At 73.2% G+C, this 51,613-nt stretch carries 47 protein-coding genes and 3 pseudogenes; 26 read left to right on the top strand and 24 right to left on the bottom strand.

Features of this window, described 5'->3' with window-relative positions; all coding sequences use genetic code 11:
- Window positions 1-219: 219 nt before the first annotated feature.
- The 4 genes from ABT048_RS09975 to ABT048_RS09960 all read right to left on the bottom strand — a co-directional run bounded on the left by ABT048_RS09975 (window position 220) and on the right by ABT048_RS09960 (window position 2,963).
- Window positions 220-798, bottom strand: a complete 579-nt coding sequence (locus ABT048_RS09975) for a DUF6939 family protein (protein WP_350520830.1) — start codon at window positions 796-798, stop codon at window positions 220-222.
- Window positions 799-1,187: 389 nt separating this feature from the next.
- A complete protein-coding gene (locus ABT048_RS09970; RefSeq protein WP_350520829.1) occupies window positions 1,188-1,595 on the bottom strand; it encodes an SRPBCC family protein in 408 nt (135 codons plus the stop codon).
- Entirely contained in the window at window positions 1,592-1,906 is a 315-nt protein-coding gene (locus ABT048_RS09965) for an ArsR/SmtB family transcription factor (RefSeq protein WP_350520828.1), read from the bottom strand. Before ABT048_RS09965 ends, ABT048_RS09970 begins: the two co-directional genes overlap by 4 nt.
- A gap of 715 nt (window positions 1,907-2,621) precedes the next feature.
- Window positions 2,622-2,963 (bottom strand): hypothetical protein, encoded by a 342-nt coding sequence (locus ABT048_RS09960; RefSeq protein ID WP_350520827.1) that lies wholly within the window; start codon window positions 2,961-2,963, stop codon window positions 2,622-2,624.
- Between the two features lie 59 nt (window positions 2,964-3,022).
- Here ABT048_RS09960 and ABT048_RS09955 point away from each other — a divergent pair.
- The 4 genes and pseudogenes from ABT048_RS09955 to ABT048_RS09940 all read left to right on the top strand — a co-directional run.
- Window positions 3,023-3,305 (top strand): annotated as a pseudogene (locus ABT048_RS09955) (transposase family protein); the annotation flags it as partial.
- 89 nt (window positions 3,306-3,394) lie between these two features.
- Window positions 3,395-3,952, top strand: coding sequence for a hypothetical protein (locus ABT048_RS09950; RefSeq protein ID WP_350520826.1), 558 nt, complete (start codon window positions 3,395-3,397; stop codon window positions 3,950-3,952).
- Between the two features lie 686 nt (window positions 3,953-4,638).
- Window positions 4,639-5,178, top strand: a complete 540-nt coding sequence (locus ABT048_RS09945) for an HAD domain-containing protein (protein WP_350520825.1) — start codon at window positions 4,639-4,641, stop codon at window positions 5,176-5,178.
- Between the two features lie 144 nt (window positions 5,179-5,322).
- Window positions 5,323-6,177, top strand: a complete 855-nt coding sequence (locus tag ABT048_RS09940) for a HEAT repeat domain-containing protein (protein WP_350520824.1) — start codon at window positions 5,323-5,325, stop codon at window positions 6,175-6,177.
- An 81-nt stretch (window positions 6,178-6,258) separates the two neighbouring features.
- Here ABT048_RS09940 and ABT048_RS09935 read toward each other — a convergent pair whose 3' ends face one another.
- Entirely contained in the window at window positions 6,259-6,417 is a 159-nt protein-coding gene (locus ABT048_RS09935; RefSeq protein ID WP_502893993.1) for a DUF6210 family protein, read from the bottom strand.
- Window positions 6,418-6,580: 163 nt separating this feature from the next.
- A complete protein-coding gene (locus tag ABT048_RS09930) occupies window positions 6,581-7,441 on the bottom strand; it encodes an enoyl-CoA hydratase/isomerase family protein (protein ID WP_350520822.1) in 861 nt (286 codons plus the stop codon).
- Window positions 7,442-7,595: 154 nt separating this feature from the next.
- Between ABT048_RS09930 and ABT048_RS09925 the strand changes: the two genes are divergently transcribed.
- Window positions 7,596-8,189, top strand: coding sequence for a TetR family transcriptional regulator (locus tag ABT048_RS09925; RefSeq protein WP_350520821.1), 594 nt, complete (start codon window positions 7,596-7,598; stop codon window positions 8,187-8,189).
- A gap of 271 nt (window positions 8,190-8,460) precedes the next feature.
- Window positions 8,461-9,102: a hypothetical protein gene (locus ABT048_RS09920; RefSeq protein WP_350520820.1), complete on the top strand. Its 642-nt coding sequence runs from the start codon at window positions 8,461-8,463 to the stop codon at window positions 9,100-9,102.
- 86 nt (window positions 9,103-9,188) lie between these two features.
- Here the strand turns inward: ABT048_RS09920 and ABT048_RS09915 are convergent, their stop codons facing one another.
- Genes ABT048_RS09915 through ABT048_RS09905 form a run of 3 tightly spaced genes read right to left on the bottom strand, consistent with a single transcriptional unit; the run spans window position 9,189 to window position 12,375 of the window.
- Window positions 9,189-9,593, bottom strand: a complete 405-nt coding sequence (locus ABT048_RS09915; RefSeq protein WP_030240262.1) for a DUF6009 family protein — start codon at window positions 9,591-9,593, stop codon at window positions 9,189-9,191.
- Entirely contained in the window at window positions 9,590-11,275 is a 1,686-nt protein-coding gene (locus ABT048_RS09910) for a DNA primase family protein (RefSeq protein ID WP_350520819.1), read from the bottom strand. Before ABT048_RS09910 ends, ABT048_RS09915 begins: the two co-directional genes overlap by 4 nt.
- On the bottom strand, window positions 11,272-12,375 hold the full coding sequence (locus tag ABT048_RS09905) for a bifunctional DNA primase/polymerase (RefSeq protein ID WP_350520818.1): 1,104 nt from the start codon (window positions 12,373-12,375) through the stop codon (window positions 11,272-11,274). Before ABT048_RS09905 ends, ABT048_RS09910 begins: the two co-directional genes overlap by 4 nt.
- Before the next feature lie 1,328 nt (window positions 12,376-13,703).
- Between ABT048_RS09905 and ABT048_RS09900 the strand changes: the two genes are divergently transcribed.
- From ABT048_RS09900 to ABT048_RS09890, 3 genes are all read left to right on the top strand, one after another.
- Window positions 13,704-14,240, top strand: coding sequence for a hypothetical protein (locus tag ABT048_RS09900; RefSeq protein ID WP_350520817.1), 537 nt, complete (start codon window positions 13,704-13,706; stop codon window positions 14,238-14,240).
- A 141-nt stretch (window positions 14,241-14,381) separates the two neighbouring features.
- Window positions 14,382-15,173 carry a hypothetical protein gene (locus ABT048_RS09895; RefSeq protein ID WP_350520816.1) on the top strand — a complete coding sequence of 264 codons (792 nt, stop codon included), beginning with the start codon at window positions 14,382-14,384 and terminating at the stop codon, window positions 15,171-15,173.
- A gap of 60 nt (window positions 15,174-15,233) precedes the next feature.
- Window positions 15,234-15,998: an SDR family oxidoreductase gene (locus ABT048_RS09890; protein WP_350520815.1), complete on the top strand. Its 765-nt coding sequence runs from the start codon at window positions 15,234-15,236 to the stop codon at window positions 15,996-15,998.
- A gap of 134 nt (window positions 15,999-16,132) precedes the next feature.
- On the opposite strand, the gene ABT048_RS09885 is transcribed toward ABT048_RS09890, so the two are convergent.
- Entirely contained in the window at window positions 16,133-17,143 is a 1,011-nt protein-coding gene (locus tag ABT048_RS09885) for a glycoside hydrolase family 113 protein (RefSeq protein WP_350520844.1), read from the bottom strand.
- Window positions 17,144-17,329: 186 nt separating this feature from the next.
- Between ABT048_RS09885 and ABT048_RS09880 the strand changes: the two genes are divergently transcribed.
- A complete protein-coding gene (locus ABT048_RS09880) occupies window positions 17,330-18,037 on the top strand; it encodes a TetR/AcrR family transcriptional regulator (protein WP_502893992.1) in 708 nt (235 codons plus the stop codon).
- A 130-nt stretch (window positions 18,038-18,167) separates the two neighbouring features.
- Here ABT048_RS09880 and ABT048_RS09875 read toward each other — a convergent pair.
- Both ABT048_RS09875 and ABT048_RS09870 read right to left on the bottom strand, forming a co-directional pair.
- Window positions 18,168-18,308, bottom strand: a pseudogene (locus ABT048_RS09875) (SUKH-4 family immunity protein); the annotation flags it as partial.
- 22 nt (window positions 18,309-18,330) lie between these two features.
- Entirely contained in the window at window positions 18,331-19,179 is an 849-nt protein-coding gene (locus ABT048_RS09870; RefSeq protein WP_350520813.1) for an alpha/beta fold hydrolase, read from the bottom strand.
- A gap of 261 nt (window positions 19,180-19,440) precedes the next feature.
- Here ABT048_RS09870 and ABT048_RS09865 point away from each other — a divergent pair, with 261 nt between their 5' ends.
- Complete coding sequence (locus tag ABT048_RS09865; RefSeq protein ID WP_502893991.1) at window positions 19,441-20,424, top strand: DMT family transporter; 984 nt, start codon at window positions 19,441-19,443, stop codon at window positions 20,422-20,424.
- Between the two features lie 338 nt (window positions 20,425-20,762).
- The gene (locus tag ABT048_RS09860) at window positions 20,763-22,148 is read left to right on the top strand and encodes a histidine-type phosphatase (RefSeq protein ID WP_350520812.1); all 1,386 of its coding nucleotides are present in this window, start codon (window positions 20,763-20,765) and stop codon (window positions 22,146-22,148) included.
- Window positions 22,149-22,246: 98 nt separating this feature from the next.
- Here ABT048_RS09860 and ABT048_RS09855 read toward each other — a convergent pair whose 3' ends face one another.
- The gene (locus ABT048_RS09855; protein WP_350520811.1) at window positions 22,247-22,888 is read right to left on the bottom strand and encodes a TetR/AcrR family transcriptional regulator; all 642 of its coding nucleotides are present in this window, start codon (window positions 22,886-22,888) and stop codon (window positions 22,247-22,249) included.
- A 51-nt stretch (window positions 22,889-22,939) separates the two neighbouring features.
- Here ABT048_RS09855 and ABT048_RS09850 point away from each other — a divergent pair, with 51 nt between their 5' ends.
- Window positions 22,940-23,536: a GNAT family N-acetyltransferase gene (locus ABT048_RS09850; protein WP_350520810.1), complete on the top strand. Its 597-nt coding sequence runs from the start codon at window positions 22,940-22,942 to the stop codon at window positions 23,534-23,536.
- A gap of 144 nt (window positions 23,537-23,680) precedes the next feature.
- On the opposite strand, the gene ABT048_RS09845 is transcribed toward ABT048_RS09850, so the two are convergent.
- Window positions 23,681-24,337 (bottom strand): TetR/AcrR family transcriptional regulator, encoded by a 657-nt coding sequence (locus ABT048_RS09845; RefSeq protein WP_350520809.1) that lies wholly within the window; start codon window positions 24,335-24,337, stop codon window positions 23,681-23,683.
- 121 nt (window positions 24,338-24,458) lie between these two features.
- On the opposite strand from ABT048_RS09845, the gene ABT048_RS09840 reads away from it, so the two are divergent.
- The 3 genes from ABT048_RS09840 to ABT048_RS09830 all read left to right on the top strand — a co-directional run bounded on the left by ABT048_RS09840 (window position 24,459) and on the right by ABT048_RS09830 (window position 26,860).
- Window positions 24,459-25,517, top strand: coding sequence for a medium chain dehydrogenase/reductase family protein (locus ABT048_RS09840; protein WP_350520808.1), 1,059 nt, complete (start codon window positions 24,459-24,461; stop codon window positions 25,515-25,517).
- Between the two features lie 221 nt (window positions 25,518-25,738).
- Window positions 25,739-26,341: a hypothetical protein gene (locus tag ABT048_RS09835; RefSeq protein ID WP_350520807.1), complete on the top strand. Its 603-nt coding sequence runs from the start codon at window positions 25,739-25,741 to the stop codon at window positions 26,339-26,341.
- 81 nt (window positions 26,342-26,422) lie between these two features.
- The gene (locus tag ABT048_RS09830; RefSeq protein ID WP_350520806.1) at window positions 26,423-26,860 is read left to right on the top strand and encodes a hypothetical protein; all 438 of its coding nucleotides are present in this window, start codon (window positions 26,423-26,425) and stop codon (window positions 26,858-26,860) included.
- A gap of 47 nt (window positions 26,861-26,907) precedes the next feature.
- Here ABT048_RS09830 and ABT048_RS09825 read toward each other — a convergent pair whose 3' ends face one another.
- On the bottom strand, window positions 26,908-27,543 hold the full coding sequence (locus ABT048_RS09825; RefSeq protein WP_350520805.1) for a hypothetical protein: 636 nt from the start codon (window positions 27,541-27,543) through the stop codon (window positions 26,908-26,910).
- A 193-nt stretch (window positions 27,544-27,736) separates the two neighbouring features.
- Entirely contained in the window at window positions 27,737-28,108 is a 372-nt protein-coding gene (locus ABT048_RS09820) for a VOC family protein (RefSeq protein ID WP_350520804.1), read from the bottom strand.
- Between the two features lie 162 nt (window positions 28,109-28,270).
- On the opposite strand from ABT048_RS09820, the gene ABT048_RS09815 reads away from it, so the two are divergent.
- Window positions 28,271-29,125, top strand: coding sequence for a helix-turn-helix transcriptional regulator (locus ABT048_RS09815; RefSeq protein WP_350520803.1), 855 nt, complete (start codon window positions 28,271-28,273; stop codon window positions 29,123-29,125).
- Between the two features lie 60 nt (window positions 29,126-29,185).
- Here the strand turns inward: ABT048_RS09815 and ABT048_RS09810 are convergent, their stop codons facing one another.
- Window positions 29,186-29,797, bottom strand: a complete 612-nt coding sequence (locus tag ABT048_RS09810; protein ID WP_350520802.1) for a LysE/ArgO family amino acid transporter — start codon at window positions 29,795-29,797, stop codon at window positions 29,186-29,188.
- Window positions 29,798-29,864: 67 nt separating this feature from the next.
- Between ABT048_RS09810 and ABT048_RS09805 the strand changes: the two genes are divergently transcribed.
- A complete protein-coding gene (locus ABT048_RS09805) occupies window positions 29,865-30,776 on the top strand; it encodes a LysR family transcriptional regulator ArgP (protein ID WP_350520801.1) in 912 nt (303 codons plus the stop codon).
- A 171-nt stretch (window positions 30,777-30,947) separates the two neighbouring features.
- Window positions 30,948-31,655 (top strand): B3/B4 domain-containing protein, encoded by a 708-nt coding sequence (locus tag ABT048_RS09800; RefSeq protein ID WP_350520800.1) that lies wholly within the window; start codon window positions 30,948-30,950, stop codon window positions 31,653-31,655.
- Between the two features lie 93 nt (window positions 31,656-31,748).
- On the opposite strand, the gene ABT048_RS09795 is transcribed toward ABT048_RS09800, so the two are convergent.
- Window positions 31,749-32,045, bottom strand: coding sequence for a hypothetical protein (locus ABT048_RS09795; RefSeq protein WP_350520799.1), 297 nt, complete (start codon window positions 32,043-32,045; stop codon window positions 31,749-31,751).
- Window positions 32,046-32,239: 194 nt separating this feature from the next.
- On the opposite strand from ABT048_RS09795, the gene ABT048_RS09790 reads away from it, so the two are divergent.
- Window positions 32,240-33,295: an NAD-dependent epimerase/dehydratase family protein gene (locus ABT048_RS09790; protein WP_350520798.1), complete on the top strand. Its 1,056-nt coding sequence runs from the start codon at window positions 32,240-32,242 to the stop codon at window positions 33,293-33,295.
- Window positions 33,296-33,394: 99 nt separating this feature from the next.
- Here ABT048_RS09790 and ABT048_RS09785 read toward each other — a convergent pair whose 3' ends face one another.
- Both ABT048_RS09785 and ABT048_RS09780 read right to left on the bottom strand, forming a co-directional pair.
- Window positions 33,395-34,531, bottom strand: coding sequence for a sensor histidine kinase (locus ABT048_RS09785; protein ID WP_350520797.1), 1,137 nt, complete (start codon window positions 34,529-34,531; stop codon window positions 33,395-33,397).
- Window positions 34,528-35,283 carry a response regulator transcription factor gene (locus ABT048_RS09780; RefSeq protein WP_350520796.1) on the bottom strand — a complete coding sequence of 252 codons (756 nt, stop codon included), beginning with the start codon at window positions 35,281-35,283 and terminating at the stop codon, window positions 34,528-34,530. Before ABT048_RS09780 ends, ABT048_RS09785 begins: the two co-directional genes overlap by 4 nt.
- Window positions 35,284-35,530: 247 nt before the next feature.
- Between ABT048_RS09780 and ABT048_RS09775 the strand changes: the two are divergent.
- The 3 genes and pseudogenes from ABT048_RS09775 to ABT048_RS09765 form a co-directional block, all read left to right on the top strand.
- Window positions 35,531-36,229: pseudogene (locus tag ABT048_RS09775) on the top strand (glycosyltransferase family 2 protein); the annotation flags it as partial.
- A gap of 129 nt (window positions 36,230-36,358) precedes the next feature.
- Window positions 36,359-36,886, top strand: a complete 528-nt coding sequence (locus ABT048_RS09770; protein WP_502893994.1) for a DUF2064 domain-containing protein — start codon at window positions 36,359-36,361, stop codon at window positions 36,884-36,886.
- Entirely contained in the window at window positions 36,883-37,551 is a 669-nt protein-coding gene (locus ABT048_RS09765) for a class I SAM-dependent methyltransferase (protein WP_350520795.1), read from the top strand. The genes ABT048_RS09770 and ABT048_RS09765 overlap by 4 nt, the downstream gene beginning before the upstream one ends.
- A gap of 18 nt (window positions 37,552-37,569) precedes the next feature.
- On the opposite strand, the gene ABT048_RS09760 is transcribed toward ABT048_RS09765, so the two are convergent.
- The 3 genes from ABT048_RS09760 to ABT048_RS09750 form a co-directional block, all read right to left on the bottom strand.
- Window positions 37,570-38,262 (bottom strand): cytochrome b/b6 domain-containing protein, encoded by a 693-nt coding sequence (locus ABT048_RS09760; protein WP_350520794.1) that lies wholly within the window; start codon window positions 38,260-38,262, stop codon window positions 37,570-37,572.
- On the bottom strand, window positions 38,246-38,959 hold the full coding sequence (locus tag ABT048_RS09755) for a molybdopterin-dependent oxidoreductase (RefSeq protein WP_350520793.1): 714 nt from the start codon (window positions 38,957-38,959) through the stop codon (window positions 38,246-38,248). Before ABT048_RS09755 ends, ABT048_RS09760 begins: the two co-directional genes overlap by 17 nt.
- 64 nt (window positions 38,960-39,023) lie before the next feature.
- Window positions 39,024-40,424, bottom strand: a complete 1,401-nt coding sequence (locus ABT048_RS09750) for a hypothetical protein (protein WP_350520792.1) — start codon at window positions 40,422-40,424, stop codon at window positions 39,024-39,026.
- Window positions 40,425-40,619: 195 nt separating this feature from the next.
- On the opposite strand from ABT048_RS09750, the gene ABT048_RS09745 reads away from it, so the two are divergent.
- Both ABT048_RS09745 and ABT048_RS09740 read left to right on the top strand, forming a co-directional pair.
- Window positions 40,620-41,735 carry a molybdopterin-dependent oxidoreductase gene (locus tag ABT048_RS09745; protein WP_350520841.1) on the top strand — a complete coding sequence of 372 codons (1,116 nt, stop codon included), beginning with the start codon at window positions 40,620-40,622 and terminating at the stop codon, window positions 41,733-41,735.
- Window positions 41,732-42,253, top strand: coding sequence for a hypothetical protein (locus tag ABT048_RS09740; RefSeq protein ID WP_350520791.1), 522 nt, complete (start codon window positions 41,732-41,734; stop codon window positions 42,251-42,253). Before ABT048_RS09745 ends, ABT048_RS09740 begins: the two co-directional genes overlap by 4 nt.
- Here the strand turns inward: ABT048_RS09740 and ABT048_RS09735 are convergent.
- Window positions 42,219-43,076, bottom strand: a complete 858-nt coding sequence (locus ABT048_RS09735; RefSeq protein ID WP_350520790.1) for an S-methyl-5'-thioadenosine phosphorylase — start codon at window positions 43,074-43,076, stop codon at window positions 42,219-42,221. The two genes, ABT048_RS09740 and ABT048_RS09735, sit on opposite strands and share 35 nt — an antisense overlap.
- An 865-nt stretch (window positions 43,077-43,941) precedes the next feature.
- On the opposite strand from ABT048_RS09735, the gene ABT048_RS09730 reads away from it, so the two are divergent.
- On the top strand, window positions 43,942-51,564 hold the full coding sequence (locus ABT048_RS09730) for a LamG-like jellyroll fold domain-containing protein (RefSeq protein WP_350520789.1): 7,623 nt from the start codon (window positions 43,942-43,944) through the stop codon (window positions 51,562-51,564).
- Window positions 51,565-51,613: the final 49 nt, after the last annotated feature.

The raw sequence follows: 51,613 nt of genomic DNA, 5'->3' as shown, positions 1-51,613 counted from the left end.
GGGGCACTCCCCCAGCACCCGGCTCCAAGCGTCCGCAGACCTCTCCCGAATTTTCTGCGGAAAATCGGTGAGCCGACCGGGTCCGACCTCGGCCCGGCAGTATCGCCGAACGCGCGGCCGGTGCCGCCGCCGACCGCGATCAGCGGATCCCGGCCACGGCTGCACGGTGTTCTGCACATCGCATGAGCACCGCCCCCGCCTCGGAATCCTCAAGCCATTTCACGCACCGTCGGCGCCACGAACCTCGGCATCGTCCTCGCTGGGCCAGCGCCCTTCCACGTACAGCTGGATGAGTGCGGCGTGTGAGAGCGGGCTGCTGGGGTCGGTGACATCCCCGTTGGTGGTGTAGTCGAGGAGGACGACGTCCTCCTTGTTCCTGATCAACTCGACCAGGTCGGCGACTCGGTGCTCCAGGATCCACCGGTAGGCCGGCAGGTAGATCCGGCGGCGAGCCGTTTCATAGGGCAGCAGTCGGTCGCCGTGCAGGCCGGCTCGGTGCCCTTGGACGGGACCGTATCGACTCACCGTCCGCTTCAGCCCCTTCATCGTGGTGATCGCGAGCCTCACGGGGTCGACGTCGGAGTCCTGGAAGACCTTGAGGGCCTGCCAGATTCCCTCCACCGACTGGCTGGTCGACCCGTCGCTGAAGGGAACCGGGATGCCGCCGTGCGGGTAGAAGGGGCTCAGCCGCACCCACGGTTCCGGTGCCTTGGAGGTCACGTCGATGATCTCCGCGCCGGGGAAGGCGGTCGTCAGTGACGCCGTTGTACGGCGACGGCTGGCAATTCGGATCGGCATCTGGAGGCCCCTCCCCTGGTTCGATGACATCAACGACCGAGCATCCCCGATGCCACTGACATCCCGTCCGTCCGAGGCGCCGGGTGCCTCGACGAGCAGCCACCGCACGGAGTCCGGCGGCCGGCCGACGCGAGGCGGACAGGGCTCATGAGCCCAGACGCCCAGACGCCCTGCCGCTCCTGCGGCGGATCGGCCCGGGATCAAGGCCTGGAAATTTTCCGCGGAAAATTCGTGCGCCTGGCGAGCTGCCCGGCCCGAGCGGACTCGGCGCTGGCCGAACCACCCCGGAGTGACCGCCGAGAGCCGTGAACCATGAGGGCCGCTGCTGCGACGGATGCCACCGGGGTCCGGGCGAACATCCGGCCGGGAGCGTGCTTCGGATGCCGGGATCAGGCGTCGGCCAGGACCGAGTCGAGTCGGTCCAGGACGTGCGGCCAGCCCTCGCCCATGCCCTGGTACGCCTGCCTGCCCATCGGTGAATCGAGATCGAAGCCGGCGTGCTCCAGGAAGAGGCGGGTGCCCTTGCCCTCCGGCTCAAGCCGCCAGGTGATCGTCGTGTCGAGCGATCCTTCGGCGAAGCGGTAGCGCAGTAGCCGCTCTGGTTCCACGGCGGTCACCTCGCACGGCTGGGCACCCCAGGGGCCCATGTCGAGGGTGAACCGGTGGCCCACCAGCGGCTTGATGTCGCCTGCGGCCCACCAGCGGGCGTGCAGGGCTGGATCGGTCAGTGCGGCCCACACTGCCGCTGGTGGGTGGGCCAGGAACTTCTCGCAGCGGATCTCGGCGTTCTCGGTCACGGGGTGCTCTCCTCATCCAGGAAATCTGCCAGCGCGGTCAGGCGCTGGTTCCAGTAGTGCTCAAACGGGTGCAGCCACTCACCGACTTCGGCCAGCCGAGCCGCTTCGAGGTGGTAGTACCGATGGCGACCGCGCGGTTCCTCGCGGACCAGTCCGGCGGCGCGTAGCACCGCCAGATGCTCGGAGACCGCCGGCCGCCCGAGCTCGAACATTGCGGCCAGCTCGCCCGTGGAGCGAGGCCCCTCCCGCAGGTGTTCGAGCAGCTTGCGGCGCACGGGGTTGGCCAGTACGCCGAACACGTCGGTAGGCATGCCGCCAATTTACGTCGGAGATTTCCGACGCGTCAACGTTGTCCGACGCGATCCGTCCGCGCACCCCTGGTGGCAGGGGCCGTTCTCTCGGCTTCGGGGAGGCGGGCATCAGGGGTACGGGGCAGGGGCAAACCCGCTGCCGCCGCCACCCCACGCTCGCCCTGGCCCGGCCCGGCCCGGCGGCGCGATGCGGGAGAACCACAGGTGCGACCGCGGTGGCGCCCTGGCCCACTCCCCCGCATGGGGTCGTCGATTTTCCGCGGAAAATTCGATGGGTCCTGGCGGCTGCCGGACTCACTGAGTTTCGAGACGCGCGCGAAACGCACCCGCTCCTCCTCCGACCGACATCCGGACGCCGGGGGAGCCACAGCGCCCGCGGGGAGTGACCCCAAGCCGCGCGGAGAATTTTCCGCAGAAAATCGGGACCATCCAAATGCCGGTCGAAGCGCCGACGCCGGCGGGGGAGCGGGGCGAACCGGCCGCGCCGACCCGGTGCGAGCAATGAGGGGCGCCGGCCTGCAGGCGTGCGCGCGCACCGGAACGCGGCCCGACCGAGGCCTGTCCAGACGATCCTGCCGACGCGCCCGGCCCACCACGGACGATCCGCCGACCGGGCACCTGCCCACTGATCCACAGCTCGAAGACCGGCCCCGGACGGTCCAGAATTTTCCGCGGAAAATTCTCCGCGCGGATCGCGGGTCACGTCGCCGAGGGGTTACCCCAGCCCGGAAGGGCGGTTCGGGTCGAGCGCTGGGACAGGCCCCAAGTCGAACTCGCAGATCTCCATCCCGGCGAACGACGTGTGGTCCCGGTCGAACTGAAGCCAGACGCGAGGCGCATCGTCGTCGTCGAGATGAAGCCACGAGCTGTCGGCACGGGAAGCCGGAGCCGTTCGGAGGTAGGTGCAGGTCGGACGACAGCCGCACCACCCGTGAAAGCGCAACCGCCCGACGGCCCCGGCCAGGGCGGGTTCCCCTTCAGCGATCAGCGCCGCCTCCACGAACGACAGCAGCCGGGGATAGACGTCCCCAAGCAGCGGTGGTCCACTCTCATGCATCCCGTCAGGCTAGTGAGGAGGCCGACAGCGTGCGGGCCGAACCGTGCCGTGCAGATCGTGCCGCAGCCACCGTAGGCAAAACCACGACGCCCGCCGACGGCGGCTACTCGGGAACCGGCCTGCTCATCCCGCGCCGCAGGCCCAAAGGCGGTGAGCCCACCGAACGGCAGGCCGCGCACAACCGAGAGCACAAGCAGGTCCGAGCTCGCGCTGAGCACGTCCTCGCCCAGATGAAGCCCTGGAAGTCCTGCGCGACTGTCGTTCCGCCGCGGGCGCCTCAAGGGCCACGGCGTCCACCACGCCGTGCTCGGCATCGCCCGCCTGCACAACCTCCAGGCCGCCCAACCCAGGCAAGGGCAGCAGCCCAGGCCGCTGCCGACGGAGGAAAAACGCGTGCCGGACGGAAGTCTCCCGATGCCAGACTGCGCGGCATGACCACACCTGAGCTCAGCGAACTGGACTACCTCCGGGAGATCGAGCGTCTCGCCCACCGTGTCACCGTCGAGGCGTCCAACGAGGACTGGCTCTCGTTCGCCCCTGATCCGGACGATGCGACGTCTCTCCAACGCAGCGTCAACGCGCTCGCCCGCGTCCTGCGTAGCTACCACTTCGAAGGCGACGGCTGTACGGAGCAGGATCGTCCCCTGGTCAGGCTCGTCGGCGCCACGGTGCTGAAGCCCGGAGTCATGCCGGCCGGGATGGACGAGGACTACGAGGAGGAGTGCGCGCGAATCGGTGTCGACGCACGGCCGGAGGGTTGGGCGCTGTGGAACACCTGGGACGACGGGGGCCTTCAGGTGACCATGGTGGTGTCCGCCGTCGACACCACCCAGGGCCTCTTCGAGAACTGGTCCCGGGGGAGGGCGCTCGACCCGGTGACCCCGCTGCCCTCCCAGATTGCTCTCGTCCGCCGAGGCTGGATCGGCCCGATGACGTTCTCACCGCGCGGCGTCAGTAAGAGCGGCCGCGGCGGGCAACCGCTGTCCTGACCTCCGCGCTGTGCCTGGGGCGAGGGCAGGGACAACCGGGGCGACCAACGCCCTGTCATCGACCCGTGGGACCCGGCGACCCCGGCTCGGAAATTTTCTGCGGAAAATCCGGGACCGTCGGGATGCCGCATCGAGGGCGGTTGTCCGACCGTGAGGCGGCACGTCGCGGACACCCCGTAGCGCCGGACTGTCCGCGCTCCCGGCGGCCTCCGCGTTCTCGGCCTTCTCCGTCTTCTCCGCGTTCTCCGCGCCACGGAATTTTCCGCGGAAAATCCTGAGCCCATCGACATCGCCCAACGCACCAGCCCCGCTGGATCAGCGACGCTGTGCGTCCCGTGCCTGCGAGCCGATCCGGTGGCGGCTACAGCGGCTCCTTCCCGATCACGGACAGGACGCCGCCCCCGGCTGTCAGTCCCGCGGGCCTCCACCTGTCCCGTCCCTCGGTTGGATCCGAGGGAGCGCGGGATCCGAATTTTCCGCGGAAAATCGTCCGGCCGATCCGCGGTACTCAGCGGGGGAGAGGTCCGGCGGATCACGGCCCCGCGCAACCGCAGCCCGGAGTGCACGCGGCGCGGGGCCGGCCAGTGCCCCGGCCGGCAGTCGGCGCGGCCGGGAAATCGCTGGGCCCTCCGCCGCTCGACCGCTACCGTACGGGGACGATCATCCGGGGGTGGCTGATGCGGCCGATGCTGCTGATAGACGTCGACGGTCCACTGAATCCGACCGCGGCGAAGCCGTACCGGAGGCCCCAGGGCTACGAGACGCACCGGCTGATGACCCCGCAGTGGGAGGCGGCCGAGCGGCGCAGGCTCCGGGAGTGGGGCCTTCCGAACAAGCCGCCGAAGCCACTGCGGGTCTGGCTCAACCCGGATCACGGGCCGGCGCTCACCGCCCTGCTGTACGACCTGGTGTGGGCGACGACGTGGGAGGAGGAGGCCAACACCTTCCTCTCACCCCTCCTGGGGCTTCCCATCCTGCCGGTCATCACCTGGCCCGATCCGCGTCCCCAGCCCGGAGGGGGCGTGTTCTGGAAGACACCGGAGATCGTGGCCTGGGCACAGGGCCGCCCGTTCGCCTGGGTCGACGACCAGATCACGGACGCGGACCACGGCTGGGTCCGGGCCCACCACCACGGCCCGGCGCTCCTCCACCGCATCGACCCGAAGACCGGACTGACGGCGGACGACTTCTCACTCCTCGCGGACTGGGCACGCGTGACGCCCTGACAGATCGCGCTGAAAGATCGCGCTGACAGCTCACCCTGACAGCCCACCCCCACAGGTCACTCCTCCCGCGGGAGCGTCCCCGCCATGGCTGGTCACCGTCATCCGGGCCGAAGGCCATCACCACCCGGCCGTAGGGTGAGGCGCATGACAGGCACCGGCGGGACGGGGATCACGGCAACGGAACGTGCGGCGCTGGAGCGTGCGCTGAGCGAGTTGGAGGCGCGGCTTGCCGCGGATGCCGAACGCGGGCCCGACACCCGCCTTCGGTGCGAGCAACTGGTGGAGCAGCTGCGCACACCGGCCGCCGCGTTCCTTCGACCGGAACTGGAGCGACGCCTCGCCCGTCACGTCGATGCCGGCGACTCCTTCGCCCGGGACCGGATCGCCCACGCCCTGGCGGGTGCCTGCGGCCAGGACGCCCTGCCCGCCCTGCTGCGTGCGATGGTGACCGATCGCAACGACGACGAGGCCACACTGCAGCTCGACGTCCTCAACCTGTTCAGGGCTTGGCCCCAGACCTCGCTCAGGCTGTCACTGGAGTGCGCCGCCTCCGACGACCCCGGGACACGGATGGTGGGTCTCTGGAGTCTGGCCGTCATCGACTTCGGCGGAGACACGTACTTCGGGCTGATCGCCGACGCGGCCCGCGACCCGAACCCCGCGATACGCGCCCACGCGATGACGACCCTCGGCACCATCTTCGGCACCGGCGATCCCTCGACAGCCCGGGCCATCCTGATCACCGGCACCTCCGATGCCGCGCCCGAGGTCCGGAGAGCAGCGGTCAGCGCGCTCTGGGGGGCTCACGAGGCGACAGTCACCGACGCCCTCGTCGCCCGCGCCGGCGACTCCGATCCCGCCGTCCGGTACTGGCTGGCGTGGACCCTGTCCGGACGCCCGGCCCCCGAGGCCCGAGCCGCACTCGAACGGCTCACGGCCGATGAAAACGAGAACGTACGCGACGCCGCGCACCAAGCCCTGGCCCAGCCGACGGGGTGACCCTGGTCCTTGCGGCGCTGATCCCCATGCCCCGGACGCTGACCCCTGCCCCGGAGTGAACACCGCAGCCGCTCCCCGCGCTCAGTCCGAGTTGAGCCACACCAGGACCCCGGGGCCGTCCGGCGTGATCACCGGTACCCAGGCCTCGTCGGCCTCGCGGATCCGGCTCTCGTCCAGCTGCAGCCTGTGCGGCTTCTCGGTGGTCCCGTCGCAGGCCCAGTAGCGGACGGCTCCGACCAAGGCCGCGAAGCCTGTCCCGCTCGCGGCTCGGTCAGCCGTGATGGAAGCGCGGGCACGGGTCTCCTCGGTGATCACAGGGCGTCAGCAACTCCCTGATCAACGGGGCCTGTGCCCGCTCGGCCACCTACCTTCCCAACCGCGCCTATGGCGAGAGCTCGGGCACTCAGATGCTGTTGGCGATGCGCTCGTGGTCCCGTTCGCCCTCGCGGGTCTGGATACCAGCGGCGAGCAGCTTGTGGGCGAGCTCGGTGACCTCATCGCCGAACGCCGCGAACAGGCCCTCGTTCTCAACGGCGTACGCCGCATGCGGAATCGGCGGCGCGACCGCGTCGACCGCAGCCTTCGTGATGGCGATCACCTCCGGCCGGAGGCCGGCGATCCGTCGGGCGAGGGTGTCGACGAAGGAATCGAGTTCTGCGGCGGGCAGGGCACGGTTGATCAGGCCGTACCGTTCCGCGAGCTCCGCACCCACGAGTTCGGCGCCGAGGATGAGCTCCAGCGCGCGGGCCCTTCCTGCCAGGCGCGTCATGTTCACCGTGCCGCCGCCTCCGGGGAGGATCCCCATCAAGGACTCCGGCTGCCCCTGCCCCGACTTGCCGATCGCCGCGAATCGCATGTCCAGGTACATGAAGAACTCGTTGCCCGCGCCGCGCGCGAAGCCCGCCAGCTTGCCGATGGTGACCTGCGGCAGCGAGCGGACCTCCTCGCTCATCGCCTGGAGGATGTTCAGGCCTTCCGGGACGGTCGAGCCCGGTGCGGCCGCGATCGCAGCGCGAGTCGCTGCAGGCAGCGCGTCAGGGTCAGTGAGGTACGCCATGTCGCCGTGTGCAACGAAGAACTCCGGGTCAGCGCTCTCGAAGACGATGACGCGGACGTCGGCGTCGTCCCGCACACGTGCGACGAATGCCCGGAGTGACGGCAGGAGGACCGCGTCCATCAGATTGAGCGGCGGGTGATCGATTGTCACCGTCGCGACCCCGTCCGAGACGTCGATCGTCAGGGCGGGAAGGTCTGCGTAGCTCATGAGGTGGCTCCATATCGCGGTAAGGGACGGTCCGTGACCGGGCGATCGGCTCGGGACAGCGTCGCGAATCTCAGCCTCGCGGCTGACACTGAGTGTCAGATTAGGAACCTGTATCCGAATAAGCAAACGAGTGTGTCCGAGTACACTCGTCCCCATGAGCGCAGCGCCAGTCGGTACCCGTGAGATCAGCCGCCACGCGGTGCGAGCAGAGCTGGCCCGCGTCGCGTTCAACCGGTTCTGCCTCACGGGCTTCGACCAGGTCACCTTCGCCGACCTCTCCGAAGCCGCCGGAGTGTCGCGGAGCACCTTCCTGCGCTACTTCGGCACCAAGGAAGACGTGGTCCTGTTCGTCTTCGACCCTGTCGGTGGCGTCATCACTGACGCGCTCGATGCCGAGCGGGCCAACCAGGACGACTGGAGCAGGCTGCGCAACGCCCTGGAGTCGGCCGTGAGGTTCCTCGTGGGCGACGTTCAGCAACTCGTGACGATCCTCGGCCTCATCGAGCAGACCCCGGCCCTGTGCGCACGCCTCCGCGAGAAGCAGGCCGAATGGCGACCGGAGATCGTCGCCCGACTGCAGAGGACAACCTCCTCGACCGACGGGCCATCGGTCATCGCCACCGTTCGTGTAGCGGCGGCACTCGAAATCCTGTGGATCGTCCTCGGGCAATGGGCTGCGAGCGACGGCCAAGAGGACCTCGGCGAACTGCTGGACGCTGCGTTCGCCGCCTTCTCGACCCCGGCATAGCGGCAGACGGACGCTCCGTTGTAGAGGGCCGAAGCGGCGGCTTCCTCGGCGGTGCCGAAGCGGCCGAAGGGAGTGATCGACCCGACGGCGGTGATCGCGTCGTCGGAGTCCAGCCCCGGCCGCGAGTGCGGGAGTGGGGTATCGATCCGGCCGAAGCGGACGGGTGTCCACACGCAGCCGTGCGGCGCCCCCACAGCGCCCATCTGCGCGACCTCTAGGCTGAAGCCGCACGTCAATGGCCGTGGACGGCGGCCGGGGAGGGTTCTGGGCAGTGGAGAAGATGGGCGAGCAGGGCGAGCTGGACGAACTGCGGGCACGGCTGGCCGCGCTGGAGGCCGAGGTGGGCCGCCTGCGCGAGGAGTCCGCGGCGGCGCACACGGCCGCGGTGCGCACCGGGGAGGCCCGCACCGCAGGGGGACGCACGACAGGGGGGCGTACGGCGGAGGCCCGCACCGCGACGAGGCGTGGGGTGGCGAAGCGCGAGGCACCAGCTGCGGGCACGGGCACGGGCACAGGCACGGACGGCAGGACGGCCAGGGCCACGACGGTGACGGCGGTGACGGCGGTGACGGCGAAGGCCGACCGGGACAGTACGGAGGCCGGCTCCACCGCGCACGCGCACACCCCGGCGCCGGACGCCGTGCGCCCCGACCGGGCCGAGCTTCACCAGTCGATGACCGGCCTCGCCGACGCCCTCGGCGTCATGAGGTCCGAGCAGGCCGAGCAGGCCGAACGGGCCGAACGGGCCAACCGGGCGCTGCAGGCCGAACGGGCCGAGCAGCCGACCCAGGTGCTCCGCACCCGGCCCCTGGAGGCCCGGAGCAGCGCGCCCGCCCGGCACAGCCAGTTCCTGGAGAGCCTTCTGGCGGGCCAGGCAGTCCTCCCGGAGGAGCCGCAGCGCGAGAGCCGCTAGCCACCCGGGCCGAACGCACCGGGTGCAGCGGTCGGCCCCAGGCTCAGGCCTGCGAGCCGGGGCCCCGGGCATCACGCCCGCGGGCCTCAGGCCTTCGGAAGCGTTATCCCCAGCTCCAGCATGGCCGGCGAGGCCGGGCCGCCCTCGGAGCGCTCGGTCTTGTAGCCCTTGACCCCGGGGGCGACGGTGCGCGGGTCGACGGCCTCCGACGGGGCGCCGGTGGAGTACAGGCCGTCCGGGTCCTGGTCGCGGTCGTGGGGCAGCAGCCAGAAGACGCGCCGGCGGAAGGTGCCGGAGGCCCGCGAGGACTTGGCGTCGGGGCCGAGGATCGCGTAGCCGACCATGCGACCGTCGCGGTGGTAGGCGGGGCGGCCGCGGCGCGTGGTGAGGCGGTCCAGCGACTGGCGGACGTAGTCGAGGTCGGAGGTGTCCTCCAGCCAGACGAGGTCGGTTTCGTGGGCGAGCTCGGCCGGGTCGATCAGCGCGCTCACGCGTTCTGCTCCTCTGTGTCGTCGGTGATCAGGCCGATGCCCGGGTAGTACTTGCGGCTGTTGGACAGGACCATCTCCTTGGGAGAGGTCATACCCAGTGTCTCGCGGACTCGTGCGGCGAAGGCACGCCCGGATACGGGATTGGCGCCTTCGAAGCCGCACCAACGGGTGTAGGCGCCGAAGAGCTGGGATTGTTCGGCGCGCATGCCTTCGCCTGTGATGCATGCCTCCTTGAGGAAGCGGCCGACGTGGTCCTCGGTCTCCGCGTACGCGGTGGTGGCGACCTGGACGCGCTGGGGGCCCGCGAGGTCCTTCTCGCCGGCGAAGTAGCGTCGGGCGCCGTCGATGAGCCAGGCGAGGATGCCGGGGCCCTCCTCGGCGACGAGGACGTGCGCCAGGTTGTCGATCTTGCGTTCCTCGGGGACGACCCGTTCGAACGGGATCAGACGCATGCGGCGCCAGAAGGCGAAGCCGCCGGTGCCCACCTCGGGGCGGTGGTTGCCGAGCAGCCAGAGCTTGTGGGTGGGCTCGAAGGAGAAGAAGTCCTGGCGCATCCGGCGGGCCTTGATCTTGTCGCCGCCGGTGAGCAGCTTGACCCGGGCCTCGTCGAAGCGGTCACCGGGCTTGAGCTCGGAGCACACGATGATGCGGCGGCCGTGGAGCTCGGCGAGGTCGGTGGGGTGGCCGTCGAAGGTCTTGGCCATGAGGAAGCCGGGCGGGGCCGCGTCCGCGTAGTCGCCGAGCAGCTGGATCATGACGTCGAGCAGGACGGACTTGCCGTTCTTGCCCTGTCCGTAGAGGAAGGGCATGACCTGGGCGCCGACGTCGCCGCTGATGGAGTAACCGAGCAGCAGGTGCAGGAAGTCGCGGGTCTGGCGGCCTTCCTTGTCGTCGCCGAAGGTGTCGGTGAGGAAGCGGTTCCAGCGCGGGGTGGGCATCCGGGCCGGGGCGAGGGTGGTGGACCGGGAGTGGTGGTGCACCTTGGGGTCGGGCGGGACGATGGCGCCGGTGCGCAGGTCGACGACGCCGCCGGGGGTGCACAGGGCGTAGGCGTCGGCGTCCAGGAGGGCCGCGTTGAGGACCATGCCGGGGGCGGACTTCGCCTGGGCGAGCATCGCGTTCATGCCGGAGGTCGACAGGGCACGGCGGCGGTGCCGGCGCAGGTCGGCGTTGGTGTAGAGGCCGCGCGGGTCGTGGGTGGCGACGCTCTCGGCCATCTCCCCGGCGGCCCACAGGACGGTGTCGTCCTCGTCGAGCTGCCAGCGGTGGGTGGACCAGCGGTACCAGCCGATGCCGGGGACGTGGCGGTAGTCGCGTCCGTAGAGGTGGACGAAGAGCTTGGCGTTGCCGCGGTCGGAGAGGGAGTCGGGCAGCAGGCCGTGCGGGCTCGCCTGCGGGCCCGCAGCGGCCTTGGCCGTTCGGGCTGCCTGGGCGGCCTGCGGCGCCGCTGCGGTCCGCGCGGGGGCCCCGTGGAAGGGCAGCTCGGACTGCTCGGACTGGTCGGACTGCCCCGGCGGCACCGGTGGCTGGGCGGTCTCGGCGGGGTCGTCGAGCAGGCTGTCCTGGACGGCGGCGCCGTGCCAGGGGGCCTGCGAGGGACCGGGGACCGGCGGGTACGCCAGGATCTGCTGGGCTGCGGCCACGGGGTCGAAGACCGTCCTCTTGCGGGTGCTGTCGGTCATCCGCGGGCCTTCCCGATGTGCAGGGGCTGCCGGGCGCCGGCGGCGAGGCCGGAACGGATGACGGCGGAGCTTTGCCTGTCCTGGGTGGGACGGGCGGTGCGAGCGGCATCGAGGAGCAGCTGCTCGGCGGCGGTGTGGGTCAGGTGTCCGGCGGAGACGAGGCCTCCGACGGTGTAGGCGGCGCGGTTGAGCTTGCCGGTGAAACCGGCGCCCTCGGGCGTGGTGGCACAGTCGGTCACCTCCTGCAGGACGGTGTCGAGGACGCGTTCGGCTCCGCGCTTCCCGCCGCCCGCGGCCACGACGGCCTGACGGGCACGGTCGGGCACGGGGGCCGGCGCGGCCGGACGGGTCTCCGGCCTCTCCTTGAGATGCCCGGTGCGGACGAGCTCCTCGGCGAGCCACCGGGGGAGGGGTGCGGGGGTCATGGCGCCGGGCAGGGGGGTGTAGGTGCCGGCGCTCGTGGTGGTGCCGGGGGCGACGATGTAGCCGCCGTGAGCTCTGATGTCGACCTGCCAGGCCAGGGCACGTCCGGTGGAGGAGCCGGTGGAGCAGGTGAAGCCCCGGTGCTCGTCGTCCAGGTACCAGATGTGCAGGCCGCCGGAGGGCGTACGGACGCGCAGTGTGGAGGTGTCCTCTGCGGGATCGGGGGAGCTGCGGAGAGCGGCGAGCAGGGCGAGCGTGTGGTAGCCGTTCTCCAGGCCGTCGAGGTCGACGTGCTCGTGGATGGGGATGCCGGGAAGGATCCGGTCCCGCGCGGGGACGGTGCCGGGGTGGCTGTCGACGTCGACGACGACCAGGCCCGAGGGGCCGCAGGCGACACCGGTACCGAAGTCCGGGTTGGTCCGCCACCAGGCGGTGATGACGTCCTGGTCGACGGTGGCGGCGTGGAAGCCGTGGCACCAGCGACCGAAGCGGGGACAGGCACAGTCGCCGGGGGAGTGCGGGGATTCCTGGCAGCTCTGACAGTTGGCGGGCGGGGTCTTGCGCCCGGGCGCCAGCGGATGGACCGGCCAGCCCTGAGCTGCGCACCAGCGGGCAACAGCCAGCGCATCAGGCTGGCGGCCCGTTCGGTCGCTCCCCACGGCCTGCGGCGCCGTCACGCTGGTCCCTCCCCCTTGGTTCAGTAGCTGCTTCAGCAGCTCCAGTCGCTCGGTAGCTGCCCGGATTTGAGTCGCTCGGTCAGTCGCTGAGGGCAAAAAGCCAGGTCAGGGCACTGGTGAGCGCCGGATCAGCGACTGAAGCGACTGAAGTCCAGAAGATAGCTCACACAGACTATCCGAGCGAGCACGTACGCACCCGGAGTGGCGGCCCTTGCGGGGAAACTCAGCTACCCAACCTCGGGGGAGCGACCGAGTCACTTCGGTCGCTGTTTTCGGTCCGCTGACATTTCCGCAGGTCAAAGCCGTTTTCCAAGCCCAACAGCGACTGAAGCGACTGTAGCCCGGGTCTATAACGCGCACACGCACACGGGAATGTCTTCATATACCCAAGCTTGAGTCGCTTCGGTCGCTGTTGGGGTGAGTGTAGCGCCCCTGACCTGGGGTTTTATCCAGCGACTGAAGCTCAGCGACCAAAGCTACCGAGTCTCTCCCGCCCGGTCGCTCGGCGTGTCGCGCGTGCCAGGACCGTGCCTGAAGCGCAGGAAGGTCTGAAGTTCGGTCGCTTGAGTCGCTTCGGTCGCTCGCGCCTGCTGGGAAAACGGCTCGGCCGCCCCGTGGGCCTCCCTGGTGGGTGCCCCCTGCTTCAGAACGAGTTCCTTCGTTGAGTCGCTTCGGTCGCTTCGATCGCTTCCGTAGCTTCGGTCGCTCCGCCGCCGCCCGGGGGCGGAAGTGCCGGGAGCGCCCCTCCCACCAGGCCTCTTGCCGCCGCGGCACCGCACATCTGACGCCGGCAGCGACCGAAGCGACTCTGGCTGCGGATTGAAAAGCGCAGCGACGGACCAGCGACCGACCCGGCTGGGACCTGCTCGTCGCGGTTCGGTCGCTGCCGCCCGGTGCAGCGACCGAAGAAATCCTCCGGGACACGCGTGACCTTCCCTGCCCCCGGTCGTTGTCCCGGCGGATGCCGCTGGGCGAGGGTCACCGACCCGACGACGTGAGGACCTCTGCAGATGGGCGTCAGGCTGGGCGTGGTGGTGCTGACCGTGGGCGCTCGGAACCGGGAGCAGTCCGCGCTCGCGGACTCGGTCGCTGTCCGGGAAGGGCCGGTGTTGTCGGCCGTGGCCGACGGGCAGGGCGCGAAAGCTGCCGAGTCGTCGAGTCGTCCTGCAACCGGGAGGGTGGCTGCAGCGTCGATGAACGGTACGGGGTGACGACGGGTGGGGCCCCGGCTCGGGTGCGGGACCGGATTGTCAGTGGTCGCATCTAGCCTCTCGGTACGACGGGTGCCGACGGGCACACCGGTGCGGAACGGGGCGGAGTGCAGGGGGATGAGCGTGGACTTCTTCTGGCGGCGGGTGGCCGAGCGGTCCCTGGACGAGCTGTCGCCGAAGGGGCTCGTCGCGCTGGTGCCGCACTGGTTCGACAGCGAGTTCGGGCCTCTGCGCGAGGCCGGTGCGGTGCTGGGCGTGGAGCGCAACGGTTACCTGCTGCACGTCGCCCTGACCGGGGCGCCCGGCGGCACGGGCACGGATCCGGCGGTGGCGCAGCTCCCGGTGTTCGGTGGTGAGGAACGGGTCGAGACCGGGGGAGACCCTGGCAGCGACGGTTTCCGCGAGTGGAAGGTGCTGGTGCTCCGGCCGGACGAGGTGCGGACGGCATCGGCCTTCCTGGACGGCGTGGACGTCGACGACCTGCTGGCGGCTTCCGATGCGGCCCTGGCGGCGGAGGCCGTTTCGCTCGGCTCCGCCACCCCGTGGAGCGAGAAGCGGTCCGCGGCCCTGGCGGCCGACCTGCGCGCGTTGAAGGGCTTCTTCGTCGGGGCCGCCGCCGTCGGCGACGCCGTGATCAAGTTCGAGTCCGCGTGACCCGGCCCCCACGGCCGTGCGGCAGCAACATCGGCAGCGGAACCCTGAGCGGTGGGCATCGATTTTCCGCGGAAAATCGGTGAGTGCCGGATGTGGGCCCGGGCCCTTTCCGGAGGATCGGCTCCTCCGCATGGTCACTTCGTGAACTGGGCGGGGATGTACGACTGCCACGGCGAGGTCGACCGGGTTCCCGGGCTGCTGGAGCGGGTGGAGCGTGAGGACGACGCCGAGGCGTGGCAGGAGTTGGGCTTCCGCCTGTGCCTCGAAGACGACCTCCTCTTCCCCGCGAGTTTCGCCGCCTTCCCGCGCCTGGTGCGCCTCGCCTCCGGGAGCGTACGGGCGCGTGCCCTGGCCGGGACCATCCTGCGCCGCGCAGCAGGACACCACGGCTGCGACGACCTGTTGGCGGAGTGCGCCGATGCGATCGCCGAGTTCCGCGAACTGCTGGACCGGCATCTGCGGTCACGGCCGGCCGACTACCTCGCGAGCTACCGCGCCCTGCTCGCGGCCGAGCAGCAGTACCACTGGAGCGCGGATCTGGCCGACTTCACCGATGACTTCTATGAGGTGGCCTGCCCGCACTGCGCCGTGACGGTGACCGTCGCGATCGGGGACCACGGCCGCTACTCGTCGATCCGGGACTGGAACCTGGGGGACGTGGACCGGCGCGACCTGCGGCCGGCGCTCCGCGAGGAGCTCTCGGGCGTGGGGCGGTGGATGTACGAGACCGCCCTCCGCGACGGGGAGTCGCAGCTCGCCGACGGGATCGCCCACCTGTTCGGCAGGGCCGAATGCCCGCGCTGCGCCAGCGTGTTCACCGTCGCGGACGAGTACGCCTCCGCCAACGGCCCTGGTGCGGTCGGCCCGGTGTCGTTGGCCCTGTCCCGTCGGCCGGTGGGTCCGGCCAGATATCACCTGATCCAGTCTAGTTAGGCGAGCCTAACCTTATTATTCTGTCGGGAGGACGTCACCGGCCACGATCGAGGAGCGGACATGGGAGACCTCAGCGGGAAGACCGCACTGGTCACCGGCAGCAGCCGGGGCATCGGACGCGGCATCGCCCAACGTCTGGCCCGGGACGGCGCCCTGGTCGCCGTGCACTACGGCAGCAACGCATCGGCGGCCGAGGAGACCGTCGCGAGCATCGCCGCCGCCGGAGGCCGGGCGTTCGTCGTGGGCGCCGAACTGGGCGTCCCCGGCGACGTGGACACGCTCGTGACCGGGCTGGAGGCCGGACTGCGCGCGCACGGGGAATCGACGATCGACGTCCTCGTGCACAACGCGGCACTCAACCTGATGGGGCGACCGATCGAGGTCCTCACCCCGGAGGAGTTCGACCGGATGGTCGCGGTCAACATCAAGGCGCCGTTCTTCCTCACCCAGCGGCTGCTGCCGCGGCTGCGCGACGGCGGCCGGATCATCACGATCTCGTCGGTCACCACCCGCCTCGCCTCCGCCCACGGGATCGCGTACCCGCTCACCAAGGGCGCGCTCGACGTGTTCAGCCGAACCCTCGCCAAGCACCTCGGCCCGCGCGGGATCACGGTGAACTCCGTCGCCGTCGGATTCACCAGCACCGACATGACCGCCGAGGTGCTGGCCGACCCGGCGAACGTGGAGCGCAACATCGGCCTGACCGCGCTCGGCCGGATCGGCCGGGTGCCAGACATCGCCGACGCCGTCGCCTTCCTCGCCTCCGACGACGCCCGTTGGATCACCGGCGCCAGGATCGACGTCACCGGGGGTGTCGGCCTGTGACGACCTCCGGCGTCCGCGTCGCGCGGGCGGTGTCCCCGGCGCCGGGGGGCACCCCCGCGGGCGTCGGCGGCCGCCGAGCCCGGCCCGGCCTCGGTGAGTGACAGCGCCTCAGGTCGCGGTTCGCGGCCGGGGCGTCACCTCCGGTACCGCTGTGCCACTGCTGCGAAGGCGGCCTTGGGTTCCCACGCCATGTCGGGATAGGTCTGCCCCCGGCGTCCTTCGAGGAGTTTGACGATGCCGAGGCCGGCCCGGTCCAGGTCGTCCCTGGGATCGCCGTCCGGGCGGTGCGGGTAACCGGGCAGGGCGAAGAGGAAGACGAACGCGCTGTCCACGCCCTCGGTCTCGAAGATCTCCAGCAGTTCGCTCAGGTAAGTCGCCTGGCCGGCCTCGTCGCGCTCGTAGACGCCGTTCAGTCGGGTGGGCGCCTTGGTCTCCGGGTCGTGCTCGACCACCTCCAGTACCCGCCCGCCGCGGTCCCCCGCGCCGCGGTAGGCCGCGGTGCCGAACCCGGTGATGGCGAGCGGCTTCGGCCCCTGCGCCAGGGTGCGCACCGCCTCCCGGAACCGGTCGGCGACCTCGGCGGAGCGGAGCAGCTCGAACGTCGCGATGTCGAAGGGGGCCCAGTCGACCTGCTCGAACTGGATGGAGGCGTAGGTGAGCCTGCCCCCGAAGCGCTCGCGGACCGTGGCCGCGGCCTCGCGGAGGAACGCGTTGAGGCGCACGCCGAGCTCGCGCATCGCGTCCGCCCTCCGCTCGGGTCGGCCCATCAGCTGCTCGACCCGCTCCTCGGGGCTCCCGCCGGGCAGGAACCCGCGGTTCATCACGCTCAGCTCGACCCCTGCGACGAACACGACCGTGGCCCCCCGCTGTCGGAGCCGTTCCGCGCGCTCCGCGCAGTCGCGGAAGAGCGCGAGGATCTGCTCCGAGTCCAGTTCCAGCGGATAGGGCGAGAACCAGACCTCCAGGCCGAGCTCCGCGGCGGCGCGGGCGGCCGACTCCAGTCGGTCCGGGTCGCCGCCGATGATCTGGACCGCGTTGCAGTGCAGGTCGTCGCGGATGATCGCGAGTTCGCGCCGAACCACGGCTGGGTCGACGTGCTCGCGGGATGTCCGGCCGTGAACGACGAATCCGGTGTCGTAGGTCATTCCTCGTGCTCGCACGGTGTCGTCCTCTCCGTCGGGGCCCCGGCTGGGGCGTCGGCTGGGGCGTCGGCTGGGGCGTCGGTCGGGTCGAGGCTGGCAGAAAAAATGCGCACGCGCAAGATTGCGTGTGCGTAAGAGTGCGTGTGCGTAAGAGTGCGTGCGCGCAATCAGTGTGGGATGCTGGCACCCGTGACGACACCACCACCAGCACCACCACCGGCAGGGCTGCGGGAACGGAAGAAGCAGGCCACGCGCGCGGCGCTACGCGAAGCAGCCCTGCGCCTGGCCGTGGAGCGCGGACCGGACCAGGTGCGGGTCGAGGACATCGCCGAGGCCGCCGGGGTCTCACCGCGCACCTACAACAACTACTTCGCCAGTCGCGAGCAGGCGATCGTCTCCGCCGTCACCGCGGACCGCGAGGTGAGGATCGCGTCGGCGGTCGCGGCCCGGCCCGCAGGCCTGCGCCTGGCCGACGCCGTCACCGAAGCCGTGGTCGAGCAGTACACGACCACCGGCGAGCACGAACCCCGGGCGCTGCTGCTGATCACCGCCCGGACCGCGCTGCGCGAAGCGTTCCTCGACACCACCGCCGGCATCGAGGCCCCGCTCGCGGCGGTGATCGCCGAACGCCTCGGTGACACGGGAGTGCACACGGCCCGCGTCCTCGCGGCGAGCGTGGCCGCGGCGGTACGCATCGCGCTGGAAGGCTGGCTCCGGCCGGCCGGGACCGCCGGGACCGCCGGGACCGCAGAGGTGGCGGAGGTGGCGGAGGCCGCCGGGAGTCTCGGCACCGGAGGGTTGGTCGTCCCCACCGGCTCACTGCCCGATCAGCTCCGGGCCGCACTGGCCCCGCTCGCCCCCGCGTTCGACGCGGCCGAGCGAGGCGCCCGGCCCTGACGGCGACGCCTGCCCCGACCCGTCCGGGCGGTGACGAGCGCGCTCACGTCCCGCCACCGGCGTCACCGTGGCCCCGATCCGACTGCGGCTCAGGAGTCGGTGGCTCAACAAGTGAGGATCGGCGGCCCCGTCATTCGGGGCTCAGTACGCCCAGCTCGACCTCCTCGAACACCCGGGACCACCAACCGTCCTCGTCGCCGAACGCGGCCGGATCCTGTTGCCGGGCCCGGGCCAAGAGGTCGGCGACGTAGTCCTCGTAGTCCGCGTCGTCCTCACTCCGGCCGGAGCGGAACTCAGGCCGGCCGCGCGGTGGTGAGGAAGTCCAGGACGAGCGGGCTCGCGAGGGCGCGGAACTCCTCGAAGTAGGCGTGCCGTGCGCCGGGGATCAGGTGCAGTCGGGCGCCGGGGATCCGGTCGGCGAGCAGGGGCGCGTTGGCCGTGGGGTTGAGCCGGTCGTCGGTTCCGTGCACGACGAGGGTGGGTGCGCCGATGCCCGGTAGGAGGTCCCACGCGTCGTGCCGGTTGCTGGCCGCCAGGTGGTGGCGCCGGGCGTGGGCGGGCATGCCCGGGTCACCGAGCGTCCGGTGGGGGCCCGGATGGTCCGCGAGCCAGTCCGGGGTGTACATGAGTTCCAGGAGGGCCTGCCGGGCGGCCGCCGGTTCGGGTTGTGCCAGTGACCTGCGCACATCGTTGTCGCGCGCGACACCGTGCGGGCCTCCGGGGGAGCTGCAGCCGAGCACCAGGGCGCCCACCCGTTCGGGGTGGCGGGCGGCGAGCTGCTGGGCCACGCGCCCGCCCATGGACGTGCCGTAGACGTCGGCCCGGTCGACGCCGAGTTCGTCGAGGACGGCGATCACGTCCCGCGCGAAGCCCTCGGTGCTGTAGGGCCGGTCGGGCTTGTCGCTCGCGCCCGTACCGCGGTAGTCGAGGGTGACGGTGCTGCGTGCGGCGTGGAAGTCGTCGCGCACCCCGTCCCACCAGTGGTGGTTGTTCGCCTGGCCGGCCAGCAGGACGAGCGGCGCCCCCGCGCCTCGGATCTGGTAGGCGATCCGGATCCCGTCGGGCGCCGTCGCGTGCTCTGTCCTGTGCTCGGTTCCGTGTTCGGCCCCGCATTCGGTCCCGTGCTCGGCCGCGTGCTCCATCGGCGCCCCTTGCCCCCCGTGACTTCTCGACGGGAAGGGTACAGCGCCCGGGGTCGCACAGGGGGCTTCGCCCGGGTGGCGTACGGTGGGGAGCATGTCTTTCGCAGCAGTTCTCTCGCCGCCCGCCCTCTGAGGCGGGTCGCCGTCGACACCGGCGCGTAGGTCGGCCGTGGGCCGGTACGCGCTGATCGGTCGTGCCCCGCAGACGCGAGACCACGACCATCTGCTCCGTCTGGAGATTCCTCCGTGTCGAAAACTGCTGTGGCACCGACCCCTGCCACCACGACGGCGTCACGCTCCGTGCGCCGCGGCCTCGCCTGCCTGGCGTTCGCCGGCCTCACCTGGGGCACCACCGGAGCCGCCGTGGACATCGTCTACCGGTCCAGTGACTTCGGACCCGTGGCCGTCTCGTTCTGGCGGCTCCTGACCGGCGTGGCGCTGCTGCTGGCGGCCCGCGCCGTGCGGCCCGCCCGGGCCCTCCGGCCGGCCGGTGTCGTACGGCCCGCCCGCGGAGCGCGCCGGACGCCGTGGCCCTCGGGCCGCCGCGTGCTGCTGTTCACGGGCACCGGCATCGGCCTGGCGGTCTTTCAGACCGCCTATTTCGCCGCCGTGCAGGACACCGGGCTCGCGGTCGGCACCATCGTCACGCTCGGGGCGGCCCCGGTGCTCACGGCGGCGGCCGGGCGCCTGTTCCTGGGCGAGCGCATCGGGCCCGCCGGGCTGCTCGCGGTCGCCGGCGCGCTGACCGGCCTCGCCGTCCTGGTGCTGGGCAACGGGGCCGCCGTCGTCCACCCCGTCGGCGTGGGGATGGCCCTGCTGTCCGCCGCCGGGTTCACCGTGTCCAACGTCCTCGGTCGGTGGACCGGACGGCACGGCGACGGCGAGGACCCGTACACCCTCACGGTGGGGTCCTTCGCCGTCGGCGCGGCGGTCCTGCTGCCCTTCGCGTGGGCCGAGGGCCCGGTGCCGCACACCGCCCACCCGGGCCAGGTCGTGCTGCTGATGCTCTACGTCGCCACCGTGACGACGGCGGTCGCCTACCCGCTGTACTTCGCGGGGGCGGGTGCCGTCCGGGCCGCCACGGCGTCGGTGGTGATGCTCATCGAGCCGGTCGGCGCGGCGGTGCTCGCCGTCCTGCTCCTCGGCGAGCGGCTCACCGCGGCCACGGTCGTCGGCACGGTGCTGATGCTCACGGCCATCGCCGGCCTCGCAGTCGCCGAATCGCGGCGGGAGGCGAACTTCTGACCGGGCATCGACCGGGTATCGGGCATCGACCGGGCGTCGAGCAGCTGTCCACCGCTCGCTGACCGGTTGCCGACCGCTGACCGCTGACCGCTCGCTGACCGTTCGCCCGGCGGGATGAGGGCGATGCGGTGCGCCGGGGCCGACGGTTCCGGCGCACCGCGCGCACGCGCCCCGAGGCGACCCGGCGGCCGCGCGCCGGTCCGGCGGTCCGGTGGTGAGCGTTCAGCCGTCCTTCACCGGGGCCATGACGCGGCGTCGGCAGGGCTTTGCGTGGCCATGCCACCTTGCGGCAGACCACAGCTACCGACAGGTAGCCCGCCCCGACCCGAAGGGCCGCCGTGAAGCGCACCGCCCCCCTGTCCGCCACCATGGCCGTCTGCCTCGCCGCCGGCGTGCTGTTCACCGCCGGCACCGCCTCCGCGCGGGATCGGTCCGGTCCGTCGCACGCCGGTCCGTCGCACGCCGGGCGCGACGTCTACGGAACCAAGACCCCGTACGCCCCGCAGGGCAGGCCCGGCCACTACCAGAAGGCACCGAAGGGCTTCGTGCCGGTCTTCACCGAGAACGTCGCCCGCCACGGCTCCCGCGCCATGACGGACGGCGGCGACGGCGACGCCGTGCTCGCCGTCCTGCGCAAGGCGCAGGACCAGGGCGCCCTCACCGGCCTCGGTGCGCAGCTGGGCCCGCAGGTGCAGTCACTGCTGACCGCGGCCGCCGCGCTCGGCTACGGCAACCTCTCCGCCCGCGGAGCGGAGGAGCACCGGCAGACCGCGCTGCGCCTGGAGCAGCGGCTGCCGAGCCTGTTCACGGACATCGCCGCCCGGCACGAGCCCATCGTGGTGGAGACGTCGGGGGTGCCGCGGACGGTGGCGAGCGCCGGTGCGTTCACCGGCGCGCTGGCCGCCGGTGACCCGGCGCTGGCGGGCCTGATCAAGGCGCCGGTCACCGACAAGAACCTGCTGTATTTCCACAAGCAGCCGCAGAACGCCGACTACCAGGCGTACGTGAAGAGTGATCCGCAGCTGGCCGAGGTCCTCGCCGGGATCGACGGTGACCCGCGCACCACCGAAACGGCGCACCGGGTCGTGGCGCGCCTGTTCCGGGAGGACTTCGCCGCTGCGCTGTCCGGCGAGGAGCAGGTCGCCTTCGCCCGTTCGCTGTACCAGCTCTACAGCGCGGCGCCCGACCTGAACGTCGAGGCGCCGGACGTGGACCTCACCCCGTTCCTGTCCCGCCGCGACGCCACCTGGCTCGCCTACCTCGACGACGCCGAGGAGTTCTACCAGAAGGGCCCCGCGTTCAGCGGACGCACGATCACCTACCGGATGGCCGGGGTCCTCCTCGACGACCTCCTCGCCCAGGCCCAGGCCAAGGCCGACGGCACCAACGGCAACGGCGCGGTGCTGCGCTTCACCCACGCCGAGGAGATCGAGCCGCTCGCGGCCCTGATGGGACTGCCCGGCAGCACCGAGCCCGCCGAACCCGGGCAGCCGTACGCGTACGGGAACAACCCGTGGCGCGGAGCGGAGGTCTCGCCGATGGCCGCGAACATCCAGTGGGACCTGTTCGCGAACACGCCCTCCGAGGGGCGGCCGGCCACCTACCTGGTGCGCATGCTCTACAACGAGAAGGAGACGGCTTTCGCGTCCTCCTGCGAGCCGGTCGCCAAGGGCAGTTACTTCTACGAGCTCGACGAGCTGAAGCACTGCCTCGTGCACGGCTGACGCCCTTGGGGCCTCCGGCCGGGTCCGTGCCCTGCACGGGCCCGGCCGGAGGTGCGTTCGGCGGGTGTGCGGATCGGTCCTCAGGGTCCTCAGGGTTCTCAGGGGAGGGTGGCGTCGAGGTAGGCGCGCCAGGCGGCGTGGACGCGCTCGGCGTGGGCGCCGTCGCCGTCACTGCCGCCGCCGTGCCCGCTGTCGTCGCCGTCTCCGTCGGCGAGGAGGTCCAGCAGCAGGCCGCGGAGGACGGCGAGCACCACGGTGGGATCGGTGCCGGTGCCCGCCAGGACGCGTCCGAGGGGTGGCAGCCACTCGTCCAGCGAGGTGGTGCCGAAGCCCCGCCAGGGCCCGTCGTGGCCGAAGGCGCGGACGTACCCCTCGAAGAACAGCCGCAGCGCGCCCCGGTGCTCGGGCTTCGTCAGCCACTCCCAGAGCAGTTCGAGGGTCGCGCGGGCGCTGCCGCCCTCGACCTCGGAGCGCTCCAGCAGGGCCAGCTGCTCGGCCCGTCCGACCGCGAGCACTTCCCGGATCAGCTGCTCCTTCGACCCGAACAGGTACAGCAGCACGCGGGGGCTGGAGCCGATCTCGGCGGCCAGCGGGCGCAGGGAGAGGTCGGACACGTTGTGGTCGGCGACGTAGCGGACGGTCGCGGCGAGGATCTCCTCGCGACGCGGCGACGGTCGCGGCGAGGGGCGTTGCGAGGGGCGCGGCGACGGGTGGGAGCTCGCATTGGCGGGGGCGGACACGTGGTCTATCGTTCCACTGAAACGAGTGTTTCAGTGAGAGGGGATGCCGCCATGGCCGCTACCGGACGCGCCACTGCACCCGCTGCCGGACCCGTCACCGAACCTGCCACCGCGCCCGTCACCGAACCTGTCACCGCAAGCGCCGACGCAACCGCGACCATCCGCGAGGCCGTCCGGCCCGGAGACCTCGGGGCCGTCGCAGCCCTGCACGGCGTCCTCTACACCCGCGAGTACGGCATGGACGAGACCATGGAGGCCTACGTCGCCGCCGGAATGGCCGAGTTGGTCCTCGCCCGGGTCCGTGAGGGCGGCGCGGCGCCCGGCCGGCTGTGGGTGGCCGAGCTCGACGGCCGGGTGGTCGGCGCCACCGGCCTCGTCCGGTCGGAGGAGCGCCCGGGGTGGGGTCAGCTGCGGTGGGTGCTCCTCGACCCGGACGCCCGGGGGCTGGGCCTGGGCCGGCGGCTGCTGGAGACGGCCCTCGACGAGGCCCGCGCCCGTGCGTACCAGGGCGTGGTGCTCTGGACCGTCGCCGGCCTCGACGCCGCCCACCACCTCTACACGAAGGCCGGCTTCGAGCTCACCGTCTCCCGTTCCGTCCACAAGTTCGGCCTCGACACGATGGAGCAGCGGATGGACCTGCGCTTCTGACAGGTGCGCAGGTCGCCCCGGGGCCTTGGACGCCGAGGTCACGGGGGCGGCGGTGCGTGCGGTGCGGCGGAGCGGGCGGCTCGGCGGTGCGTGCGGGGTGGCCGCGCGACACGCCCCCACCCCGCACGCGCCCGGGGTGCCGCGCTACCAGTCCTTCAGGTGGGCGAGGCCGGAGACGAGCCGGTCGGCGATGTCCGCCGGCCAGGGGAAGGCGCGGGTGACCGCGCGTTGGTGGGCGAGGCCGTGCAGGCCCAGCCACAGCGCGACCGCGTCGCTGGACAGGTCGGTACTGGTGGCCTGACCTGCGGCGACGCAGTCGCCGATGGCCGTGGCGAAGACGCCCAGGGCTTCTGCGCCGAGCGCGGTCAGGTCCGCCTCGGTGATGGAGCTCTCGCCGAGGGTCGGTGTCCAGAGGCCACCGAACATGGTCCGGTACCGCCCGGGGTTCGTCCGGGCGTAGTCCAGGTAGGCGTTGCAGAGCGCGCGCAGCCGCTGCCGGGGGTCGCCTTCGGTGTCCTGGGCGGCGGCGCGCAGATGGCGCTCCAGTTCGGCGAACTCGCGTTGCACCACGGCCAGGAGGATGGCCGGCTGGTCGGGGAAGTGCGGGTAGATGGACGGGGCGGCGATCCCGACCCGCCGGGCGACCGACCGCAGGGTGATGGCGCGCTCGTCGCCGTTCTCGTCGAGGAGCGCGACCGCGGCCGTGATGATCTCTTCGCGCAGGCGCCCGCCTTCGCCGCGGCGGTTGCGCGCACGGGCCGGCTTGGGTGCGGCCGTTTCCGTTGTGCTGGTTTCGTTCACACCCGTCACCTTACGCCGTGAAGCTTACGGGCGTGAAGCCTTGCAGTCGTAGTCTTACGTGTGTAACTTTACGGCTGTAGGCACAACGGCCGACAGCCCGTCCAGCCCCGAGGAGCCCGCCATGACCGGCACCACTTCCACCTCCACCTCCACCACCGTCGCGACCGAGGTCGTCCTGCCCGGTGTGGTCGAGCCGAACGGCCTGCAGGTCCGCACCCGCCCGCTGCCCGCTCCCGCCACCGGCCAGGTCGTCCTGCGGATGGACGCGACCGGCGTCTCGTTCGCCGAACAGCAGATGCGCCGCGGCAAGTACTACGACCAGCCGCCCTTCCCCTTCGTGCCCGGCTACGACGTCGTCGGCACGGTCACCGCCACCGGCCCCGGAGTGGACCCGGCGCTGACCGGCCGCCGGTTCGCCGCGGTCACCAAGACCGGCTCCTGGGCCAGCCACCTGCTGATCGAGGCCGCGGACCTGGTGCCCGTCCCGGACGGCGTGGCCGCGGACGCGGCGGAGACCGTGGTCGTCAACGGCATCACGGCCTGGCAGATGCTGCACCGCCTCGCCGCCGTCCGCCCTGGCGGCACCGTCGTCGTCCTGGGCGCCAACGGCGGCGTCGGCTCCACCCTCGTCCAGCTGGCCCGGCACGCCGGCATCACCGTGATCGGTACCGCCTCCGCGCGCCACCACGACGCCGTCCGCGCCCTCGGCGCCACCCCGGTCGACTACCGCGACCCGGACATGTACACCCGGATCCGCCGGCTCGCGCCGCAGGGCGTCGACGCGGTGTTCGACCACGTCGGCGGCCCCGGCCTGGTGCAGTCCTGGCAGCTGCTGCGCCGCGGCGGAACGCTCGTGTCCTACGGCAGCGCCGCGACCAAGGACGAGACGGGCAACTCGCGACTGCCCGTCCTGAAGGTCTTCGCGCGGCTCCTCCTCTGGAACTACCTGCCCAACGGCAGGAACGCGCACTTCTTCAACATCTGGGCCGGCCGGCGCCGCCCCGCGACCTTCCGCCGCCGCCTCAGCGAGGACCTCACCCAGGTGCTCGGCCTGCTCGCGGACGGCGTCCTCACCCCGCAGATCGCCGCCCGCATTCCCCTCGCCGACGCGGCCGCCGCCCTGGAACTCGCCGAGTCCCGCACGGTCACCGGCAAGGTCGTCATCGTCCCCGGCGAGTGACCCGGGTGACGGGCCGCCACCGGCCGTCAGCCCGCACCGATCTCCCGCCCCGGGCGCGGGCGGCGTTCGCCCGCCGACGGGGGAGCCCGCCGTTCCCGGGCGAGGCGGTCCGGTGGCAGCCTGCAATGATCGCTGCGGCTGCGGCTGCGGCTGCGGCTGCGGCTGCCGTTGCCGCTACGGCCGCCGGTGCCGTTGCCGAGGCCCTCGGTTACGGTGGCCGGGTGAACGGATCCACGCCCGCAGGCGGCGGTACCGGCGGCGGCTCGGCCCGCTCCGGGGCACTGCTGCCTCTTCTGGCCACCGATGAGGAGGTCATCGCGTTCTTCGCCGGGGTTGCGGACCTTGACGCGGCGAACCCGGCAGACCACGAGCTGCAGGACGGAGTCCGTCTCGCCTCCGGGGACCGGCTGGAGCAGTTCGCGCAGGCGGGTACGGGGGACGCCTTCTGCTTCGTCGGCGAGGGTGGTGAGGAACGCCCGGTGGTGTTCGTGAGCCTCGATGGCGTGGCCGGACCGCTTGCCGTCGGGCTGCGGGAGTTGGTGGAGCTGTGCCTCGTGGCACCGTGGTGGCGGGACGCCCCCGGGCGGACGGCCGAAGGGCTCCGCGCCGTCGCCGGCGACTACCGGGAGGACGTGCCCGACCTCGACCGGCGGCGCGAGCGCGCGGCCCGGGCGCTCGGTCTCGATCCCGCCGCGCTGCCGTCCGAGGCGGCGGCCCTCGCCCGGCTCGCCGAGCTGTCCCGGGGGCCGGACGCGGCGACCTGCCTTGTCGTCGGGTACGACGGCGAGCCGCTCGACCCGCTGTTCGAGCCCGACCGATCCTGACGCCGCGCCGACCGCTTCTTGTCTGCAGCGCGTTTGCGAGGTTATTTGTGCTCAACGCTTCGGGCTGTCACTGTGTCCGCCATGAGGATCACGATCACCGTGGAGAATCCGACCCCCGAGGCGCTGGAGAAGCTGCTCGCCCTGGCCGCCATGCCGGCCGCCGTCGTGACCGCCGTGGCCGACGAGCGCTGGACTCCGGAACGGGCCCGTTCGTACTACGAACGCCTGCCGCCCCGTGCGCAGCAGATCCTGCTCCAGGTCGTCGAAGGCGACGGCGAGTGTGCCGCGGACGAGTTGAAGGCGAACGGTCGGAGCCTCCGGGGATCCACCGGGGCGTTCCGCCGGGTGCTCTCCGAAGGGAAGCGGACCGGGCTCTGGCCGGAGGCGCTGCCCGCGCCCCTGGTGTCCCACGTCGTCGGCGGGCAGCTGAAGAAGCTCGAAGTGCCGGGCCGCGGCACGGAGCAGTACGCGCTCCCGGACTTCGAGGAGGGACTGCGCGACCTGCTGGGCGGCAACTGACGAAGTCGAACCGCCAGAGCGGCCTACCTGCCGACGCCGGCGGCAGGTCAGGAGATGTGAACGGCCAGCCCGCACAGGCCGAGACCGCTCGCGGCGGCGCTGCGCCACAGCCGCAGCGGGCCGTCCAGGACGCACTCCTTGCCGGGGTAGTAGTGCAGCCAGTCCTGGGCCTCCGCAGCGGCGCGTTCGGCGTCGGTGAAGGTGAGGGCGCGCTCCACGTCGGGCAGGGTCCGGCGGACCTCGGCCGAGGTGAGGAGGAAGTTGCCGCACCAGCCCGGCAGGAGCGTGGCGCGGGCCGGGCCGATGGCATGGAAGAACGACTGGACCGCGTAGTCCTTGGAATTGACCGAGACGAAGATGTTCTCGTCCGCACGGTCCGTCCACACGTTCTCGATGGCGGAGAAGTCCGGATCGACGGTGCCGGAGCACAGGTCGTCGACGTGACGCCCCGGGACGGTGAGGTCCAGGAACGACCGGACGGCAGCGTCATCCGCCGCCGGGTGCCCCGAACTGCCGTACCACGTACGGTGGTCGGGCAGCGGAGCCTGCTGCCACCGCTCCCATCGCCGTTGGACGTGGGGCTCGGAGCGGTCCGCCTCCATCGCAGGCAGCAGCAGGGGTGCGAGGTCGGCGATGAAGGCGTCCGGGTGGCTGCTGATCGCCCAGATACTGGTGAAACCCATGCCCGGGACGGTAGTACCCGTCCCTGACATCCGCCCCGGCGCGGCCCTGCGCGACCCGACCCGGCGCGGGCTCGCGGCCGGGGTACGGCACGCGAGCCCGGCGCACGACCGCAGGCCGCAGGCGTAGGCCGTAGGCGTTCAGGCCTGGACGAGGGCGGGCGGGATCAGAATCCGCTCTCCTCTCCGTACGCGCTCACGCGTCGCCGGTGACGGGGGTGAGGCAGAACGGGTGGCCCTCGGGGTCCGTGAGGACGATCCACTCGTCCTCACCCGGCTGGAACTCCGGCCGGGACGCACCGAAGCCGAGCAGGTCCTCGGCCGCGCGGTGCACGTCGGCGACGGTGAAGTCGAGATGCACGTGCGCGGCGCCGCCGGGCCAGCCCGGCGCCCGGTAGCCGTCGACCCGGACGAAGGCGAGTCGGACCGGGGTGCCGTCGCCCAGCGAGGCGAAGTCCTGGTCGCTGTGGGTGATCTCCCACCCGGTGGCCTTGTGGTAGAACGCGGCGAGCGCGGCCGGATCGGCGCAGTCGATGACGATCGTGCTGAGCTGCTTGAGAACGGGCATGCCGATGACTCCTCGGTATCCGAACTGGATGGGGCGCGAGCGGTCCCGGCCTTCCGGCCCGGCCCCTCGCACTCCGTCAGCGTGCCCGTGACGGCCGGTCCCGGTCTTGAACATCCTTGCGGGGGCGGGGGTTTGTCAGACCCGCCGGGTAGCGTCGGCGACGTGCTCACAGCCGTTCCCCTCGCCACCCGGCCCGACTTCGGGATCAGCGCGGTGGCCTGCCGCGCCGACCACACCCGGTGGTCGGCGCCGGAAGTCCGCAGCGACTACCGCGTGGTGCTGGTGCGCCGCGGCCGGTTCCGCCGGAGAGCCGCCGGCGTCGCCGCGGACCTCGACGCGACGGTGGCCTACGTGGGTGTGCCGGGCCAGGAGGAGAGCTTCGCCCACCCCGACGGCGGCGACCACTGCACCGCGATCAGCGTCACGCCGGAGCTGTGGCGCTCCCTGGCGGGTGACAGTCACCGTGCCGGTGCCGGTACGGGCGTGGGTGCCGGAGCCGGACGAGCCGGGCAGGCGCTCTACGTCGACCCGCGGCTCGACCTGGCCCACCGGCGCCTCATCGCCACCGCCCGCTCGGGCGACGTCGACTACGCGCTCACCGAGGAACTGCTGACCCTGCTCTCGACGGCCATCGGCCGTACCGTGGCCGGACCGACCCCGCTCGGCCGCGCATCGCCCGAACACGATCGGCGCCTGGTGGCGGCCGCCCGCGAGGCGATCGTCGAGGGACACCCGGCCTCGAACGCGCTGCTCCCGCTGGCCGAGTTGCTCGGTGTCTCGCCGTACCGCCTGAGCCGGGCGTTCCCCCGCGAGCTCGGCGTCTCGGTGACCCGCTACCGCCACCGAGTCCGTATCGGCCGGGCGCTCGACCGCCTGGAGGCCGGCGAGAACGGCCTCGGCACCCTCGCCGCCGAACTCGGCTACGCCGACCAGGCCCATCTGACCCGGACCATGCGCCAGTACCTGGGCCACACCCCGGCGAGGCTTCGCCGGCTCCTGGCTGCCGCGCGCGTCTGACCGCGTGCGACCGACCGCGCGCACCTGACCGCGTGCGACGCGCGCACAGCGGAGGTGCCGTCAGGCGCCCGCGGCCAGCGACAGGCCGGTGAACAGCATCGTCGTCGCGACGAGGGCGTCCAGGACGCGCCACGACGAGGCACGGCGGAAGAAGCCGGTGAGCAGACGGGCGCCGAAGCCCAGCGCGGTGAACCAGCACACGCTGGCCAGTGCGGCGCCGAGCGCGAACTCCCAGCGGAGTGTGCCGTGGGTGGCGGCGATGGCACCGAGCAGGAGCACCGTGTCGAGGTAGACGTGCGGGTTGAGCCAGGTCATCGCGAGACAGGTGAGCACCGCGCGGCGCCCGGAGTGGACGGTCGGTCCGCCGGCCTCCAGGCTGGAGGCCCGGAAGGCGCGGCGCGCGGCGATCACCGCGTAGCAGAGCAGGAAGACCGCGCCGACCGCGCGCACCGCCGTCAGTGCCGCCGGCCACGCCGTGATCAGCGCGCCGAGCCCGCCGACGCCGCAGGCGATCAGTACGGCGTCGGAGGCCGCGCAGATCGCGACCACCGGCAGGACCGCCTCCCGGCGGACGCCTTGGCGCAGGACGAAGGCGTTCTGCCCCCCGATGGCGACGATGAGTGACAGACCGGCCCCGAAACCTGCGGCCGTGGCGGTGAACGTGCTTCCCATGGCCGACACCGTAGGCAATCGGCACATCACAAGGCCAGCTAAACATTTTTACGTATCCTTAGCTGTCATGAAGGCTGAGCTGCCCCACGACCTGGTCCGGACCCTGCTCGCGGTCGTCGACGAGGGCACCTTCGACGCCGCCGCGGCGGCCCTGCACGTGACGCCCTCGGCGGTGAGCCAGCGGATCAAGGCACTGGAGCAGCGCACCGGGCGGGTCCTGCTGACCCGCTCGCGGCCGGTCAAGGCGACCGAGTCGGGACAGGTCGTGGTGCGCTACGCCCGTCAGCTCGACCGGTTGGAAGGCGACGCGCTCGACGAACTCGGGATGCCCGGGGGCACCGAGGACGCCGGGCCCTCGGGTGCCTCCTGGCTGCCGATCGCGGTCAACGCGGACTCACTGGCGACCTGGTTCGTGCCCGCACTGGCCTCCCTCGCGCAGGACGCGCGCATCCACGTCGACCTGCGCCGCGAGGACGAGGCGCACACCACCGCCATGCTGCGCGCCGGCGAGGTGATGGCCGCGGTCACCTCCACGCCCCAGCCGGTGGCGGGCTGCTCGGTGCAGCGGCTCGGTGCGATGGTCTTCCTGCCGGTGGCCGCGCCGCAGTTCGTCGCGCGCTGGCTCGACGGCGACGCGGCCCTGCTGCTCCCGGACGCCCCGGTGGTCTGCTTCGACCGCCGTGACGAGTTGCAGGACACCTTCGCCCGCGATCTGACGGGCGGTCGGGGAGCGAGCTTCCGGCGGCACTACGTCCCGTCCAGTGAGGGCTTCGCCGATGCCGTCGCGGCCGGCCTCGGCTGGGGCCTCGTCCCGCGCAGCCAGGCCGAGCCCCGGCTGCGCAGCGGCGCGCTGGTCCGCTTCCTCCCGCGCCGTACGGTCGAGGTCCCGCTCTACTGGCAGCAGTGGCGCCTCGACTCGCCCGCACTGGCAGCCGTCGCCGCGGCCGTCGCGGCGGAAGCGGCGCGTGCCCTGCGGTAGCGGCGCGAGCCGTGCGGTACCGGCGCGTGCCCTGCGGTAGCGGCGCGAGCCGTGCGGTACCGGCGCGTGCCCTGAGTGAAGCGGCGCGAGCCGTGCGCGACAGTGCACCCGCCCTCCGGAAGCCCCGACCGACCCCCGCCCCACCCGATCAACGAGGAAGCAGAGAAGTCCATGGTCACGTTCCGCCTCGATCCCGCCGTCGTCGGCGCCTTCCCCGAGACCCTCATCGCCGTGGTCACCGCCACCGGCCTGCGCGGTCGTGAGGAGTGGACCGGCACCGCCGCCGCCGTGGCAGAGCTGGAGCGGGAGCTCGCCGAAGGGGCCTGGCAGCCCGCCGACGAGACCGACCCCCGCATCGAGGCCTGGCACACCGCCTACCGCTCCTTCGGTACCAACCCGCGCCGCGTCCGCCCCAGCGTCGACGCGCTGGGCCGGCGCCTCGCCAAGAAGGGCGCCCTGCCGCGGGTCAACCCGGCCGTCGACTCCTACAACGTCGTCTCCGTCCGCCACGGGCTGCCGGCCGGCGCCTTCGACCTGGACCACGTCACCGGCGAGGTCGCCATCCGCCCCGCGGACGGCAGCGAGTCCTTCACGCCGCTCGGCGAGCCCGACTCCGTCGAGCACCCCAGGCCCGGTGAGATCGTCTACGCGGACACCACCGGCATCCTGACCCGGCACTGGAACCACCGCGACGCCCACCGCACCCGTGTCACCGAGGACTCCACCCACGTCGCCTTCGTCCTCGAAACCCTCCACGCCACCCGCGACGGCCGGCTCCTCACGGCCGCGGCCGAGGAGTTGCGGAAGCTGCTCGCCCGGCACGCCGACCGGACCGCGGTGGACCACCTGAGCGCGGAACGACCCCGGGTCACCGTCTGAGACGGCGTCCCGAGGGCCCGGCCGGCATCCCCCCGGACCTGCGCCGCGCCGGAGCGCCCCGGTGAGCGCTCCCGTGAGCGCCCCCGCGAGCGCTCAGGAGGCTGCTCCGGGAGCCTGCCGCCGCTGCGCGTGCTCCTCGAACCTGCGCCGCAGGTCCTCCTTCCAGCGGGCCGCGTTGCTGCCGTCCAGCTGACCGGCGAAGGCCCGGTAGGCGGCCGGCGCCAGCGCCTCGCGGTCGGCGGGCTCCGCCGAGGCGATCGCCCAGAGCGCCTTGTCCGTGTCATTGTCCAGCCCGGAGCAGGAACGCGGGCCCCCGCCCGTGAGCACGCGCTCCAGTTCCGCGTGGAAGATCTGCCGCAGCTCCCGGTCGGTCGGCCGCCTGTCCCGCATCCCCGCCCCCTCTCGACGTCGTACCCGAACTGCCGTCCTCCGTGAGGGACTCGGTGGCCCGGGCCCCGGTTCCCCGGGCCGACCCCTGGTTCCCCGGGCCGACCCCACCCGACCGGCGCGGTCGTCTTACGGATCGCTGACGCCATGCCGTCGCGGCGGTCCGCGGTGCGGCCCGGCGGGTAGCGTCCCGGGGCATGAGGATTCTGGTCACCGGCGGCGCCGGGTTCATCGGTTCGGCCGTCGTGCGTGCCCTGGTCACGGCGGGCCACGAGGTCCGCGTGCTGGACGCGCTCCTGCCCGCGGTCCACCCGTCGGGGGCGGTGCCCGAGCTGCCGGGCGGCGTCGAGTTCCGGCACGGCGACGTCCGGGACGCGTCGGCGGTGCGAGGGGCGCTGGCCGGGGTGGACGCGGTATGCCACCAGGCGGCCATGGTCGGCCTCGGGCTCGACCTCGACGACGCGCCCGAGTACGTCGGCTGCAACGACCTCGGTACGGCCGTGCTGCTGTCCGCGATGGCCCGCACGGGGGTGCGGAGCCTGGTCCTGGCCGGATCGATGGTGGTCTACGGCGAGGGCCGGTACACGTGTCCGGAGCACGGGTGCGTGGCGCCCGGACCACGGCGTCCGGACGACCTCGATGCCGGCCGGTTCGAACCGCCCTGCCCGGTGTGCGGGGCCCCGCTCCGGCCGGGACTGGTGGACGAGGCCGCCCCGGGCGACCCCCGCAACGTGTACGCCGCGACCAAGCTCGCCCAGGAGCACCTGGCCGCCGCCTGGGCCCGCGCCTGCGACGGGTCGGTCCTGACGCTGCGTTACCACAACGTCTACGGCCCGGGCATGCCGCGCGACACCCCGTACGCCGGAGTGGCCTCGCTGTTCCGCTCGCGGCTCGCCCGTGGCGAGGCTCCCCGGGTGTTCGAGGACGGCGGCCAGCGCCGGGACTTCGTGCACGTCGACGACGTCGCGGCGGCGAACCTGGCCGCCCTGGAGGACGTCCGCGACCGCCTCCCGGGCCGGGCCCGGGCGTACAACGTCGGCAGCGGCGAGGTGCGCACGGTCGGCGAGATGGCCCGGGCGCTGGCCGACGCCTACGGTGGGCCGGCCCCGGTGGTGACCGGGCAGTACCGGCTCGGGGACGTCCGACACATCACCGCCGATTCCTCCCGGCTGCGTGAGGAGCTGGGCTGGCGGGCCCGGGTGCCGTTCGGGGCGGGGATGGCCGAGTTCGCCGCCGCACCGCTGCGCGCCTGAGGGGCCGGGGGGCCTGGGCCCGGGCCCAGGCCCGGAACACGCGAGGGGCCGGGCACCCAGGTGCCCGGCCCCTCACGTGCCCCCGCTACCCGCTACCCGCTACCCGCGAGCCGCCGGGAGCGCGATCTCGAAGCAGCAGCCCCCGGCGACGTTGCGCACCCCGGCGCGGCCGGCGTGAGCCTCGACGATGCCGCGGACGATGGCCAGCCCGAGGCCGGCTCCGCTGTCCCCGCCCTCACCGGGATCGCGCCGTGGCGTCCGGGCGGTGCTGCCGCGCCAGCCGGTCTCGAACACGCGGTGGAGGTCCTGCTCCGGGATGCCCCCGCAGCCGTCGGTGACCGAGAGGACCACCTCGTCGACCTCCCGGCGGGCCGAGACGGCGACGACGCCGTCCGCGGGCGTCGACCGGATCGCGTTGACGAGGAGGTTGCCCAGGACCCGGGTGATCTCGCGGCTGTCCACCTCGACCGGTTCGGCGGCGACCTGACCGCCTTCCAGGCGGACGCCGCGCTGGCGGGCCAGCGGATGGGCGCCCGCCAGTGCGTCGTCGACCAGGTCGTAGACGGACACCCGGGACACCGAGAGGGACAGCGCACCGGCCTGGATGCGGGAGAGCTCGAAGAGGTCGTCGACCATCCCGGTGAGCCGCTCCACCTCGGTACGGATCCGCCCGAGGTAGTGCCCCGGCTCGTCGACCACCCCGTCCTCCAGGGCCTCGGCCATCGCGCGCAGCCCGGCGAGCGGCGTACGCAGGTCGTGGGAGATCCAGGCGATCAGCTCGCGCCGTGAGGCGTCCAGCGCCTGCTCCCGGGCACGCGACTCGGCGAGCCGGGCACTGGTGGCGGCGAGCTCCTCGCTCAGCTGGGCCAGTTCGAGTCCGAGGGGATGCGCGGGGGCGGTGAATCCGGCGTCGCTCCCGACGGTGCGGGCGGCCTCGGTCAGGGCGCGGCTGCCGGCCACGACCTGGCGTCCGAGCAGGGCGGCCGTGAGCAGCGAGACCACGGACGCCATGCCGAGGACCGTGATCACCACGCCGAGGTCGTGTCCGGACAGGAACATCGCCTGGGCGACGGCGAACGTGCCGGAGGTGACGGCGAGCACGGTGACGGCGGCGACGCAGAAGAGCGAGAGGGCCATCGAGCGGCGGCGCAGCAGCCGTACAGCGACCCAGCCGAGCAGGCCGGCGCCGGTGGCGCCGAGCCCCGCGAACAGGGCGATCAGCAGCAGGTCCTTCACGCGGGGCCGTCCTTCTCGTCCGTCACGGGGTCGTAGCGGTAGCCGACGCCCCAGACCGTGGTGATCAGCGTCGGTGCGGCGGGGTCGTCCTCGATCTTCTCGCGCAGCCGGCGCACGTGGACGGTGACGGTGGACAGGTCGCCGAAGTCCCAGCCCCAGACCCGCTGCATCAGCTCCTGGCGGGAGAAGACCGCCCGGGGGTGCCGGAGGAAGAACGCGAGCAGGTCGAACTCCCGTAGGGTGAGGAGGAGTTCGTTCCCTCCCCGGTGCGCCCGGCGGGCCTGCGGGTCCAGGGTGACGTCCCCGGACGCCAGCGGTGCGAGGGCCGACGCCGTCGGCGCGGCGGCGCGCGAGCGGCGCAGGACGGACTGGACGCGCAGGACGAGTTCGCGCGGGGAGAAGGGCTTGGTGACGTAGTCGTCCGCGCCCAGTTCCAGGCCGAGGATGCGGTCGGCCTCGTCGCCCTTGGCGGTGAGCAGGACCACCGGGAGGTCGGCGCCGTCCTCGGAGGCGCGCAGCCTGCGCAGGATCTCCAGTCCGTCGATCCCGGGGAGCATGAGGTCCAGGACCAGGAGGTCGGGGCGGTGGGCGCGGGCCAGGTCCAGGCCCTGGCGGCCGTCGCAGGCCCGGTCGACCAGGTGGCCGGCCCGGGTGAGGTAGCCGGCGACGACCTCGCCGACCGTGAGGTCGTCGTCGATCACCAGGATGCGGGCCGGGTCCGGTGACGCGGCGGAGGCGGGGCTGTCGTTCACCTCGCCGAGGATACGAGCCGTGGCCGGGGCAGAGTGCCCCGCCGGGGTCGACGTTCGTGTTCCGTAAGATCGCGGCGCCTGCGGAACGCCGCCCCTGCGGACGACAGGACGACGGGACGGGGGACGGCGGGAGGACGGGACGGCGGGACGACGGGAGGACGGGACGGCGGGACGGCGGGACGACGTAGGACTTTCGTAAGGGCGCGGTTCGGCCACCACGGGCCCGCCCGCGCTTAGCGTGGCCGACGTGATCTCTCCGACTCCCTCCCCTCCTTCTCCCTCGTCGCCGCCCGTCGACGTGGTCCTGCCGTGCCTCGACGAGGCCGGGGCCCTGCCCTGGGTGCTGGGCCGGCTGCCCGTCGGCTGGCGCGCGATCGTCGTCGACAACGGCTCCCGTGACGGCTCGGCCGACCTGGCGCGCTCGCTGGGCGCGACGGTCGTCGAGGAGCCGCGGCGCGGCTTCGGCGCCGCCTGCCACGCCGGGCTGCTGGCCGCGACCGCCGAGCTGGTCTGCTTCATGGACTGCGACGGCTCGCTGGATCCCGCCCAGCTGCCGCGCGTCGCCGCGCCCGTCCTCGCGGGCTCGGCGGACCTGGTGCTCGGCCGGCGCCGCCCCGCGGCCCGCGGGGCGTGGCCGCTGCACGCCCGCCTGGCCAATGCCGCGCTGGCCCGCCGGCTGCGGGCGAGGACGGGAGCACCGCTGCACGACCTCGGCCCGATGCGGGCCGCCCGCCGTGACCGGCTGCTGGCGCTGGGCTTGGGCGACCGCCGCTCCGGCTACCCCCTGGAGATGGTGCTCGCCGCGTCGGCGGCCGGGATGCGGATCACCGAGACGCCCGTCGACTACCTGCCGCGCACGGGCCGGTCCAAGGTCACCGGTACCGTGCGCGGCACCCGGCAGGCCGTCCGCGACATGCGCGCCGTCCTGGCCGCGCCGCCGCCGACCCTCCTGGTGATCGCCAAGTCGCCGGTCCCGGGGCGCGTCAAGACCCGGCTCACCCCGCCGTGCACGCCCGAGCAGGCGGCGGCGCTGGCCGAGGCCGCACTCACCGACACCCTCACCGCCCTCTCCCGGATGCCGGCCGGACGGCGGCTGCTCGTCCTGGACGGTGACGTCGGCCCCTGGCTGCCGGCCGGCTGGGACGTCGTGCCGCAGTCGGACGGCGGGCTGGACGTCCGGCTCGCGGCCGCCTTCGCGCACGCCGCGCGGACCGCCCCGGACGCGCCCGCCCTGCTGGTGGGCATGGACACCCCGCAGCTGGACGCCGCGCTCCTCGCCGAGGCCCTGTCACCCGCCCGGCGTACGGGCGTCGACGCCTGGTACGGGCCGGCCGACGACGGCGGGTTCTGGGCGCTCGGGCTGGCGAAGCCCACCGAGCGGCTGGCCGCGCGGCTGCTGCCGGGCGTGCCGATGTCCACACCGGACACCGGACGGGCCCTGCTCGACCGGCTGGCGGCGGAGAACCTGACGGTCGGCCGACTCCCGCTGGCCACCGACGTGGACACCATCGGGGACGCGCGGCACGTCGCCGCCGAGGCCCCGGAGAGCAGGTTCGCGGCCTGCCTCCGGTCGATCGCGACCGCGCAGGAGGTGACCGGGTGACCGTCGCCACCGAGGCGTGGGTGGACGACCCGTTCGCCGAGGCCGTCCGCGTCGGCCGGGGCCCGCTGTGGCTCCGGCGCGAGGACGGCCGCCGGATCCCGCTGGACGTCGCACGCTGGTGCGCACCCGCCGCCGGGGCGGACCACGGGCTGCTGGTGCGCTGCACCCGGCTGACCGCGCCGGTGGTGGACCTCGGCTGCGGCCCCGGACGTCTCGTCGCGGCCCTGCTCGGCCTGGGCGTACCGGCACTGGGCGTCGACGTCACCGGAGCGGCGGTGGCCCGGACCCGCAGCCTCGGCGGGCCCGCCCTGCGCCGGTCGGTCTTCGACCGGCTGCCCGCCGAGGGCCGGTGGGGTGGTGCGCTGCTCGCCGACGGCAACCTCGGCATCGGCGGCGACCCCGGGCGGTTGCTCGCCCGGAGCGCCGAACTGCTCGCCCCGGACGGCGTGTTGCTGGTTGAGGTGGAGCCGGGGGAGGTCGACGAACGGGCCACCGTCCGGGTCGAAGGCGCGGACGGACGGGTCGGACCGCCCTTCGACTGGGCCCGCTGCGGTGCGACGGCAACCGCCCGGCGCGCCGACCGGGCGGGGCTCGTCGAGACCGAGCGCTGGACCTCCCACGGCCGCCACTTCCTCGCCTTCCGGAAGGCGGTCCGCCCCCGCTGACGGGGCGCGCAGCCGGTGCTACTCCCGCACCGCTTGCTTCACCTGCGCAGGCTGCCTCTCCCGCACCGCCTGCTCCTCCCGCACCGCCTGCTCCTCCCGTACCGCCGCGGCATCCTCGTGCGGCCACTGGGGGTGCTCCCGCTCGGCCCAGCGCCGGTCGACCAGCCCGGTCCGCATCCCGCGCCGGGACTCCGGGTCCCGTAGGGCCATCCGGACGTGTCCGACGGTGACCACGGCGACGGCCGCGGCGAGCCAGTCGTGGACGAAGGTCGCGCCCGTCCGCCACGTCGCCGGTGCCAGGTGGGTGAGCCACATCGCCAGGCCCGTACCGAGGAGCACCAGCATCGCACCGAGCGTCCACTGCGCGTAGAGCTTCTGCCCGGCGTTGAACTTCCCCGCCGGACGGTGCTCTGCACGCCGACGCACGGCGCGCAGCCAGGCCCGGTCCACCGGATGGAAACGGCTCAGCCTCGACACGTCCGCCCGGACCGCCCGGAAGGCCAGCCCGAGCAGCAGGGGTACCGGCAGTGCCAGGCCGCACCACACGTGCACGGTGACGACGAGCCGACGGCGCCCGACCAGCTCGGCCAGCGGCGCGAGGTAGAGGCAGGCGGCGGTGGCCAGGCAGGTCAGCATCAGGGCGGCGGTGGCGCGGTGCACCCAGCGTTCGGCGCGGCTGAAGCGGAGCACGCGGTCAGGCGGTCGGTGCATCGTCACGTCCGTTCGAGCGGCCGACCCAGGCATCGATGTCGTAGCCGTTCTGCTCCCAGTAGCCCGGCTCCACGGTGCGGGTCACGGTGATCCCGGACAGCCACTTGGCCGACTTGTAGAAGTACATCGGCGCCACGTACAGCCGCACCGGGCCGCCGTGGGCGTGCGTGATCGGGGCGTCCTGGAGCTTGAGCGCGACCACCACGTCGTCACGGCGGGCCTGTTCCAGGGTGAGGCTCTCGGTGTACTCGCCGTCGAAGCAGCTGAACCGCACCGCGCCGGCGCCGGCCCTGACCCCGGCGGCATCGAGCAGGTGGGCCAGCGGCACGCCCTCGAACGGGGTGTCCGGTACCCGCCACCCGGTCACGCACTGGACGTCCCGCACGATCCGGCGCTGCGGCATCGCCTGGAGGTCGGCCAGGCGGTAGCTGCCGGGGCGGTCCACCAGGCCGTCCACCGTCAGGGTGTACGTGTCCGGGCCCCGGGTCGGAACCGAGGCGACCACGGAGTAGTACCGGAAGCCACTGCCGCCGGGCAGCAGGCCGGTGAGGCCCGTCGGGTCCTTGCCGGCCACGGCCTCCTGCGCCCGCTGGAGGTACGGACCGGCCGCGACTCCGGCCGCGCCGAGCCCGAGCAGCCCCAGCACCACCCTGCGGCCGACGGGTGTCCCCCGGCCCTCTTCGATCTGTTCGTTCACGCCACCGATTCGACCAGCCGGGCGGCGGGGCGGACAGGGCCGGCGCCGGTTCGTCAGACTTCCGTCACTTCTCGGCGCCCACCGCCACGGACGCCCGTCCGGCGTGGCGCTGCCGCAGCAGCGGGACCAGGAGGACGACGCACAGGGCCGCCCCGTAGGAGAGCTGCTGCGCCGTCTGGCCTCCCGTCAGGTAGAGCGCCTGCCCGGCGGCCGGGACGGCCAGCCACTCCCAGCGGCCGTCGAGTGCGACCAGTGCGACCACCAGCAGCCCGTACCAGGGGTAGGAGGGGGCGACGAGCAGCAGCGCCGTGCCCGTCACCAGGAGCGCTCCGGCCCACGGCCGGTGCGGGTCTCCCCGGCGCAGGACCAGGACGACCACCGCCGTGAGGACCAGGGCCGCCGCCCACGGCAGGAGGGGGTCGGGCAGCAGCAGCCGGAGCAGTCCGAACCGGTCGATGTGTCCCTGTTCGTAGCCCTCCTCCCGCAGGTAGCCCGGCAGGTAGCCCAGGACGGAGGTGCCCGAGGCCACCACGTACGGGAGGTAGGACAGGGCGAAGGCTCCGAGCGCGGATCCGACGAGCAGGACGTCGTCGCGGGTCGGGCGTCGGGCCAGCAGACCCGACAGCGCCCCCGGCAGGGCCAGGGCCGGCAGCAGCTTGGCCGCGACCGCGCCGCCCAGCAGCAGCCCTGCGCGGAGCGCCTGCCTGTCCCCGCGGAGCCCCTGCCCGTCCCCGGGGAGCGTCCGCCCGTCCCCGCCGAGCGCCCGCCCGCGCGCCGCGCAGCCGAGCCCGGCGACGGTGAGCAGCACGCCGAGCGTGTCCACGTGCGCGTCGTTGACCGCCCACACCGTCACGCCGGGGAACCACCCCCACAGCGCGGCTCGCCACTTCTCCCGCCCCACCCGCAGCAGGAGCCCGGTGGTCGCCACCGCCAGCACCGCCCCGCCGACCTGCACCCCGCGCACCCCGCCGCCGAACGGGTGCACAGCGGCGAACCACGCCTGCGCCACCGGCGGGTAGACGGTGTGCACGGCCGGCCGGTTGATCCGGGTGCAGTCCCCGGCCGCGGTGCGCCGCTCGTCCCAGCCCGTGCACCCGTCCCTCTCCGGGAACAGCCCCGGATCGCGCAGCCGCGCCAGCGCCGGATCGTCCGGGGTGTGGGCGTAGGGCGAGATCCCGGCGGCCTGGACCCGGCCGTCCCAGACGTAGCGGTAGGCGTCGTCACTGGTCCGCGGCGGCGCCAGCAGTCCGACGGCGGCCACGGCGACGCCACCGGCCAGGACCAGCGGCACGACCCGGTCGCCGGGCACTTCGCGCAGCAGCAGCACGGCGGCGGCGAACAGGGCGACGTCGAGGAGGTACCAGCCGGGGAGCGGGAGGGCGCCGCTGCGGGCGACGGTCAGCGCCAGGGCGGTGACCAGGGCGGCAAGGGCGAGGAGACAGCGCAGGACGGTACGGGAGATCACGTCGCCCACCCTCCCACCGGCCCGCCTTCCAACCCCCGGTGGCGCCCGCGACGTTCGGATTCCGTAAGCACGTCGGAGCACCTGTCGGTGGTCCCGGGGCGCTTCGATGGACGGGTGGAAACCGAACCCGCCGACTCCGGCACTCCGGCCCCCCGCCGCCGCTACGACCCCCCGCTGCCCGCGCCCCCCGCGTTCCTGCGGCGCGGGCCGCTGCGCGAGGGGACGTTCACCTCACCGCTGCACGAACCACGGACCGTGGTCGTCGTCGGCCGCTGGCTGGGGGCGGCCCTCCTGGTGTGCTTCCTGACCGGTCTGACCAGCCATCTGCTCCAGGACCCGCCCGGCTGGCTCGCGCCGCACCTGCCCGCACGGCCGGTGAACGGCTACCGGGTCACCCAGGGCCTGCACGTGATCAGCGGCCTGGCCGCGATCCCGTTGACCGGCGCGAAGCTGTGGGCGGTCTACCCGCGGCTGTTCGAGTGGCCGCCGGCGCGCAGCGTGCTGCACGCCCTGGAACGGCTCGGCATCGCCCTGCTGGTGGCGGCCGTCCTGCTGGAACTGTTCACCGGCCTGCTGAACACCCTGCAGTGGTACCCGTGGCCGTTCCCGTTCCGGCAGACCCACTTCTGGCTCGGCTGGCTGGCCACCGGCGGACTGCTGGTCCACCTGGCCGTCAAGGCACCGCTCATCGCCGCGCACTGGTGGCGCCGGGCCGCTCCGGCCCTGGCGCAGCGCCGCGCGTTCCTCGCGGCGACCACCGCCGCCGTCGGCGCCGTCACCCTGGTCACCGCCGGGCAGAGCGTGCCCTGGCTGCGGTCCCTGGACCTGCTGGCCCCGCGCCGCCCCGACATCGGCCCCCAGGGCCTGCCGGTGAACCGCACCGCCGCCCAGGCCGGCACGGTGACGGTGCCCGCCGACTGGCGGCTGCGCGTGGACGGGCCGCAGCCGTACGAGCTCACCCTTGCGGAGCTCGGCGAACTCCCGCAGCACTCGGTGGAGTTGCCGATCGCCTGTGTGGAGGGCTGGAGCGCGTCGGCCCGGTGGACCGGGGTCCGGCTGACCGACCTGGTGCGGCGTGCCGGAGCCCCGCCCGGCTCGGCGGTGCGGGTCACGTCGTTGGAGGCCTCGGGACCGTACCGGGTGATGGAGATGCCCGCGACGTACGTGGACGATCCGCTCAGTCTGCTCGCCCTGCGCGTCAACGGCGAAGTCCTGGCGGCGGACCACGGGTTCCCCGCGCGCGTGATCGCGCCGAACCGGCCCGGTGTCCTGCAGACCAAGTGGGTCGCACGCGTCGAGGTGATCGCATGACCACCGGCGTCCGTGCCGCCCGTGCTGTCCGGGCTCTCCGGGTTCTCCGCATCGTCCGTGCGCTGCTGCTGGCGGCCGGCCTCGCCGTGATCGGTTACGGCCTGTCCGGGCTGCTCGGTGACCCGTACATCACCGACCCGTCGGACGTTCTGGTCTGGGCGGTCGGCGGGCTGGTGATCCACGACGGGCTGTGGGTGCCGCTGCTGTGCGTGCTGGGCGCGTTCGTGGTCCGCGGTCCCGTGCTGCGCGGCTGGCTCTTCGTCGCGGCGGCCGTCACCGCCGTCGGCCTGCCGGCCGTCCTGCGGGCCGACGAGGACCACGGCAACCCGTCGGTGCTGCCGCTGCCCTACCTGCGCAACTGGCTGCTGGTGCTGGCCGCCACCGCCGGCGTCGCGCTGCTGGTCGCGTTCGCCGGGCGGTGGCGGCGCCGGGACCGGGCCGCCGGGCGCCGGGGCCCGGCCCTCGGGCGCCGGGATCGGGCCGTCAGGCGCCGGGAACCCCGGGGAGACCGGTCGTGAGACCGTCCAGCGCGTGCGGGCAGGCGCACTCGCGCAGGAGCGGCAGCCGCTCCAGCGCCTTGAACAGGACGGTGCGCAGCCGGTCGACGTTGCGGGCGAAAGCCTCCAGCACCTCGCCGTGGGTGACGCCCTCGCCGCTCTCCACCCCGGCGTCGAGGTCGGTGACCAGGGCCACCGAGCTGTAGCAGAGACCGAGTTCACGGGCGAGCACGGCCTCCGGGTGGCCCGTCATGCCGACCGCCGACCAGCCGTTGGCGGTGAACCAGCGGGACTCGGCGCGGGTGGAGAAGCGTGGGCCCTCGATCACCACCAGGGTCCCGCCGTCCACCGGCTCCCAGGCGGCCTCCCGGGCGGCGTCCATCGCCGCCCGGCGCCCCGCCGGGCAGTACGGGTCGGCCATCGACACGTGCACCACCTCGGGCACCGAGCCGTCCGGCAGCGGCAGGCCGTCGTAGAAGGTCTGCGCCCGCCCCGAGGTCCGGTCGACGAACTGGTCGGGCACCAGCAGGGTGCCCGGCCCGTACTCCGGGCGCAGCCCGCCCACCGCGCACGGCGCCACCACCTGCCGCACCCCCAGCGCGTGCAGCGCCCACAGGTTGGCCCGGTAGTTGATCCGGTGCGGGGGGAGCCGGTGGCCGCGCCCGTGCCGGGGCAGGAAGGCGACCCGGCGGCCGGCCACCTCGCCCAGGAACAGCGCGTCGCTCGGTTCGCCGTACGGCGTGTCGATCCGCACCTCGGTCACGTCGTCCAGCAGCGCGTAGAGCCCGGAGCCACCGATCACACCCAGCTCGGCGCTCGGCGGGACGTCCTGGTCGACCGTCATCCCGGTCCACCTCTCTTCTCGGGAACAACCTCCCCGTCACTGTAGGAACGGACCGTGCCGGAAGCCGGGACCCCGGACCTTACGGATCGCGAACGTCCCGCGGAGCGCGCCCGCAGGACCCGGCCCGGTGGCCCGGTGGGCCGTAGTACCGGGGTGCCGGTGCAGCAGTGAGATTCCGCCCCGGGTGCCACGGTCTGCCGCGGCCCGGCCGCTAACGTGAGGAGCAGGACGGCCGGTCGGCCACCGGGTCGACCGTCCCACCGAGGCCTCGGCCGGACCTTCCGGCGCCCCGCAGCCGTCCCTGCTTGCGACCGGCACTACTACCGTCGACGGCACACGGAGGGTGGCATGGACACCACATCCTTCCCCGCTGCGAGCGCTGCGAACGCCACGAACGGCCACGGGCCCGTCCGGGCGCCCGGCCCCACGGTCACGCCCGCCCCGTGGGCGACGCACCACACGTCGCCGACTCCGACGACGACCACGCCGTCCATGGGCCGGAACGCGCCGGGCTCGACGACAGCGGCCACCTGGACCCGTAGGGCGTCGTCGTCGCCCTGGCGTGCCTGCCCGTGGTCCTCGCCGGCCGGGGCCTCCACGGCCGGGGTCTCCGCAGCATTCGAACGGCCTCGTCGAACTCGCCGGGGCCGACCTGCGTGATCAAGCCAGCCTTCCCGGCCGGCCGTGCTCCGTGATCGTCCCCGTGGTGCGTCGACCGGAGTGCCGCCCTGCTCGGGACGGGCCTCGCCGAGGTAGGCGCCGGGCGACATATTTCCAGCCACCCTGCGTGGAGGGCTTCTTGACGATCTGTCAGCGTCCGGTCAATCGTGTGCTCACCGTACCCGAGATCTCTTGAGGAGACTCCTTGTCCGCCGAGCACCACCTGCTCAAGGTCTACAGCGACCGCACCTACGTCCACACCACCACGGTCCGGCACCAGGGCACCACGGTGGCCCTGGCCATGGACGACCAGCGGCGGATCGTCTACGGCGTGCTGGACCTGTCCCGGCACGACGACGCCAAGGGCGAGCTGGACGCCGCCTACTGGTCGGAGAACCCGCTCCCGCTGCGCTTCCCCTCCGAGATCACGGAGACCGGCTACGCGGTCGCCGGGGCCACCGCGCTGCCGGTCGTCAAGAACGGCGGACGGGTCGAGGCGGCCGCCGGCGAGCGGCTGACCGAGGACGAGCTGGACCCCTTCCTGTCCACCACGGCCAGGCTCACGGCCTCCGTCCCCTTCCATGCCCTGTCGGACGGCACCCACATCGTCGTGCTGCGGCAGTCGATCGGCACCGACCACCCGGACGCCGTCCACCGGCTCGCCCCGGGCGGGTCCTCCGCCGATCGGGAGCGGGGCGACTACGCCACGGACGACACGGGCGCCAAGGTGCCGCTGGTGGCGGACACCCTCCTGTGCGACCGCTTCCTCCTCGTGGGCGGGGAGCTCAAGCCCGTCCTGGAGGCACGCTTCCGCCGCAGCCGTCACAAGACCCGGCCGGACTCGGCGAAGGACAGCCTGGGTACGACCGACATGGAAGGCCGTCCCTTCCACGAGCCGACGCAGCACCTGTCCTTCGTCCGGCGCCTGTCCGGCGGCCGCTTCACCGCCCTGCTCGTCCCCACCGCCGTGCACGGACAGCAGCGCTGGCAGATCTTCGCGCACAACGACGCCACCGGCCGCGTCGACTCCTTCAGCGTCGAACAGGGCCGCGACGGTCTGTTCGACCTCCAGGGCACCCAGGCCTGGACCAGCCCCGACCCGGCCCACCGCGACGCCGTCTACGAAACCTCGCCCGGCACCTGCCCGTTCACCGGGCAGCCGCTGGTGCCCGTGGTGAGCACCGAGGGCCACGCCGAAACCGCGCTGGCCTTCGGCGAGGGCGACGCCCACGTCCGGGTCGCCGACGCCCCGGAGTTCGCCGACCGCGACTTCACGGTCGAGTTCTGGGCCCGGCGTACGGCCACCGGGCAGGAGGAGTACCTCGTCGGCCACGGCGACGCCGCCGGCAGCGTCCACCACTCCCTGCACATCGGCTTCCGGAACGACGACCGCTTCACCTTCGCCTTCTTCGGCGACGACTTCAACACGGACGTCCGCGCCGCGGACACCGACTGGCACCACTGGGCCTGTGTGTTCGAGCACGCGACGCGCCGCCAGACCGTCTACCGCGACGGCGAGGTGGCCGCTGCCCGCACCGCCGACCGCCCCTACGCCGGGACCGGCCCGCTGCTCCTGGGCAAGGCCCTGTGGTTCGACGGCGCCCGGGCCGAGCTGGACGAGGTGCGGATCTGGGACCGCGCCCGCACCGCCGAGGAGCTCAAGCGGGACGGGGGCGTGCGCCTGATCGGCAACGACCCGGGACTCGTCGCCTACTACCGCTTCGACGAGGGGTCCGGCACCCGTCTGCACGACCAGACCGACCACGCCCGGCACGGCGAACTCCTCGGCGGCCCACAGTGGGTGACGTCCGAGGCCCCCGTCGGCGACCACCCGGGCGTGCGCCGGGACAGCTTCGCCGTCGTCGGCCGGAAGGCCGTCTCGGGGCTGTCCGCCGTGCTCTACCACCAGCAGGAGGCCACCAGCTCGGGCTACGACAAGGATCCCAAGCCCGTGAAGCGCCAGGCCCGGGTGCTGCTCTCGTACGCGACCTCCGGGCCGGACCCGAAGTCCGGCGGGGCGACGGACGAGGCGTACCTGGCGACGGTCGACTTCGGAGTGGGGCGCGACGGGCGGCTCGCCGAGGTCCCGGACGAGCTGGAGCTGCCGGTGCTCGCCGCACCCGACGGCACCGCCGACGTCGAGACGATCAGCGAACTGGACGCCCGGATCCGCGAGCTGGTCCAGGACGTCACGGCCAAGGAGTCCGAGGCCGCCGACCTGGCCCGGCAGACCGCCGACGTGCCGGAGCTGGAGCGCCAGCGCGAGCTCTTCCACACGCGCTCCCAGGACATCACCGGCTGGGCCGTCCGGCTGCGCTTCAGGAACACCCGGGACGGCAAGCCGCAGTACCTCGCCGTGCAGGGCGACGGCACCGGCAACGAGACGCCGTTGGTGCGCACCTCCGATCCGCAGGCGAAGTCCGCGCTGTGGGCCTTCGTGATGCCCCCGGGGTCGTCCTGGAACGGCTCCATGCTCTACCACCTGCAGAACCTGAACGCGGGCAAGGACATGAACGTCGCCGGTGAGCGGCGGGACGACGACGCCCCGCTGATCCTCTGGCCGCGCCAGGCCGGGCACTGGAACACGCTCTTCGGCCTCTACGAGACCGGCGACGGGCTCGGCACCCTGGTCAACCGGTACAGCGAGCGGACGGTCTGCGCCCCCGACCGGCTCGGAGACCGCGTGGTCCAGTACGAGTCCGCCCCGGTCACCGAGTCCGGCGAGGGCCTGATCACCGTCGAGCGGGTCTCCCTCCACGACCTCGGACACCCCGACATCCGCGACGCGGTCCAGCGCGTGGCGGCACTCGACCGGCAGCTCGCCGAACTCCGGCCGCAGCGGGAGCTCCTGGAGCGGCGGCAGCGCGAGATCGCCGCCCACCAGGCCGAACTGACCGCGAAGCGGGAGGAGCTGGCCCGGCTCACCGGCGGTCTCAAGGGAGCGAACGACGTCGCCCTGCCCGTCCCGCGGCTCTCCCTGGACCGCACCGGCCTGAGCTGCTCCGGCGCCCTGCTGGCCTTCGCCCGGTCGGCGGACCGCCCGTACCTGCTCGACAGCGCCACCGGCAACGTCGTGCTGTACTTCCGCGGCTCCAACGGGCAGTTCTTCGCCGCCTACTACGACACCGCGGTCGCCCGCTCCTCCCGCCGCCTGACGGCGGGCAGCGGCACGGCGATCACCTTCACCGCCCGCGACGCCGGCACCCGGCTGGACCCGGTGCGCATCCGCATCACCCCGGGTGCCCGGCCCGAGCTGTGCGACCTCACCGTGGAGCACGGCGAGGAGGTCGAGACCTGGGAGCGGCTGCCCCGCCGTGCGGCGGACTTCGCCGCGATCGTCAACGGCGCGCCGGAGGAACCCGTCCGGATCGGCACGGTGCAGTCCTTCGACGCGACCCTCCGGCTGCTGTCCGGCGGCCGGGCCGGCGACGTCGCCGGCGGCGTGCTCCAGCTGGCCGAGCCCCTCCCCGCCGCCCTGCCGGCCGGGACGCCCGTCACCATCGGCGGCCACCTCTACCTGACGGAGGCCGACCACGCGCCGGGAACCGTCAAGGTGCGCCTGGACAGCGGCGAGGGCGGGCCCGAGCCCCGGCCGGGCGACGTCGTCCGGCGCCTGCGCTACGACCACCGGCGGGCCTCCGCCAACCGCCCCGGCAGCCCGCTCTCGGCCGGCTCCCGGCTGGTGCTCGCGGACCCCGAGGGGGCGCGCGAGATCCCCCTCGGCGAGGTGACGGACCTGGTCACCGGGCAGGGCTGCCGGTGGCGCGCGGACACCCCGGGCCGGGCCTATTCCTTCGACGGGCGGGCCGCCGTGCTCACCCTGCCGCAGGCGCAGCTGGACCAGGTGACGGCGCCCCGCGACCTGACCCTGGAGGCGTGGGTCAACCCCGAGCAGGTGTCCGGCGCCGCCAGGGTCATCCACGCCGGCACCGGCGACGCGCCGTACACCCTGGGCCTCCTCGCCCCGGCCGCCCCCGTCGTGCCCGCCCTCGCCTACGACGGCCGGAGCGGCGTCGCCGTGACCGAGCGCGGGTTCAGCCTCGCGAACCAGGACTTCACGGTGGAGTTCTGGGCGCGTCGCACGACCGCGTGGGACGGCCGGGCGCAGTACCTCGTCGGCCACGGCGCCTCGAACGGGACGGACAGGGGCAGCCTGCACATCGGCTTCCGCAAGACCAGCGACTTCACCTTCGCCTTCTACGGCGACGACCTCACCACCCCGTACGGGTACGACGACACCGACTGGCACCACTGGGCCTGCGTGTTCACGGCGGCCACCCGCGAGCAGGTGATCTACCGGGACGGCGTCGAGGAGGCCCGGCGCACCGCGAAGGGCACCTACAACGGCGACGGGCCGTTCAGCTTCGGCAGCCACTTCGCCGGCTGGGTGCCCGAGTACGCCGCCGTCGAGATGGACGAGGTCCGGCTCTGGGGCACCGCCCGGACCGCGGCACAGGTCCGGGAGCTGAAGAACCGGCGGCTGACCGGCACGGAGGCGGGGCTGACGGGCTACTGGCCGGCCGCCGACCCGCTCGACCGGGTGAACGGCAAGCCCGGTGTCCAGGACCGCTCCGGCCAGGAGCGGCACGTCGTCCTGCGCGGCGGGGTGGCCACGGCGGCGGCCCCCACCGCGCTCGACGCGGCGGCGGCGACGGACTACCGCGTCGTCGCCGGCGTCGGCGACCGGCTGGTGGCCACCCGCGCCACCTTCCCGCCGCACGAGTGGGTCCACCTCGCCGTCGCCTACGAGCAGTCCTGGGCGGTCGAACTGACCGACGGCGCGTACCTCGACGTGCCCGACGACGACGCCCTCGACATCACCGACGACCTCACCCTGGAGGTCTTCTGCCGCGTCGACGCCCTCGGCGCGCCCCAGGGCCTGGTGTCCAAGGGCCGCGCGGCCGACGGCGCCGGCGGCAGCGTCCCCTACCGGCTGCTCGTCCTGCCCGACGGCAGGCTGGAGTTCGGCTTCGAGGAGGCCGACGGCGCACTGGTGCGGTTCACCTCCACCGAGGCCGTGCGCGCCGGCGCGTTCCACCGCCTCGCCGTCGTCCGCAAGAGCGGCCGGTCGATGCAGGAGCGCAAGGGCAGCAAGGAGATCACGGCCACCGGCGCCGACGGCAAGCCCGTCAGGCAGAACGTCGACCTGGTGGAGTCCGTCGACGTCCGGGACTGGCAGGACATCCGCTTCTTCATCGACGGCCGCGAGGCCGGCACCGCCCGCTACGAGGGGCCCGGCGCCCGCGGCAACTCCGGCACCCTGGACATCGGCCGGGCCCGCGAGGGCCTGCAGACCCACGCCCTGACCGGTGTCGTCGCCGAGGTCCGGCTGTGGGGCACCGCGCGGGACGCGGCCCGGCTGGGCACCTCCGTCTCCCCGCGCGACCGCGGCCTGACCGCGCACTGGCGCTTCGAGGAGAACACGGGCAACACCGCCGCCGACAGCGCCGGCTCGCACACCGCGCGGCTGCGCGGCGCCCGCTGGACCCGCAACCCCGACCCGCGCGGCAGCCTCTTCCGCCTGTACCGCAACGGGGTCGCGGTGGCCTGCGACCCGCTGGAGGACGCGGCCTTCGCCGGCTACGGCGACCGGGCGTTCGCCCTCGGCGCGCGGCTCGACGCCGGCCGGGCCACCCAGGCGTTCCACGGCGTCCTGGAGGAGGTCCGGGTCTGGCGCACCGCCCGCACCCAGGAGCAGGTCCTCGACAACCTCTTCACCCGTCTCAAGGGCGAGAAGGAGGACCTGATCGGCTACTGGTCCTTCGACGACGCCTCCACCGACGGGAGCGCCCGGCTCGTCCTGGACGAGGGCCTGCGCGGGAACCACCTGTCCCTGCCCGACGCCCCGGGCCGTCCCACCGCCGTGCTGTCCACCGCACCCGTCTCCAGCGACACCGCGCAGGTCCGGTCGGCGCTGGCGGCCATGCGCACGCCCTTCCACGAGCGGATCACCGGCGCCCCGGCCGTCGCCGAGTACGCCGACATGCAGTACTCGGCCAAGGGCGAGGCCTTCGGCGTGCTCAAGCGGGCCTACGCCTACCTCCGCGAAGGGCGCTGGCACCTGGTCACCGGCTACAAGGTCGGCAACCTGGTCAGCGAGTGGGTCGGCCAGGTGCAGTTCGACCCCCAGCTGGTCGGCTACGTCGAGGGCGCGCCGCCCGTACCGTCGGAGAACCTCACCCCCAACACCGTCGACCCCGACCGCTCCACCTACGACAGCGTCGCGTCGGTGGAGTTCACCGAGGCGCAGGAGGTCGTCCACTCCCTGTCGTCGGCCAAGGAGCGCAGCGTCGACGCGGCCTTCGGCTTCGCCCTGTCGAACGAGGTCGACATCGACATGTGGATGATCACCGCGCCCCTGGGCTTCGGCATCGCCAAGTCCATGGCCAAGGCCAAGGTGTCGGCGGGGGTGCGCGGCACCCTGGAGTTCTCCAACAGCTGGGCCGAGGAGACCGCCGTCTCCCAGGGCGAGAACACCACCCGCGCCCTGAAGGTGGAGCTCGCCGGCAGCTGGGAGGACCCGCTCAAGCCGCTCAACGCGGCGCTCGGCCGCCGCTACGTGCCCGCCAACACCGGCTTCGCCCTGGTCCAGTCGCAGACCGCGGACGTCTTCGCGCTGCGCCTGGCGCACAGCGGCGCGCTGGTCGCCTACCGGATCCAGCCCAACCCGGACATCCCCAAGGACTGGAACGTCATCCCGTTCCCCCTCAACCCCCGCTACACCAAGCAGGGCACGCTCGACGGCGCCGTCGGCTACGACGAGCACGGCAAGGTCCTCGACCCGGACTACCCCGGTGCCCGGGACAACGGCGAGTACAGCTACTACAAGCCGCGCGAGGCGTACGCGATCAAGCGCCGCATCCAGCGCGACCAGCAGCGGCTGCGCAGCTACTACGAGGCCGTCTCCACCGAGACGCACGCGCCCGACCCCACGGCCGAACGCGCGGGCCGGGTGCTCGGCGGCGCGATCGGGGGCGACGCCTCGCCCGCCCGCGGCCGGGACACCGCCGACAGCGCCACCGGAGCCGGCTTCTCCCGCCGCGACCTCGTCAACACCTACGTGTGGACGGCGGACGGCGGCTTCTTCGCCGAGACCACCGAGACCACCGACGCGGTGAGCGAGACGACCTCCGGCTCGTACTCGTTCTCCGGGTCCGTCGGCACCTCCGTCGGCACGTCCTTCGACGTCATGGGCGTCGGCGTCAACGCCCAGCTCGACGCCTCCATCGGCGGCGGCATGACCGCGACGAGGGCCCGGGGCAGGCAGGCCACCCGCTCCTTCGGGCTGAACGTGGCCTGCGCGCCCTCCGGGAACCTCCAGAAGTACGACACCGGCCGCAAGCCCGTCTACGACGCCGACGGCAACCCCGTCAACGCCCCGGGCAAGGTCGACGCGTACCGGTTCCTCAGCTTCTACCTCGGCGAGGACACCGAGCACTTCGACGCCTTCTTCCACAAGGTCGTCGACCCGCGCTGGCTGGACAACGGCACCGACCCGAACGCGAGCGCACTGCGCGAGGTCCGCCGGACCGACCGCAAGCCCCCGTGCTGGCGGGTCATGCACCGGGTCACCTTCGTCAGCCGACTGCTGCCGCCCGTACCGCCGGTCGGTGCCCCGCCGCTCCAGCGCACCATGCGGGAGCTCGACCTGGGCAGCAACTACGAGCTCGTCCGGCGCCTCGATCCGTACGTCAGGGCCGCGGCCACCGGCCGCACCGAACTCGGCGACGCCGTGCGCACCGCCCTGTCCACCCACCTGCCGCAGCTGACCCCGCACGCCGGGGAGGTGGTCGAGTTCCTCGCGCAGTACTACGGCGTGGAGGACTGACGGTCGCGGGACGGCGTCGCGGAGTTCGGTGCGGCCGGTGGCCGCGGCC

Source organism: Kitasatospora sp. NPDC096140 (assembly GCF_040303045.1).
In the GTDB taxonomy this organism is placed as follows: Bacteria; Actinomycetota; Actinomycetes; order Streptomycetales; family Streptomycetaceae; genus Kitasatospora.
Note: the sequence above shows the minus strand (reverse complement) of the source record. Positions and strands in the feature narration are given on the sequence as shown.

Excerpts from the sequence above, each read along its gene's own strand:
- ABT048_RS09760 (WP_350520794.1), bottom strand. The coding sequence starts at position 38,262 with ATGCACCGACCGCCTGACCGCGTGCTCCGCTTCAGCCGCGCCGAACGC.
- ABT048_RS09810 (WP_350520802.1), bottom strand. The coding sequence starts at position 29,797 with ATGGGAAGCACGTTCACCGCCACGGCCGCAGGTTTCGGGGCCGGTCTG.
- ABT048_RS09870 (WP_350520813.1), bottom strand. The coding sequence starts at position 19,179 with ATGGAGCACGCGGCCGAGCACGGGACCGAATGCGGGGCCGAACACGGA.
- ABT048_RS09820 (WP_350520804.1), bottom strand. The coding sequence starts at position 28,108 with ATGCCCGTTCTCAAGCAGCTCAGCACGATCGTCATCGACTGCGCCGAT.
- ABT048_RS09840 (WP_350520808.1), top strand. The coding sequence starts at position 24,459 with ATGACCGGCACCACTTCCACCTCCACCTCCACCACCGTCGCGACCGAG.
- ABT048_RS09830 (WP_350520806.1), top strand. The coding sequence starts at position 26,423 with ATGAGGATCACGATCACCGTGGAGAATCCGACCCCCGAGGCGCTGGAG.
- ABT048_RS09890 (WP_350520815.1), top strand. The coding sequence starts at position 15,234 with ATGGGAGACCTCAGCGGGAAGACCGCACTGGTCACCGGCAGCAGCCGG.
- ABT048_RS09800 (WP_350520800.1), top strand. The coding sequence starts at position 30,948 with ATGGTCACGTTCCGCCTCGATCCCGCCGTCGTCGGCGCCTTCCCCGAG.
- ABT048_RS09735 (WP_350520790.1), bottom strand. The coding sequence starts at position 43,076 with ATGACGGTCGACCAGGACGTCCCGCCGAGCGCCGAGCTGGGTGTGATC.
- ABT048_RS09945 (WP_350520825.1), top strand. The coding sequence starts at position 4,639 with ATGCTGCTGATAGACGTCGACGGTCCACTGAATCCGACCGCGGCGAAG.
- ABT048_RS09770 (WP_502893994.1), top strand. The coding sequence starts at position 36,359 with ATGCCGGCCGGACGGCGGCTGCTCGTCCTGGACGGTGACGTCGGCCCC.
- ABT048_RS09965 (WP_350520828.1), bottom strand. The coding sequence starts at position 1,906 with ATGCCTACCGACGTGTTCGGCGTACTGGCCAACCCCGTGCGCCGCAAG.
- ABT048_RS09805 (WP_350520801.1), top strand. The coding sequence starts at position 29,865 with ATGAAGGCTGAGCTGCCCCACGACCTGGTCCGGACCCTGCTCGCGGTC.
- ABT048_RS09975 (WP_350520830.1), bottom strand. The coding sequence starts at position 798 with ATGCCGATCCGAATTGCCAGCCGTCGCCGTACAACGGCGTCACTGACG.
- ABT048_RS09900 (WP_350520817.1), top strand. The coding sequence starts at position 13,704 with ATGAGCGTGGACTTCTTCTGGCGGCGGGTGGCCGAGCGGTCCCTGGAC.
- ABT048_RS09930 (WP_350520822.1), bottom strand. The coding sequence starts at position 7,441 with ATGAGCTACGCAGACCTTCCCGCCCTGACGATCGACGTCTCGGACGGG.
- ABT048_RS09850 (WP_350520810.1), top strand. The coding sequence starts at position 22,940 with ATGGCCGCTACCGGACGCGCCACTGCACCCGCTGCCGGACCCGTCACC.
- ABT048_RS09795 (WP_350520799.1), bottom strand. The coding sequence starts at position 32,045 with ATGCGGGACAGGCGGCCGACCGACCGGGAGCTGCGGCAGATCTTCCAC.
- ABT048_RS09825 (WP_350520805.1), bottom strand. The coding sequence starts at position 27,543 with ATGGGTTTCACCAGTATCTGGGCGATCAGCAGCCACCCGGACGCCTTC.
- ABT048_RS09940 (WP_350520824.1), top strand. The coding sequence starts at position 5,323 with ATGACAGGCACCGGCGGGACGGGGATCACGGCAACGGAACGTGCGGCG.
- ABT048_RS09910 (WP_350520819.1), bottom strand. The coding sequence starts at position 11,275 with ATGACCGACAGCACCCGCAAGAGGACGGTCTTCGACCCCGTGGCCGCA.
- ABT048_RS09960 (WP_350520827.1), bottom strand. The coding sequence starts at position 2,963 with ATGCATGAGAGTGGACCACCGCTGCTTGGGGACGTCTATCCCCGGCTG.
- ABT048_RS09925 (WP_350520821.1), top strand. The coding sequence starts at position 7,596 with ATGAGCGCAGCGCCAGTCGGTACCCGTGAGATCAGCCGCCACGCGGTG.
- ABT048_RS09885 (WP_350520844.1), bottom strand. The coding sequence starts at position 17,143 with ATGACCTACGACACCGGATTCGTCGTTCACGGCCGGACATCCCGCGAG.
- ABT048_RS09950 (WP_350520826.1), top strand. The coding sequence starts at position 3,395 with ATGACCACACCTGAGCTCAGCGAACTGGACTACCTCCGGGAGATCGAG.
- ABT048_RS09790 (WP_350520798.1), top strand. The coding sequence starts at position 32,240 with ATGAGGATTCTGGTCACCGGCGGCGCCGGGTTCATCGGTTCGGCCGTC.
- ABT048_RS09740 (WP_350520791.1), top strand. The coding sequence starts at position 41,732 with ATGACCACCGGCGTCCGTGCCGCCCGTGCTGTCCGGGCTCTCCGGGTT.